Origin of the sequence: Flavobacterium sp. T12S277 (assembly GCF_048514875.1) — a bacterium.
Lineage (GTDB): Bacteria > Bacteroidota > Bacteroidia > Flavobacteriales > Flavobacteriaceae > Flavobacterium.
In genome coordinates, this window is sequence record NZ_JBLYEG010000013.1 from 1 (window position 1) to 57,671 (window position 57,671).

General features: G+C 35.7%; 49 protein-coding genes, 1 tRNA gene and 4 pseudogenes (1 of these 54 running past the window's edge). 29 read left to right on the forward strand and 25 right to left on the reverse strand.

From position 1 onward, the window contains the following. Positions 1–86: 86 nt before the first annotated feature. Both ACN1CN_RS17375 and ACN1CN_RS17380 read right to left on the reverse strand, forming a co-directional pair. Positions 87–398 (reverse strand): hypothetical protein, encoded by a 312-nt coding sequence (locus tag ACN1CN_RS17375; protein WP_419136532.1) that lies wholly within the window; start codon positions 396–398, stop codon positions 87–89. Between the two features lie 568 nt (positions 399–966). After that, a pseudogene (locus ACN1CN_RS17380) lies at positions 967–1,472 on the reverse strand (DUF4159 domain-containing protein). 104 nt (positions 1,473–1,576) lie between these two features. Here ACN1CN_RS17380 and ACN1CN_RS17385 point away from each other — a divergent pair. Further along, positions 1,577–2,187 (forward strand): annotated as a pseudogene (locus tag ACN1CN_RS17385) (IS256 family transposase); the annotation flags it as partial. A gap of 221 nt (positions 2,188–2,408) precedes the next feature. Here the strand turns inward: ACN1CN_RS17385 and ACN1CN_RS17390 are convergent. Then, positions 2,409–2,855 (reverse strand): HlyD family secretion protein, encoded by a 447-nt coding sequence (locus ACN1CN_RS17390; RefSeq protein ID WP_419136533.1) that lies wholly within the window; start codon positions 2,853–2,855, stop codon positions 2,409–2,411. Positions 2,856–3,233: 378 nt separating this feature from the next. Between ACN1CN_RS17390 and ACN1CN_RS17395 the strand changes: the two are divergent. Next, positions 3,234–3,765 (forward strand): annotated as a pseudogene (locus ACN1CN_RS17395) (transposase); the annotation flags it as partial. Positions 3,766–3,799: 34 nt separating this feature from the next. Further along, positions 3,800–7,825, forward strand: coding sequence for a LamG-like jellyroll fold domain-containing protein (locus ACN1CN_RS17400; RefSeq protein WP_419136534.1), 4,026 nt, complete (start codon positions 3,800–3,802; stop codon positions 7,823–7,825). A gap of 151 nt (positions 7,826–7,976) precedes the next feature. On the opposite strand, the pseudogene ACN1CN_RS17405 reads toward ACN1CN_RS17400, so the two are convergent. The 5 genes and pseudogenes from ACN1CN_RS17405 to ACN1CN_RS17425 form a co-directional block, all read right to left on the reverse strand. Next, positions 7,977–8,174, reverse strand: a pseudogene (locus tag ACN1CN_RS17405) (transposase); the annotation flags it as partial. Positions 8,175–8,560: 386 nt separating this feature from the next. Beyond that, positions 8,561–9,772: a phage integrase SAM-like domain-containing protein gene (locus tag ACN1CN_RS17410; protein WP_419136535.1), complete on the reverse strand. Its 1,212-nt coding sequence runs from the start codon at positions 9,770–9,772 to the stop codon at positions 8,561–8,563. Between the two features lie 273 nt (positions 9,773–10,045). Further along, entirely contained in the window at positions 10,046–12,541 is a 2,496-nt protein-coding gene (locus tag ACN1CN_RS17415) for a TonB-dependent receptor (RefSeq protein ID WP_419136536.1), read from the reverse strand. Next, entirely contained in the window at positions 12,531–13,487 is a 957-nt protein-coding gene (locus ACN1CN_RS17420; protein ID WP_419136537.1) for a FecR family protein, read from the reverse strand. The genes ACN1CN_RS17415 and ACN1CN_RS17420 overlap by 11 nt, the downstream gene beginning before the upstream one ends. Before the next feature lie 2 nt (positions 13,488–13,489). After that, the gene (locus tag ACN1CN_RS17425) at positions 13,490–14,071 is read right to left on the reverse strand and encodes an RNA polymerase sigma-70 factor (protein WP_419136538.1); all 582 of its coding nucleotides are present in this window, start codon (positions 14,069–14,071) and stop codon (positions 13,490–13,492) included. A 126-nt stretch (positions 14,072–14,197) separates the two neighbouring features. Here ACN1CN_RS17425 and ACN1CN_RS17430 point away from each other — a divergent pair, with 126 nt between their 5' ends. Next, positions 14,198–14,788: a hypothetical protein gene (locus ACN1CN_RS17430; protein ID WP_419136539.1), complete on the forward strand. Its 591-nt coding sequence runs from the start codon at positions 14,198–14,200 to the stop codon at positions 14,786–14,788. Positions 14,789–15,014: 226 nt separating this feature from the next. Continuing rightward, the gene (locus ACN1CN_RS17435; RefSeq protein ID WP_419136540.1) at positions 15,015–15,362 is read left to right on the forward strand and encodes a LytR/AlgR family response regulator transcription factor; all 348 of its coding nucleotides are present in this window, start codon (positions 15,015–15,017) and stop codon (positions 15,360–15,362) included. 180 nt (positions 15,363–15,542) lie between these two features. Here ACN1CN_RS17435 and ACN1CN_RS17440 read toward each other — a convergent pair whose 3' ends face one another. The 3 genes from ACN1CN_RS17440 to ACN1CN_RS17450 form a co-directional block, all read right to left on the reverse strand. Next, the gene (locus ACN1CN_RS17440) at positions 15,543–17,726 is read right to left on the reverse strand and encodes a TonB-dependent receptor plug domain-containing protein (protein ID WP_419136541.1); all 2,184 of its coding nucleotides are present in this window, start codon (positions 17,724–17,726) and stop codon (positions 15,543–15,545) included. Positions 17,727–17,877: 151 nt separating this feature from the next. Further along, positions 17,878–24,195, reverse strand: coding sequence for an Ig-like domain-containing protein (locus ACN1CN_RS17445; RefSeq protein ID WP_419136542.1), 6,318 nt, complete (start codon positions 24,193–24,195; stop codon positions 17,878–17,880). A gap of 14 nt (positions 24,196–24,209) precedes the next feature. Continuing rightward, positions 24,210–24,671 (reverse strand): hypothetical protein, encoded by a 462-nt coding sequence (locus ACN1CN_RS17450; protein WP_419136543.1) that lies wholly within the window; start codon positions 24,669–24,671, stop codon positions 24,210–24,212. A gap of 1,024 nt (positions 24,672–25,695) precedes the next feature. Between ACN1CN_RS17450 and ACN1CN_RS17455 the strand changes: the two genes are divergently transcribed. Then, entirely contained in the window at positions 25,696–25,908 is a 213-nt protein-coding gene (locus tag ACN1CN_RS17455) for a hypothetical protein (RefSeq protein ID WP_264525536.1), read from the forward strand. Between the two features lie 34 nt (positions 25,909–25,942). On the opposite strand, the gene ACN1CN_RS17460 is transcribed toward ACN1CN_RS17455, so the two are convergent. Further along, a complete protein-coding gene (locus ACN1CN_RS17460; RefSeq protein ID WP_264525535.1) occupies positions 25,943–26,533 on the reverse strand; it encodes a riboflavin synthase in 591 nt (196 codons plus the stop codon). Positions 26,534–26,590: 57 nt separating this feature from the next. On the opposite strand from ACN1CN_RS17460, the gene pdxA reads away from it, so the two are divergent. The 13 genes from pdxA to ACN1CN_RS17525 all read left to right on the forward strand — a co-directional run bounded on the left by pdxA (position 26,591) and on the right by ACN1CN_RS17525 (position 35,361). After that, complete coding sequence (pdxA, locus tag ACN1CN_RS17465) at positions 26,591–27,640, forward strand: 4-hydroxythreonine-4-phosphate dehydrogenase PdxA (protein WP_264525534.1); 1,050 nt, start codon at positions 26,591–26,593, stop codon at positions 27,638–27,640. 106 nt (positions 27,641–27,746) lie between these two features. After that, positions 27,747–28,289, forward strand: a complete 543-nt coding sequence (locus ACN1CN_RS17470) for a YceD family protein (RefSeq protein WP_264525533.1) — start codon at positions 27,747–27,749, stop codon at positions 28,287–28,289. Positions 28,290–28,298: 9 nt separating this feature from the next. Further along, positions 28,299–28,493, forward strand: coding sequence for a 50S ribosomal protein L32 (gene rpmF, locus ACN1CN_RS17475; protein WP_007137315.1), 195 nt, complete (start codon positions 28,299–28,301; stop codon positions 28,491–28,493). A 173-nt stretch (positions 28,494–28,666) separates the two neighbouring features. After that, positions 28,667–29,665, forward strand: coding sequence for a beta-ketoacyl-ACP synthase III (locus tag ACN1CN_RS17480; protein ID WP_264525532.1), 999 nt, complete (start codon positions 28,667–28,669; stop codon positions 29,663–29,665). Positions 29,666–29,688: 23 nt separating this feature from the next. Further along, positions 29,689–30,177, forward strand: coding sequence for an acetyl-CoA carboxylase biotin carboxyl carrier protein (gene accB / locus ACN1CN_RS17485; protein WP_173966028.1), 489 nt, complete (start codon positions 29,689–29,691; stop codon positions 30,175–30,177). An 84-nt stretch (positions 30,178–30,261) separates the two neighbouring features. Further along, positions 30,262–31,611, forward strand: coding sequence for an acetyl-CoA carboxylase biotin carboxylase subunit (accC, locus tag ACN1CN_RS17490; protein ID WP_017496276.1), 1,350 nt, complete (start codon positions 30,262–30,264; stop codon positions 31,609–31,611). 295 nt (positions 31,612–31,906) lie between these two features. Beyond that, positions 31,907–32,203 (forward strand): hypothetical protein, encoded by a 297-nt coding sequence (locus tag ACN1CN_RS17495; protein WP_264525531.1) that lies wholly within the window; start codon positions 31,907–31,909, stop codon positions 32,201–32,203. Between the two features lie 73 nt (positions 32,204–32,276). Continuing rightward, positions 32,277–32,573 (forward strand): hypothetical protein, encoded by a 297-nt coding sequence (locus ACN1CN_RS17500; RefSeq protein ID WP_419136544.1) that lies wholly within the window; start codon positions 32,277–32,279, stop codon positions 32,571–32,573. 29 nt (positions 32,574–32,602) lie between these two features. Further along, positions 32,603–32,893 (forward strand): hypothetical protein, encoded by a 291-nt coding sequence (locus tag ACN1CN_RS17505; protein ID WP_264525529.1) that lies wholly within the window; start codon positions 32,603–32,605, stop codon positions 32,891–32,893. A gap of 29 nt (positions 32,894–32,922) precedes the next feature. After that, the gene (locus tag ACN1CN_RS17510; RefSeq protein WP_264525528.1) at positions 32,923–33,219 is read left to right on the forward strand and encodes a hypothetical protein; all 297 of its coding nucleotides are present in this window, start codon (positions 32,923–32,925) and stop codon (positions 33,217–33,219) included. A 48-nt stretch (positions 33,220–33,267) separates the two neighbouring features. Beyond that, positions 33,268–33,573, forward strand: coding sequence for a hypothetical protein (locus ACN1CN_RS17515; RefSeq protein ID WP_419136545.1), 306 nt, complete (start codon positions 33,268–33,270; stop codon positions 33,571–33,573). A 13-nt stretch (positions 33,574–33,586) separates the two neighbouring features. Further along, a complete protein-coding gene (locus ACN1CN_RS17520; RefSeq protein WP_419136546.1) occupies positions 33,587–33,883 on the forward strand; it encodes a hypothetical protein in 297 nt (98 codons plus the stop codon). 128 nt (positions 33,884–34,011) lie between these two features. Continuing rightward, positions 34,012–35,361 carry a sigma-54-dependent transcriptional regulator gene (locus ACN1CN_RS17525; protein ID WP_419136547.1) on the forward strand — a complete coding sequence of 450 codons (1,350 nt, stop codon included), beginning with the start codon at positions 34,012–34,014 and terminating at the stop codon, positions 35,359–35,361. On the opposite strand, the gene ACN1CN_RS17530 is transcribed toward ACN1CN_RS17525, so the two are convergent. Then, the gene (locus tag ACN1CN_RS17530) at positions 35,358–37,799 is read right to left on the reverse strand and encodes a hybrid sensor histidine kinase/response regulator (protein WP_419136548.1); all 2,442 of its coding nucleotides are present in this window, start codon (positions 37,797–37,799) and stop codon (positions 35,358–35,360) included. The genes ACN1CN_RS17525 and ACN1CN_RS17530 overlap by 4 nt on opposite strands. Positions 37,800–37,974: 175 nt before the next feature. Further along, positions 37,975–39,876 carry an alpha/beta fold hydrolase gene (locus ACN1CN_RS17535; RefSeq protein ID WP_419136549.1) on the reverse strand — a complete coding sequence of 634 codons (1,902 nt, stop codon included), beginning with the start codon at positions 39,874–39,876 and terminating at the stop codon, positions 37,975–37,977. 341 nt (positions 39,877–40,217) lie between these two features. On the opposite strand from ACN1CN_RS17535, the gene ACN1CN_RS17540 reads away from it, so the two are divergent. Genes ACN1CN_RS17540 through ACN1CN_RS17550 form a run of 3 tightly spaced genes read left to right on the forward strand, consistent with a single transcriptional unit; the run spans position 40,218 to position 43,049 of the window. Next, complete coding sequence (locus ACN1CN_RS17540; RefSeq protein ID WP_419136550.1) at positions 40,218–41,333, forward strand: NAD(P)/FAD-dependent oxidoreductase; 1,116 nt, start codon at positions 40,218–40,220, stop codon at positions 41,331–41,333. Next, a complete protein-coding gene (gene mtgA, locus ACN1CN_RS17545; protein WP_291285617.1) occupies positions 41,333–42,103 on the forward strand; it encodes a monofunctional biosynthetic peptidoglycan transglycosylase in 771 nt (256 codons plus the stop codon). Before ACN1CN_RS17540 ends, mtgA begins: the two co-directional genes overlap by 1 nt. Next, a complete protein-coding gene (locus ACN1CN_RS17550; RefSeq protein WP_419136551.1) occupies positions 42,093–43,049 on the forward strand; it encodes a lipid A deacylase LpxR family protein in 957 nt (318 codons plus the stop codon). The genes mtgA and ACN1CN_RS17550 overlap by 11 nt, the downstream gene beginning before the upstream one ends. A 114-nt stretch (positions 43,050–43,163) precedes the next feature. Here the strand turns inward: ACN1CN_RS17550 and ACN1CN_RS17555 are convergent, their stop codons facing one another. Next, positions 43,164–43,544, reverse strand: coding sequence for a hypothetical protein (locus ACN1CN_RS17555; protein ID WP_419136552.1), 381 nt, complete (start codon positions 43,542–43,544; stop codon positions 43,164–43,166). A gap of 274 nt (positions 43,545–43,818) precedes the next feature. Here ACN1CN_RS17555 and ACN1CN_RS17560 point away from each other — a divergent pair, with 274 nt between their 5' ends. Beyond that, positions 43,819–43,995 (forward strand): hypothetical protein, encoded by a 177-nt coding sequence (locus ACN1CN_RS17560; protein WP_419136553.1) that lies wholly within the window; start codon positions 43,819–43,821, stop codon positions 43,993–43,995. 57 nt (positions 43,996–44,052) lie between these two features. On the opposite strand, the gene ACN1CN_RS17565 is transcribed toward ACN1CN_RS17560, so the two are convergent. Continuing rightward, a tRNA-Ala gene (locus ACN1CN_RS17565) sits at positions 44,053–44,126 on the reverse strand. Positions 44,127–44,233: 107 nt separating this feature from the next. On the opposite strand from ACN1CN_RS17565, the gene ACN1CN_RS17570 reads away from it, so the two are divergent. From ACN1CN_RS17570 to ACN1CN_RS17585, 4 genes are all read left to right on the forward strand, one after another. Further along, entirely contained in the window at positions 44,234–44,998 is a 765-nt protein-coding gene (locus tag ACN1CN_RS17570) for an enoyl-CoA hydratase/isomerase family protein (RefSeq protein ID WP_419136554.1), read from the forward strand. A gap of 186 nt (positions 44,999–45,184) precedes the next feature. Continuing rightward, positions 45,185–45,361 (forward strand): hypothetical protein, encoded by a 177-nt coding sequence (locus ACN1CN_RS17575; RefSeq protein ID WP_249966463.1) that lies wholly within the window; start codon positions 45,185–45,187, stop codon positions 45,359–45,361. A 31-nt stretch (positions 45,362–45,392) separates the two neighbouring features. After that, complete coding sequence (locus ACN1CN_RS17580; RefSeq protein ID WP_419136555.1) at positions 45,393–45,845, forward strand: 6-pyruvoyl trahydropterin synthase family protein; 453 nt, start codon at positions 45,393–45,395, stop codon at positions 45,843–45,845. Between the two features lie 63 nt (positions 45,846–45,908). After that, positions 45,909–46,652, forward strand: a complete 744-nt coding sequence (locus ACN1CN_RS17585) for a UDP-2,3-diacylglucosamine diphosphatase (RefSeq protein WP_419136556.1) — start codon at positions 45,909–45,911, stop codon at positions 46,650–46,652. 7 nt (positions 46,653–46,659) lie between these two features. Here ACN1CN_RS17585 and ACN1CN_RS17590 read toward each other — a convergent pair whose 3' ends face one another. The 7 genes from ACN1CN_RS17590 to ACN1CN_RS17620 all read right to left on the reverse strand — a co-directional run bounded on the left by ACN1CN_RS17590 (position 46,660) and on the right by ACN1CN_RS17620 (position 53,965). Further along, positions 46,660–47,868: a cytochrome c3 family protein gene (locus ACN1CN_RS17590; protein ID WP_419136557.1), complete on the reverse strand. Its 1,209-nt coding sequence runs from the start codon at positions 47,866–47,868 to the stop codon at positions 46,660–46,662. An 83-nt stretch (positions 47,869–47,951) separates the two neighbouring features. Beyond that, entirely contained in the window at positions 47,952–48,308 is a 357-nt protein-coding gene (locus ACN1CN_RS17595; RefSeq protein WP_263362077.1) for a hypothetical protein, read from the reverse strand. Between the two features lie 141 nt (positions 48,309–48,449). Next, entirely contained in the window at positions 48,450–49,730 is a 1,281-nt protein-coding gene (locus ACN1CN_RS17600; RefSeq protein ID WP_419136558.1) for an MFS transporter, read from the reverse strand. Next, complete coding sequence (recJ, locus tag ACN1CN_RS17605; protein ID WP_419136559.1) at positions 49,720–51,420, reverse strand: single-stranded-DNA-specific exonuclease RecJ; 1,701 nt, start codon at positions 51,418–51,420, stop codon at positions 49,720–49,722. The genes ACN1CN_RS17600 and recJ overlap by 11 nt, the downstream gene beginning before the upstream one ends. 178 nt (positions 51,421–51,598) lie before the next feature. After that, a complete protein-coding gene (locus ACN1CN_RS17610) occupies positions 51,599–51,943 on the reverse strand; it encodes a HopJ type III effector protein (RefSeq protein ID WP_264525510.1) in 345 nt (114 codons plus the stop codon). A gap of 126 nt (positions 51,944–52,069) precedes the next feature. After that, positions 52,070–52,801, reverse strand: coding sequence for a 16S rRNA (cytidine(1402)-2'-O)-methyltransferase (gene rsmI, locus ACN1CN_RS17615; protein WP_419136560.1), 732 nt, complete (start codon positions 52,799–52,801; stop codon positions 52,070–52,072). A gap of 39 nt (positions 52,802–52,840) precedes the next feature. Next, positions 52,841–53,965, reverse strand: coding sequence for a hypothetical protein (locus ACN1CN_RS17620; protein WP_419136561.1), 1,125 nt, complete (start codon positions 53,963–53,965; stop codon positions 52,841–52,843). A gap of 236 nt (positions 53,966–54,201) precedes the next feature. Here ACN1CN_RS17620 and ACN1CN_RS17625 point away from each other — a divergent pair, with 236 nt between their 5' ends. Together ACN1CN_RS17625 and ACN1CN_RS17630 are read left to right on the forward strand one after the other, a co-directional pair. Continuing rightward, the gene (locus tag ACN1CN_RS17625) at positions 54,202–54,792 is read left to right on the forward strand and encodes a thymidine kinase (RefSeq protein ID WP_264526364.1); all 591 of its coding nucleotides are present in this window, start codon (positions 54,202–54,204) and stop codon (positions 54,790–54,792) included. 33 nt (positions 54,793–54,825) lie between these two features. Then, positions 54,826–55,254, forward strand: a complete 429-nt coding sequence (locus ACN1CN_RS17630) for a hypothetical protein (RefSeq protein WP_419136562.1) — start codon at positions 54,826–54,828, stop codon at positions 55,252–55,254. Between the two features lie 182 nt (positions 55,255–55,436). Here the strand turns inward: ACN1CN_RS17630 and rpoN are convergent, their stop codons facing one another. After that, the gene (rpoN, locus tag ACN1CN_RS17635) at positions 55,437–56,897 is read right to left on the reverse strand and encodes an RNA polymerase factor sigma-54 (protein ID WP_264525506.1); all 1,461 of its coding nucleotides are present in this window, start codon (positions 56,895–56,897) and stop codon (positions 55,437–55,439) included. Between the two features lie 134 nt (positions 56,898–57,031). Then, positions 57,032–57,671, reverse strand: the 3' end of a protein-coding gene (gene asnS, locus ACN1CN_RS17640) for an asparagine--tRNA ligase (protein WP_419136563.1). It continues 809 nt past the right edge of the window; the window shows 640 of its 1,449 coding nt (coding positions 810–1,449); its start codon lies off the right edge, out of view; its stop codon occupies positions 57,032–57,034.

Below are 57,671 nucleotides of genomic sequence, written 5' to 3' on the forward strand. Positions count from 1 at the left end.
AAAAAATATAGTTTTTAATCAAAACGGAGGTGGTCATTTTGCTCCGGAATTAGGTGGTCATTTTGAACTGGAATCAGGTGCTCACTTTAAAACGGAATGGGGTGATCAATATAACCGGAATTTGCAGCAGTTCTGTATAATACATTTACAATAACTGGAATTTGAATTTTCCCATTTACCAATTTACCTGTTAGCAATTTATTTTCTGTAAATACTTCGATTTCATTCATTCTGATAGCCAATGTAGGGTCGGCTTTTAATTGAGCTTCAAGAACATCTTGTGTAGCGCAACCACGTTGAGTAATTGCAGAAGTTTGAAGATCTGTTGATTCTGTTTTGTCGTTTTGACATGAAAATAGCATTAATGTTGCGAATGCAGATAAAACAATCTTTTTCATAATAGTTTGGGATTTTGTTATAAAATTTTATGTTTGTTAATAATTAACGCAATTTTATAACAAAATATTTAAGGTGCAAAAATTTTATATTATTTTGTTTACCCTTTTTTTCGGGAAACCCTTATATTATGTGATTTTTATAAAAAAAAACTTTTTAAATTATGAGGTAAATTCTCTCAAAACCTTACAAGAAGCCTGTGTAACATTGATGTTGCTGTTTTTTTTAAGCATATTTATATAAACTATTTGGTTCAAAATTTTTAATAATTCTTCAGAAACTCCATCTATCTCGCTCCAATTATTAGAGCAATTTTTTTATCTGCAGGTAGGATAACCTCTTTTAAAGGTTTACTATTGTTTGTGGTTTCCAAAGCAGTGATTTCGTACTTGTATCCAGTAAATGAGTAACTTAATCTTGTGTTTCTTCAATAACAATATAAGGAACATGAAGATGTGTATTGCGAAAAGTTATGTTTATTTTTCTTGGGTTAAGTGAAATATCTTAGGAAAAAATAGTATTTTATACTCCAAAAGCTTCACTTATTATAAAAAGAGAACTAATATTTTATTAGAAATAAATATTATCACAAACTAAAGTAATTGGAAATGTATTTCTTTGAAATTGTATTTTTTCGTATGTTAATTGTACTTGACTTAAATTATTTGGTAAGAATATAATTGATAATGTTACACCTATCTTTAAAGCCTTCTGACGTACCTCGAGAGGATCATTGTGTACTTCGGCATTTTCCAAACCATCGCCAAGGTCACATTGATAGGTGTAAAGGAGCACTAATTTATTTTCATAAAAATCCCGAAAGCCTGCGGTCTTTTTCCGAGATGTTCATGAATATTAGGTAAACCATTAAAAAAAAGAAACGGTTTCTGGAAAATAGCATGATTTGTAGGAAGTTCTATTAATTCATTATTTTGGGAATATCTTTTTAATCTCTTTTCGGATATATTGATCCATTCCGTAATATCATCAATGTGAATAAATTCTCCACCATATAAATAATTACGAAGATTGGTGATATCAGTATCGCTAAAAACTACATTTCCGTGACCGGTCATGTGTACAAAAGCGTAGGAAAGTAAAATCAGGATTACTGGGTTTTATAGTTCCTGGTTTTGCTTTTATTGGGATATTAATATTGGGATTGCAAAATTTTATTAGGCTAGGTAGTTGGTTGAGCAAAAATGAAAGTTCCTGTTTTTGGTTAGGAGTTTTAACGGATTTAAAAGCTAGAGGGCTTGAGGATATATTAATTACTGCTACAGATAACCTAAACGGCTTTACTTAGACTATTAAAAATGTATCCCCTAAATCACAGACTCAAATCTGTGTAATGCACCAAATTCGCAACTCAGCTCGTTATGTAGTACGGAAAGATAAGAAGGAATTTTCTAAAGATATGAAGCAGATTTATGATGCTCCAACAAAACAGGCTGCCAGAGCTTCTCTTGAAGATTTTGCAAATAAATGGAATAATAAATATCCGTATGCTGTAAAATCATGGGAAGAAATTGAGAAGAACTTACCGTGTTTTTTGACTTCCCCATTGAAATTAGGAAAATAATTTGTACCACTAATCTAATCGAAAATCTAAACGGTAAGATTAGAAAATACACCAAAAATAAATTATCATTCCCCACCGATGAAGCAGTTTTAAAATCTGTATATTTGGATTTAAGGGAAGCTACCAAAAAATGGACAATGCCAATCCATAATTGGGGATTAATACTTAATCAGTTCTTAACTATATTTGAAAAAAGGGTTCAACTTTAGTTTAAAAGTCAAACCCCGTTATTTTTAAACTTACACACTTTTTAGGATAGTGTCTGTTTAAGTTCCAAAGTTCACTGAACTGACTAGAGGTTTTTATCTAAAATTTTAAACTTGTTCAAAAATACTTTTAAACTGATACAAGATTCTCTCGATTAAACGCAAATCTTCGGTTACAATTTCGGCGTTTCCTTTCATTTCCTGCTGAAATACGATTTTCTTTTTTAAGATGTCTCCAATCCGTTTGGAAGCACTACATCCAACAGTAGATTCCCATCTTTATCCGGAACTAGAGAAATATTACGAATCTTTCCTTTTAACACTCCGAATTCCCTGTCGGGTAAATTTGCCAATCTGATGTTTACCTTTTGCCCCACTTTTATTTTTCCGGAATTTAAAGCCGGAGCTTTTACTTTTCCAACAAATCCATTCTTAGTATCCGGAATAATAGAAAAGACATTATCGCCAACATTAATTGTTTGATTCTCTGTCCAAACCTGTAAAAAAGTAACCACTCCACTCACAGATGACCTTAAAGCATAGGCCAGTTCCCAATCTTTTATTACTTTTTTGAGCTGATAAAAAGACTGTGCCATATTTCTTCCTAATGTAACTTCTTCTTTAGTACCGCTAATTTGCGAGTTCTGACTTAACTTAGAGTTATCAATCAAAGCTGACTTTAGCTGAGAAATAGAAGACAGTAGACTTTTTTAATTCTTTTGTGCCTGAAGAAATCCCAGTTTTTTAGCTTCCATCTCCTGTGCAGAAATTGAATTGGAATCAGGTGCTCACTTTAAATTGGAATGGGGTGATCAATATAACCGGAATTTGCATTAAATATACAAAATCACAATAAAATCTATGCTGGCGTAGAATTATTTGTACGTCAATATAGATATATCGCTACGTATTGTTGATAGGCTTTCTTGTTATATGATATTACTTTTGACCCTTCTAATAATCTTTATTTATTAGGGGTAACTATCCGTTATTTAATACTTAGTTTTTATTTTTTTTAAGTTATACTATTGCTTTGTTTACCAAAGTATATGCGCAAGGCGATGGGAAATAGAGATTCGCGTTATACACTGGAGGAATGATAGAGTTTGATGAGGGTTATTTTACTGTTGAATCTTCAGAGATAGAACAAGAAAAAGGAGTTCGAGGTCGTGGAGTAGCGGGAAAAATAAATACAGCAATTATGGAGGAATCAACACCGCTTGAAAATATTGAAACTGGAGAAAAATCAAACTAGTGCAGATATCTTAAGGCCAAAGTTTTGAAAGATCATACTGCCAAGCAAATTAATGAAACTATTCAAGAATCAATTTCTGAAAAGAGTATTCTTTTTACCGATAAAAGTACATCATATATTGATATTGCCGACTTTGTTGAAAATTCATGTAACAGAGAAATCTAATAAAGAAACAACAACGGAAACTTTGAAATGGGTATATATCGCAACAAGGAAAATATCTTCAATTATATCTAAGTGAGTTTGTTTATAAACTTAATTGAAGACATTTTTGAAGAAAAATTATTCGACAGACTAGTAAAATAGCAGGTATTACAGGGTTATGACTAAAAACGGACAATCAAAATTAAATAAATAAGTATGAAGAAAACAATGCAACTAATTATTTTATTTTTCACTCTTTTTGTTGCTCAAGGACAAGAGAATAAAAATAATATGCCAACACCTAAATACCCGCTTTTATTTAAAGCAATAATTCCTGTAGCGGAAAATGCTCCAGATTGGATCCATAAAATGTATAGTGTCGATCCTAATATATTAGAAATTGAAAAATCATATACTGTTTATTATCAGGAAAATGAATTTATAAAAACATTACATACTCAAAATTATAAACACTTATTAAAAAAAGTTTATCAAAATCATTGGTATAAAAATGACGGTACTATAGAGGTCACAAGTAGTGATGAAAAAAATAATTCTATTCAAGGAAAACAGACTAAAAATGCTAAAAATGCTGAAAATGCAACTTGGACTCCTATTGGTCCACTTGAAACATATAAGAATGGGGGAATACAAACTGCCTCTGAACAAGTAAATGTATATTCAGTTGCACAATCTATTTCTAATCCATTAATAATGCTTAGTGGAACAGAAACAGGAGCTGTTTTTAAATCTACGGATAAAGGAGAAAATTGGTTTCCTGTAGGAGATGCTCTTTTTAATGATGGTGTAACTTGTGTTGAAATTGACCCAACAAATTCAAATATTTTTTTTGTAGGGACGTCTAATCGTATATATAAATCTACAGACGGAGGAGTAACATGGATTCAAGTCTTAAATGTTTCTGATTTGTCAATTTATGAATTTGCTATTAAACCTTCTAATAATCAAGTAATTTTCGCGGCAGGAGATAAAGGACTGTATAAATCTGTTAATGGTGGAACAACATGGACACAAGTTTTTACAGATACTTGCTGGGATGTAAAATTTAAGACAAACAATGCTGAAACTATTTTTCTATTAAAATCTAATCCAACACTAAAGCTTATTGAATTCTATAAATCAACAAACGGTGGTGGTTCTTTTGTGTTAAAAAGTAATGGGTGGTTTGTTCCTTCATCAACAAGTTCAATTGGAGGAGCAAGAATGGGAGTAACAAATGCAGATGGGAATAAAATTTATGTTGCTATGTTAGGTAATGTAGATGATTATGCTACAGATTTAAATTTTATTGGTGTTTATAAAAGTGATAATGCTGGGGAAAGTTGGTCGTTACCTTATGATCAAAATGATGATGGAATACCTAATAATAATACTGGAGGGCCTTACAGTGAAGATCATTGGTCTTTTTCTTCTGCAGGTAATAATGGTGATTTTGATCAAGGTATTTATAATTTAGCCATAGATGTTTCGGATACGGACCCAAACAAGTTTTTACTCGGTATGCTAAACTTGTTTAAAAGTGAAAATGGCGGTAAAACTTATACCAATTGGGGCGGATATGTATGTACAGACTGTACTTCACATTATCGTCATCCAGATCATCAAGATATTTTAATTAATGGTAATGATGTTTTTGTTGCAACAGATGGAGGAATTGATTTATATGATGCTAATTTAAATATTGTAAAAGCAATTAACAAAGGAATTAATGCTTCTGATAATTGGGGATTTGGTCAAGGTTGGAATGAAGATGTAGTTACGTGTGGACGTTATCATAATGGAAATGGGGTTTATCATGAAAATTATGGAAATGGAAAATTCATTTCGTTAGGAGGCGGAGAAAGTGCTACCGGATATGTAAATTTAGGTGATAATTTTAAGGTTTATCATTCAGATATAGATGGTTGTGAAATTACTTCAGACTTTTCTACTTTAAATACTTCTATACCAAATTTGGCTTTGTTTCCTAATGAAGCTTATTTTACAAGTAAAAAAAGTGAAGTTGAATATGATCCAATATATTATAATCATTTGTACTTAGGAAAAGAAAATAAATTATGGAAAAGTGAAGATGGAGGGATTTCTTTTAATTTAATAAAAGCTTTTGGAACTTCTATCACAGATATTGTTACTGGAATTGAAATTTCAAGACAAGATCCAAATATTATTTTTGTAGCTCAAAGAGTGGGGTCAGTTTCTAGATTATGGCGTTCTCAAAATGGTGGTGTAAATTGGATACAGGTAACATTGCCAGTATCCCAAGAAACTATGTATATTTCGCTTAATGAAAATAATAAATTATTTATTGCTTTTGGTAGTGATAAAGTATATAAGTCAAATAATTTAGGAAATACATGGACAAATTTGTCCACAGCAATAATTGCTAGTCAAGATATTTCAGGATTAATTGCACAGATGGGAACAAATGATGGAGTTTATATCACAATGTCAGGTAATAATAATATTTATTACAGAAATGCAGCACATTCTGATTGGCAATTGTATAATCATGGATTACCTGTAAATACTCGTTTTGTAGGAGTTTTGCCTTTTTATAAAAATGGTGAATTGAGAATTAGTGGATCAAGAGGCTTTTGGAAAACGCCTTTGTTTGAGGTAAGTGCGCCAGTTGCGCAGCCAATTGTAGCAAATAAAAGAATTGATTGTCATAGAACTCAAGTGCAATTTGATGATTATTCTATTTTAAATCATACTGATGCACGATGGACTTGGAATTTCCCAGGCGCAGCAACTGTTTCGTCCAATACAGTTAGAAATCCATTAGTTACCTACACTAATCCTGGATCTTATTCGGTTACACTTACCATTACAGATGGGAATGGTAATACAAATTCAAAAACTATAAATAACATGATTGAAGTGCTTCCTTCAACTTGTGCAATAGAATCTGTAGCATTACAAGTGTTAGAATTAAATGATTCAAGTCAAGCAATTGTTTCGAATGATTTAAGTTATGGTTCAACTCCTAATTTAACTTTTACAGGATGGATCAAACCAAATGGTATTCAATCAGATTGGACAGGTATTATTTGTTTGGGTTCTGATGATAAAACTCTTTTAGGTTTTAATAGCAATAATCAATTACAATTTCATTTACATGGTCAGTTTTGGGAGCTTGATACAGAATTATATGCTGTTGCAGATCAATGGAATTTTATTTCCATTAGAATAACTCCTATTCAAGTAACAATTTTTTTAAATGACAAAAAATGGGTTCATAACGGTGCTTTTTCTGCTATTAATTTGAATCAAATTATATTAGGTAAAGATTATGATTCAAATGATCATACATTTAATGGGCAATTAGAAGAGTTTACAATTTGGAACAGAGCTTTAACAGATAATGAAATTTATTTAAGTAGACACTTAATAAAAGAAACGGTAACTGATGCTAATTTAATTGCGTATTATCAATTTAATAATATACAAAATTTGGGCTTTGTTTATGATAAAAAAAACGCGAATGATTTATCTATCTCAAGTTCAATACTTTTTCCATCTTCTACTGCACCAGTTGGAGTAGGTACAAGTCAGTTAATGACAATAAATTCATCTGGTAATTATAATTTTAACAATGCTTTTGCAAGTTTAAATTTTGCTTCCACATTTCCTAATGGAAAAGTGGTTGTTTCAAAACTTAATGTTGCTCCTCACAATATACCAGCAACTAATATAATAGCCAATGAATATTGGATTTTAAACAATTATGGTTCAAATTTGACATTCACAGGGCTTAATACAGAAACTTTACAATCTCTAACTAACGTTTCAAGTTTAACACCTTCTAATGTTAGTATGTATAAAAGGGATAGTAATGGTTATTTACAATCGGATTGGTTACAAAATGCAACAGCTTCTTCTGTTTTAGCAAATACTATTCAGTTTCCTGGTTCTGGATTAAATCAATCTTATCAGTGGTTTGTGGGTAGTAATACACCATTAGGTATTGATGAGATTGTACCAAATGCAAATATTATGTTATATCCTAATCCGTATATTCAAGGGCAATTACTAACGATAAAAGGAATGGATCTTAATAATTTTAGATTCAGTTTATTTGGTATGAATGGTGAGTTAATTTTTAATAAAAAGCTAGAGTCTAATGAAATTATAATTGAAGAAAATCTTGCTTCTGGATTCTATTTTTATAGAATTGAAACTGAAGATAAAATTTTTAATGGAAAAATAATAATTAAATAATTTCAAGACAAAGGGCTAATTTTAAAAATTAGCCCTTTTTTTTCATACCTTTTGTTTATGCTGCTCCCCCAAAAAAAACAGACAAAAAAATCACATAATTTAAGATAGGGAAAAATAACCTAAATTAACGTGAGTTCGATGTGAAAAATAGTTAAGCAACAAGTCTGTTGTTTTCAAAATCTACATTTATAGAAGGTTTTTTAGGGAAGAAAGAGTAGGTTATTAGTATTGATAATAAATTAGTTATAAAATTATCGAAACTTCTGTGCCGAGTGTGTTCTATTTGACAAATGTTTTTCAATTGGTCATAAACAGTTTCGATTAATGAGCGTTTTCTTAATATGATTTTATCCTGTAAAAACATCATACTATTCTTGATATTTTTTTTGATTTTAGTAACCAACTACGAGTACCGTGTATATTTAAACTTCTTTTTAAAGTGTTTAAATCTTACAATAAAGATTCGAATTCTGTACCATCAAGGCTACTAAGAAAAACACCACTTGGAAAAGCTGGTGTTTTTTTTCTTTCAAAATGAAAACTGTCGGGTTCATATCCGCCGCCGCAGACACAGGTTCGAGTCCTGTTCCCGCTCATCTTGGGACGAGTGAGAAACCAGCTGAACTGTCCTTTTTTTACTATTTAAACCCTTGAAAATAAAAACATAGCTCTAGCAGGTTCATTGATTCTTGTAGTTCTATACTTTAAGAGTAAAATAAATTCAATATGTTTTATTTAAAAAATAATATCATCAATCATTTTATCTAAAGTGTTGCTTGGAAGTGTGTTTAAATAAGACATAGTGGATTTAATATCTTTATGACCTAAAGCTTCCTTAATAATATCTATTGATATATTATTAAATTTTAGAATGGTTGCAAATGAATGTCTTGCGCAGTAGTAGGTGATTTTCTTTTTAATATCTAAATTGGTAATAATTCTTTTAAGAGGAGTGTTTATATAAATTTTGAGATATTTTTCTTTCTTATTATTGATGTAAGTATGGGAATCTTGATTGTTATGAATAATGTTGAATAAGTACAATGAATCATTTGGAGGTGTGTATTCTTGAATTTTTCTCTTCCAGTATTCATTTAGTTTAAAATTTACTATTACACCAGTTTTACTCCTTTTATAAGTAATTGTGTCTCTGTATAAATCTGTTTTTTTTAATTGCATTAAGTCGATAAAATTAATTCCTCGTCCGTAATAGCTTAATAAAAACATGTCTCGCGCAATGATGTCATTTTTATCGAATAGTTCTACATTTTTCATTTGCTCAAGTTCTTCTTCAGATAGATATTCTTTTTTTCCACTTTCTTTAATTTTAGAAACTTTAAATTTATTAAATGGATACATCGATACAGGAATGACTTCGCGTTTAATAGCTTTGTTAAAGACGGCTCTTAAAGTTCGGATTCTGATGCCAATTGTACTTTGACTGTTGTTATTACCGTTTAAAAAGGATTGATATTTATAAATTGCATCTACAGATAAATCTTTGAAAGATATTTCTGTCCTATTAAAAAACCGTTGAATCGATTTTAATGTTTCCTTTTCAATGTTGTAGGTTGAAAGTTTTCCTGAATTTTTTATTTCATGCATTAAGCTTTCGTGAAAAGTAGTGTAGCTTAATGCATCCTGTTTTCCCGAATCCTTTTTGAATTTGGTAATAATATCCTTTAAGGTGAATGGGGTTTCATCTAATTCAAATTCATGAATAATATTGTTAACACGACCTGAATACTTTTCAATTAAATCATTAATTTGCTTGTATTCTTTGTGCGATTTTTTAAGGCGTTCCGTTTCAAATGACCAGTCTTCATGTTTGCATTTCTTCTTGATTGATAAACTAGTATTTATCCTGTCTTTAATTAATACAAGATTAATAAAATACTCACCATCTGCATTTGGCGTTGCCTTTAGAGTAAATTTGTATGATACCATTATTGAAAATATAACTTATAATTTTTGACGAGCATTTGACGAGCAAAAGTACAATTAAAATAATAAATAATGATTTATTATTTATTTTAAAAACCACAAATTGCTGATTGTCAGATATAATAATAAAAAATAAGTAATACTAAAATAAAACAAACCTGACTCATAATCAGGTGGTCCCTGGTTCGAGCCCAGGTGGGACCACTACTAGAATAAAGCCTTTACAGCAATGTAGAGGCTTTTTTTATGCCTTGTTTTTTTTTAAGATTCCGATAATTAATTTAATTTCTCTTTACTCGCTCCAAAAATATAAGTATAGCCAACGTAAGGAAAATATTTAAACATCCTAACTTGTTCCAGATTAAAGAAGCCATTAGTTAAACTTGTTTCAAGGATAAACGGTGGAGATTGTCCTACGAGATTATTAACTCCAAAATACAATCTCGCTTGGTTGCCGGATTTTGTTTTTTTGGTTCTTGAGACACCAATATCGACATTGTAATTTCTTGGTAAGCGGTAGTTATTGGGTTTTGATATTTCGTTGTTTTGGTTTGGATCCAGTAAATAGGATTCTTTTTTATCGCTATAGGAAAAAGAATCTGGCGCCGAGATTAAAACGCCGGAACTATAATTGAACAGGGTTGATACTACCCAGGATTGATTAATATTCCAGGTAACAGCTCCTTTTATCTGATTGGTTATATCATTTGGAGAATTAAAGCTCTGGTCGTTATTTACTGTTGGAAACCTCACTGTTGCTTTGCTTAGGGTATAGGATGCCTGTATGTCAAATTTTTTGAACTGCTTGGAAAATTCAAGCTCCAAACCTCTTGAATTACCGGACCCGATCAGAGGGGGTTGCGTTTTGTTTTGATCTGAAGTATCATAACGAGGTTCATACATTAAAATATTGGATACTTTTTTTTCGTAAAACTGTAGTCTGATATGTCCTTTGTTTAAAGTTTTTTCATAGCCTACCTCATAAATAAAAGCCTTTTCGGGAGGTAACTGATCTGAACTCGGCATGCGTAAATCTGAGGGTAAGGCATAGGTGTTCTCTACAATTTGATGATAAAATTGTTCCATTATGGCATATGAGGCAAAGAAACTATTGGAATTATTGTACTTATAAACCAAATTGGTACGGGGCTGGAAAGAATTGTAAACTTTGTCGTGCGTAAAAAAGGTTGCATAATGAAGACCGGCTTTCATTCGAAATTTATCAGACAAGGTTATATCATTATCCCAATACGTTTTGAAATGTAATGACTTTATCTGTTGATCATTCTCTGTGTTTTTACTGGAAAAAGAGGTCATGTTTACTCTTAAACCTATCGCGCTGTTTAGGAAGGACGACCAGTGATAATTCAGGTTGTTTTCAATACCAACGTCTGTAATACGAAACTTTCTGACTTCTTCTATACCATCATTTGCAAACTGGTTGTCATAGTTGCTTAGCAATAAAACCGAATTCTGAAACAGTCTGGGGTTGTACACCCTGTTCCAGCGTAAAGAAAGTGTTCTGTTGTTCCAGGTAAGCTGGGGTGGTTCGGAAGAGAAAAAATTGGCACTAAGAAGATCACCTCCAGTATAGGCACCTAGATAGATTCTGTTCGACGGATCAATAAAATAGTTAATTTTAAAATAGGCATCGTACATCCGGTATTTTAAATTAAAATCCTTGTCAAAAAGCACTTTAGTCAAAGCATCGATCCAGCTTCTCCTTGCACTAATCATAAAAGATACCTTGTCTTTTACAATAGGTCCCTCAATCATCGCAGAACCCGTTAGTAAACCAATATTAACCGCCCCATGGTAGGACTGCATGTCACCATCTTTTGTTTTAATATCTATGACTGACGAGAGTCTTCCTTCGTAACGAGCTGGAAAGCCTCCTTTGAAAAAACTGATTTGTTTAATGGCCTGCGAATCGAAAATAGATAATAAATTGGTAAAATGATTGTAGTTGTAAATTGGAACACCATCTAATAAAACCAAATTCTGGTCGGTTGAGCCTCCTCTTACATTTAAAGAGTTGCCATAGGTGCCTGGTTTTAACGTAAGAAGTTTTAGCGGGTCTGACTGCCCCATTAGAAAGGGAAGAGTGTTGACATGCTGAGTATCTACTATGCTGGAAAGCTCATTTAGAGGTTTTTTTGATGATTTGATCTCAACCGGAGCAAGGGACAGCCCCATTGCAAGATTGAAGTTTTTTTTAATGGTATTGTTTACGGTTATCGTATCGGTTTGCGAAGTAAAACCGGTATAACTCGCATTTATGATGTACTTGTTTTCGGGTAATGTTATCGTATAATAACCATAATCATTACAATTAACAGCAATATTTGTATTTAAAACCCGTACGGTAGCATACGGTAGCGCTTCTTTACTGTCTCCTGCATAAACAAATCCGCTAATAGTAAAGGGATCGGGAGCTCGCGAAACCGTGTAGATAATTATTTTACTGTCTCTTTCAAGAAATTTTACGGATTCTGATGCAAAAAGAAGATTTAGAAGCGTTCTCAATTTATAAGTCCCTTTGCTGATCTTTATCTTTTTGCCCAGATTGAGCTTGTTGTTGCTTAGAGATAAATTTACACCTTGTGTTATAATAGTGGTAACATAAGCTCCGATACTATCATTTTCTCTTTCGATAGTAATCTTTTTTTCCAGTAAGCTTGTTTTTTGCGCTTGTACAGCTCCGGCACCAAAAAAAAGTACAAAACAGGAGGTAATGGTTAGCCAGTTATTTTTGAAAAAATTACTTTTCACATGATATGTTTTTTACCCAAATCGTATTGCCTTTTTGTGTATAGCTAAGTCCAAACAATAAACGGAATTCTTCCAATATTTCTTTTATGGATTCGTTCTTGAAATTTGTGGTAACTCTACAGGAATCAGAGATACTTCCTTCCACCTGTATTTTAATATGATAGCAATTTTCGATATCCTCAAATGCTTTTTGAAGCGGGGTATTTTCGAAAGAAAGCGACTTTGTTTTCCATGAAAGTAAATTTTTATTGGCTGTGTCACTTTTAATTAATCTGTTGGAAGCGTACTGAACCGCCTGGTTTTTCTCTAGAACGACTGTTTGTTGGATAGGATTGGCGGTAACGTTCACTTTTCCTGTAACCACTGCCACCGATTTTTCTTTTTCTGTTGTTTTTACAACAAAAGAAGTTCCTAAAACTTTTACTAATAGTGTGCCCGTATTTACAGAAAAAGGCCTGCTTTTGTCGTGTTCTACTTCAAAGAAAGCTTCTCCTTTTAAGCTGACAGTACGGTTGTTCCATAAAAATCTTTTATAGGTAATACTTGAGTTGTCGTTCAGCGTAACGAATGAACCATCACTCAATTCGATACTTTTCACCTGTCCATTAGCGGTCTGAACCGTTATCTCGGCATTCGCATACAAGAAAGCGAACGTACTTATTAAAAGGAAAACGGCGGCAACTGCTGTGGCGTAGATGTATTTTTTGTACAATTGAAATACAGTTCCCTTTGTGGAGGATAAATGTGGAGCGATACGTTCCCAGGCATGGTTGGTGTCGAATAACAGAGGAGAATCTAATTGCTGACTTTCTGCAAAGAAAATCTTAAGCGAAATATATTCGTCAGGATTGTCTTTGATCCAATTCATTAATACAGCTTCTTCTTCAGGTTTCGTTTCTCCTGAAAAATGCTTTGCTAATAATACATTAATATCTTGGTTGTCCATGATTATACCTCTTTTAAATAAAACACAAATTCTTTCAAAACCCCCACGATATAATGACTAAAATACCATATTTTGAAGAAAAGAATTAAGTTGGGATGCTGTTTGACAAACTCCCGTATATGTTTGATGGCTTTACCCATCTGGTTTTCTACTGTTTTTACTGATATTTCTAATTTCTCCGCAATTTGTTTATAGCTTAATTTTTCGATACGGCTCAGTTTAAAAATTTCAAGACATTTTGGTGGAATTCCGTTAAACGCCTCTTCTATAAGCTGATTAGCATCTGGTAAGGGTTTGGTTTCGGGAATTTCTTCGGCAATATCGATCGACATTTCATCAATGTCAAGCATATAAGTTTTTTTTCTCAGAAGGGTTATGCACTGATTCTTAACCGCTATATACAGGTAATATTTAAGACTCTTTTCAGAAAGTAAATCCTTGCGGGTTTCCCATATTTTAATCATCAATTCCTGCACCACATCTTCACTTTCGTCCCTATCCTGAAGATATTTATAGGCATGATTGCACAATGGCTGGTAAAGCTCGGAGAATAATTGTTTAAAATGCTTTAAGTTCTCATTCATATCCTGAAAATATAGGGATAAAATTTAAAATTTTAGTGTAGCGTAGGGGTATTTTAATTTTTAGCGTATTAGTAATAGGGCAATAAATAGTTCTTGCCACGAATTTAACTAAAATAATTAAAACAGATGAAAAAATCAATTATTGTAAGTACCGTTTTTTTAACATTCAGTACACTGGTCGTAAAAGCACAAGAAACTGGTAAACATGAAGTAAACCTAACCTATAGCGATGGTATGCCCGTGACCTTTTTTAACGGTTTTTCGAATGCATTATCTTCCGCATTTCTGGGACAAAAACTAGATTCTAAGACCACTTCTTCCGGGAATTTTGGGCTAGGGTATAGAAATCAAATTACCGAACGAATAAGAGTAGGTGGTGATGTCGCTTTTCAGCAGGAACAAACCGAGCAATTTGACAAAAATAACAAAGCTATTGCTAAGAGAACGAATAACTATTTTATGGTGATGCCAGCCATGTCGTTTAGTTATATAAAAACAGCTTGGCTGGATTTTTATGGTTCGGCTGCCGCAGGTGTTATTGTGGACAAGTATACAAGTACAGAACCGAACAAAGCAGCTGTTAAAGACAATACTACTGATTTTGCTTTCCAGGTTAATCCTGCAGGTATTCGCGTAGGTAAAAAATTTGGAGCGTTTGCGGAAGTAGGATTCGGGTATAGGGGAATTATCAGTGCGGGACTAAACTATAAGTTTTAAATAATAGTTTAACCCATAGAAATATAGGTTTTGGGCGTGAAAAGGAAGCGAAAAGAAGAAATATTTTTTTGTCTAGTAGGCGAGTTTGTGATGAAGTGAGACGTCTTTTTTGGAGGCCCGGAACCTATATTTATAGGTATTGAATTAACCCCGTCTAAAAATTTAACGAATATACGTTTGGTAGAAGGTTAAGATTAATTTGTGTATCAATTAATAAAAATAAGCTATGGATAGTAAAGTGAAAAAGTATATTCTGATATCCTCTTTTGATAAAGTTGATTTTATTAAAACGGATCAAATTATTTGTTGTATTGCGGATGGTCGATACACAAGTATTTTTACACTTGATGGTAAACAATATGTTGCATGTCAGAATTTAGGTAAATATGAAAGTGATCTTGGGGATGAGTTTTTTTTCAGAATTCATCAATCGTATATCGTTAATATAGCTCATATCAATAGGATTAAAAAAAATGAGGGGTTTTTCTGTGAAATGACAAATAACATGAGATTGCCCATTTCTAATAGAAAGCACAAGGTGTTTTGTGAATTTATTGGATTAAAAATAATGTAGAAAAAACAGCAAAAGAGAAACCAGCTTTTAAATAGTATTAACAAAGACCGTTTCGGGTAACGAAACGGTCTTTTTGTGTTTTGAGTTATTTTGAAGGACCGGAGCTTTTATTTAAAGTAATCAATTTTGAATTATTCAGATGGATTTTTGTTCGCTGAGATGATAAAGTTGGATTTAGTATTAGAATTGGTATTTTGCTGATACGGATATATTTCTGCCCGATGCATTGATCCCCGATGCAAAAACACGGTATTGCAGGTCTAAAATATTTTCAATTCCGGCATAAACCGACAGATTCTTATCGATAAAAAAGGCTGTTTTGAAATTAAGGGTTTGCCATGACGGCATGCCTCCTTTAGGAGCATATTTTTCGTTGTCCTCACCATTCATAGCATAATCACTATTATTTTTCCTGCCATTAAATAACATATAGAAATCCAGAAGCATCTTTTTATTTTCATATTTCAGTCCTGTTTTTCCGTACATTGGAGAGATATGATCCAACGGAGTATTCCCTGTACGGTTCATTATTTCCCCTTTGGTAAAAGTTGCCATACCATAAATCATCAGTGGTTTTGTAATGGCGATTTTCAGGGAAGAAGAAAAACCGCCTATATAAGCATTTCCTTTGTTTTGCATGGCAAATACCTCGCTGTTTACTCCTTCGTAAATCACAGAACTCTGTCCATTATACAAAAAATGATCGGTAACAATGGCATCAAAAAGGCGGGTATAGTACACCGTATTGTCAAACTGAATTCTCTTTCCCTGCCCAAATGCTACAGTCAAATCGGCTGTTACTGATTTCTCAGGAGCAATATCCTTATTCGGTACAATTAAGGTTCCAGGTACTGATTCGAAAAGCTTTCCCAAATCATCCACATTTGGAACTCTGTAACCCGAAGCCAGATTGAAAGCCAATTTAGTGCTCTTAATATTCTTCACAATTCCGGCAGTACCGCTATACGTGAAGTTGTCCTGCTCGATGATGTCATACGGAAGTTGGAAAAAAGAATTATTGGCAATAGTGCTTTTTAAGGCAGAATAACCGGTACGCATACCCAAATTATAGAAAGTAGTTTCGTTTATTTTTTCATTATAAGTTGCAAAAATATCTGCTCTTAAGGTGTGATTTATACCGTTTGGATAACGTGTATCTGTTGGAGTCACAATACCTGTGACGCGGTTTGAACTGGTAGCAGTCGAATTCAGATTGTCATAAAAGAATTCGGCTCCGTAAAGAAAATCACCCTTGCCTAGTTTTCTTCTGAAATCGGCATTAAAAGCAAGTACATTCACTTTTTCGACCTGACTTTTAGTTTTGTTATCGTTAAATTTTCTTGAGATTCTGCTTTCTTCAATATTTTGGTAGCTCAGGCCAAGATTCATATCGCTGTTGAACAAAGCCTTTTGTTTGGAAAATTTATAAGCCGAAAGAAATCTTTTTTGCGGACCATAATTCCAAACAGCATATTTTAGCCCTGAACCCGATGGGTCAGTAAGACGATCATATCTCGGCACGTCTGTAGAGGTCGAATACTGTAGATTCAGGCTGTGCTGCGTATTTTCATCCTGTTGAAAGATGATCTTTTGCATGGCATTATATTGCTTATATCCGGAAAACTTCTGAATGAGTGGATTCTTATTCTGCATCAAATAATCTACATTATTCGAAGTTTCAACATATTGAGGGCGCTCGCCAAAAGATTCATTCTTTCCCTTAGGATTGCCTCCCATTCTCAAATCTCCATAACTATTATACGAGAATGACGATAGAGAACTCCATCTTTTACCTGCAAAATTAAGATCAAAATACTGTGTTAATCCTTTATTGGCGCTGTTGTATCTTGACATTAAATTTCCTGAAAACACCTTGTTATTCGTTTGGGTAAGAAATAGGGGGTTTTTGGTTCTCATATTAATAACACCACCCAACGCGTCGCTTCCAAAAATAGTAGATGCGGGTCCAAAAAGAAGATCAATCTGTTCCAGCGAGTTTTCGTCAACAGTAATTATATTCTGTAAATGTCCCGCTCTGTAAATAAGGTTGTTCATTCTGATTCCATCCACGAGAAGCAGAATTTTATTGGCTTCAAACCCTCTTAACACGGGACTTCCTCCGCCTTGTTGCGATTTTTGAACAGCTACTATACCTGTGTTGGCTAGTAAATCGGCAGTATTTTGGCTTTTTTGAAACTCTATTTCCTTTTTCGAAATGTGTTTCATATCCTGAGTGGATCTCGAGTAGCGTTCTGTAATTAGATGTATTTCATTTAATTTCTTTGGCTCTGTAGTGTCGGTAATTTGTTGTGAATAAGCTGTGATAGCAACAAAGAATGCTATTAAAAGGTATGCTTTTTTCATTTAATTTGGGGTTTATAATAAATTGATTTGAAATTTCTCTTGAATAAAAAGGGTATAGATTATAGTATTGTAAAGCGTTAGGATTACACAACTTCTAAAAGCTATAAATGTTAAATATTTTTCTCTGCGTAACATAAAATGATAAAGAACATTATCTCTTTTTCTTATACATAGAAGGCTTTTCTATGATAATTATTTTTTCATCATATACTTTCTCATCTAAATGAATAATTACAATGTAAGTTCCTGAAGATAAACTTTGAATGTTTACCTCTTTCTCAAATATAATATTGTTGATACTCTCGCTTTTTTGCTCTCTAATGACCCTGCCGTTTATATCCATTATGCTGTAGTGAAAACTCTTTCCGGCACAATCCATAAATTTGATGTTGAAATGTGTGGTGCATGGATTTGGATATAAGATGTATTTAGATTTAGGTGCAGGAAAATCTTCAACGGAGAGATTCTCGCAAGTTCCTATCTTAGACCAAATGGATTTATCTTGATCCGGTTGTTTGTTTTTGTTAATTACCAAAGCCCTGTAAATACTATTCTGGTAGATTACCTGGTCTCCAATTAAATAATCAGTTGAAGTATTCCATTCCATACTTTTGCAATTTTTGCTCACTATATTCAAACTTGTAAAGGTATATTCGGCACCATTTTCAAGAACAGCGGTTGCCGTGAAGTAATGGTCTCCCGAACTTAAATTAGTAAGGGTAAATGAATAAGGAAGTTTACTTATTCTAGAAATTACCGCCCCATTGTCTTTAATGATAATGGATGATACTACAGTATCAGGATCAGTCACCTTGAATCTAAACAAAACATCACTTCCATTATCTACTATCTGATCATTCTCAGAGGGAGAAATCATACTAATTATCGGGTTAGTTTTCACAACAATATTTACAGGAGTAGAGCTGGTCAGGTTTCCGATATTGTCTGTGGCTTTTGCTGTTATCTGATAAGTTCCCGCAGTCACATTTTCCCAATTGTATGTATAGGGACTGGTTGTTGAAGTCGATAATAAAGTTGCTCCGTTATAGAACTCTACTTTAGAAATTGTTCCGTCAGAATCGGTTGCTACGGCATTGATTGTAATGCTTGCAGGAGTAATGAATACAGTGTTGTTTGCAGGAGAAGTAACGCTTATTGTGGGAGCCTGATTATTATTAACGACTACGTTTACCGCAGCTGATGTTGCTGTTGCTGTTGCATTTGCATTATCATATGATTTTGCTGTTATGGCGTAAGTTCCCACAATCACATTTTCCCAATTGTAGGTGTACGGACTGGTTGTTGAAGTCGATAATAAGGTTGCTCCGTTGTAGAATTCTACTTTAGAAATTGTTCCGTCAGAATCGGCTGCTGCAGCATTGATTATAATGCTTGCAGGAGCAATGAATGCCGTTTTATTAACCGGAGAAGTAACACTTACTGTTGGAGCCTGATTATTATTAACGACCACGTTTACCACAGCTGATGTTGCTGTCGCATTTGCATTATCATATGATTTTACCGTTATGGCATAAGTTCCAGAAGGTACATTTTCCCAATTGTATGTATACGGACTTGTTGTCGAGGACGATAATAAAGTTACTCCGTTATAGAACTCTACTTTAGAAATTGTTCCGTCAGAATCGGCAGCTACAACATTGATTGTAATGTTTGCAGGGGCAATAAATACAGTATTAGTTGCAGGAGAAGTAATGCTTGCCGAAGGAGCTTGATTGACAGGTGTATTTACCGTAATTGCAATTGAAGAAGAAGTAGTGCATGTACCTCTATCATCACAGGCTTTAGCGGTCAATGAGTACGCACCTGCGGAAACACTTGTTAAATTACAAGTGTAAGGAGTGGTGGTTGAAGTAGCGATTAAATTAGTTCCATTATAGAACTCTACTTTATTCACAATTCCATCTGTATCAGCAGCTGTAGCATTAATGGTAACAGAAGCAGGAGCAATGTAGTTACTATTATTCTTTGGAGTGGTAATACTTACTGTAGGAGGTTGGTTCACTCTGACTGAAACTGAAGAAGAAGTGGTAATAGTTCCATTATTATCGTAAGCTTTGGCCGTTAACGTGTATGTTCCGGCAGTTACACTGTTCCAGTTGAAAGTATACGGATTTGCATTAACGGTTCCTAATAGTGTAGGGCCATTATAGAATTCTACTTTGTCTATGCTTCCGTCGGTATCGTTAGCGGTGGCTGATATATCGAAGGTGGCCGGAGCAGCATAAATTGCATTGTCGGCCGGACTGCTAATATTTACTGTAGGCGGTTGGTTTACTTTGAACGAAACCGCAGACGAAGTGGTAACAATTCCATTATTATCGTAAGCTTTGGCCGTTAAGGTGTATGTTCCGGCAGCTACACTGTTCCAATTAAAAGTATACGGACTTGCGTTAACGGTTCCTAATAGTGCAGGGCCATTGTAGAATTCTACTTTGTCTATATTTCCGTCGGCATCGTTAGCTGTAGCTGATATAGCGAAAGTGGCTGGAGCAACATAAATTGCATTGTCGGCTGGAGCAGTAATGCTTACTGTTGGAGCAATATTATTGATGACAGTAAAGTTTACGGGAGCTGAAGAAACAACTGTCCCGGCAGGGTCATAAGCCTTTGCTGTCAGATTGTAAGTTCCGCCACTTATTCCTGTAAGGTTGTAATTGTATGGGCTGCTAGTGGAGGTACCAATTAAAGAAGCTCCTATATAGAATTCTATTTTACTTACAGAACCATTTACATCAGCAGCAATATTAATTGCTGCCGGAGCAACATAAGTAGCAGCATTTGCCGGAGCAGTAATGTTTACCTTTGGCACAATGTTTAACCCGCAAAATTCAATTTCCGCTACGTTACAATATCCCCCTGCCGGAGATAAATAACGCACATATCTGAAAGCAGTTTCATTGGAAAGCGCAACCTCATTCCATTTTAGAACTGGAATAGAAGGGATGGTGTATAGATCGACTACCCCACTACTAAAATCAGCAACATTGCTCCCTTGGAATTTCCCTCCGTTCATTCTACTTTCTCTAGATGCCCTTGGATAGAAACGTATTGCTTTAACAACTTTTGCTGTTCCAAAATCTAATCCGGTATAACCGTTATTAGATGTACTGGCTTGAAAAGTTGTTCCTAGATCTCCGTCAAATGCTTTGTCATAGGTAGCATATGTGTAATAGGGAGGAGTGCCAAAAGGGCTGCCCGAAAGCGGAGAGCAAGTGAAAGGAACATTAACAGTTATGGGTGAAGAGTCTGTAGTTCCACCATTATTATCATACGCCTTAGCTGTAAGCGTGTAAGTTCCTACAGGCACATCTGCCCAATGGTAACTGTATGGATTGGTTGTTGAAGTCCCTAACAAAGAGGGACCATTATAAAACTCGACTTTACTGATAGTACCATCAGCGTCAGAGGCTGTTGCATAAATAGTAATATTTGCAGGATTTGCAAAGACAGCATAATCGTCGGGTGAAATAATTGAAACTGTTGGTTTTTGATTTCCTACTACGACGGTTATAGGAGAGGAAACCACTACAGCATTTAGATTATCATAAGCTTTTGCAAGAAGTTGATAAGTACCGCTGGGAACTCCCGTCCAGTCAAACGAATAAGGACTTGACGTATCAATACCAAGCAAAGTCTCACCCTGATAAAATTCAACTTTACTTATCGATCCATCCGTATCAGAAGCAGCTGCCGTAATATTTATATTCGCAGGAATAGCAGTATAAAGTTCATTATGGAGTGGTGCTGTAAGGTTTATGGTTGGAAGCTCATTATGGGTACAGAACTCAATTTCAGCCACATCACAATAACCGTCTACTGGCGATAAATACCTGTAATACCTGTAGGCTGTGCTGTTTGGTATACTAACGTCTTGCCAGGCATAATTTGGCTCGGTTGGGATGGTGTAGAGATCTACAAAACCAGCAGAAGTGGACGTATTGGAACCCTGAAATTTTCCATCTTTCATCCTTATTGCTTGCGATGATCTTGGATAATATCTGACATTTGTAACAACTTTTGCGGTTCCAAGATCTAATCCGGTATAACCTGAACTGGCTGATTTAGCACTAAAATTTGTATTTATATCTCCGTCAAATGCTTTATCATATTCACTGCCTGCTACATAAGGAGAAGTGCCAAAGGGAGTCCCTGAAGCTTTATTGCAAACAAAAGTCACCGTAACAGTCACTAAGGCAGAGCTTTTTTTATTTCCCAAATTATCATAAGCCACGGCAGTCAGATCGTAATTTCCAGGCAATACTCCATTCCACGAATAAACATATGGAGAGGACAGGCTTGTACTCAGTAAGGTAGTTCCATTATAGAATTCTACTTTACTAATATTTCCTGAGCTTACGGAAGCTGTTGCCTGAAGATTGATAGTAGCAGGACTGCTAAATGTTGTATTGTTGGCAGGCGAAGTCATAGCCACCGTAATGTTACTCGGAGGAGGAACCAAATCACTCTGCCATGCGCCTCTTCCATAAAAATAAGCATTCAATATCCCTTTAGAGATACCATCATTGTAAATGTCCATATCTACTATTTCGGAAATTATAGGAAGGCCTGAAGAATAATTTATCCAGGATGATTTAGTGTTGTCCTTATAATATACGCCCAAGGGATAAGAAGCATAGACAGCCTCATTGGTACTTTTATAATCAGCTACCACTTTTAACACTTTTGCTGCAGGAAATCCTTTTGTGGTGGTCCATGTTGTCCCTTTATCCGCAGAGCGATAGATCGTATTTCCAAGTCCTAAGTATACAACATCTGAATTAGGTATGAGAGCTACAGAACCATTAGTGGATTGAACAGGGAGAGTTATCTGAACAAAAGAGGCAGCAGTTATCGCATTGTCAGATCGATATAATGCAGGTGAATCTGTAAATACATACAAGCGATCGGCATTACCAGGATCTACCTGGAGGTCTTTGACTGTACCAGATGGTATGGTGTAAATAAGTGTCCAGGAAGGAGAAGCTGAAGTAAGGTTAATGCAACGATAAATTTTTCCGGCATTAGCGTGGTAAGCAATGTCGGTATTTACGGCAGTGAAAGTAAATTTTCCGCCCGATGGAGTTTCCGGCAGATTCAAGCTTATGTCAGAATCCGAAGGATATATGTGTCTACTTCCGTCTGATTCAGAGTAAAAATTACCGGAATAATCAAACCACATAAACGGACCAAAGTCGCCTCCCCTGTTATTATAAAAGGTACCATTAATATTATAAATTCCGCCATTATCTTGTGTGCCTATATATAATAGATTTCGATTTGTTTTGGAAATGGCACCATGATAAATTTCGGTGGCTGCGATACCGTCAGACTTTGGAGTCCACTCTCCTGTTCCATTAGCGGTGTTGCTCCAGACTCCGCCATCGTTGGCATTCCACAGCTGACCGCTAACATAAGGATCAAATACAATATGATGTTGGTCGGTATGAAGGTCGGATGACCAGGATTTTTGTTGCTGCACCCAGGTAACACCTGCATCTGTAGAACGCCATATCAAATGAGCACATACATATAGCTCATTTGAATTAGCAGGGTTGACTTCAAAATCAAAATTATAATCTCCCTGACCACCTCCCCCGGATGCCGAATATGCGGCAAGACACTCCTTAGTCGAACGCATGTTGGTAAAGGTACTTCCTCCATCTGTTGATTTATAAATTTCTCCTATCGTATTAGCACCAACATTAGCAACATAAACAACATTTGGATCGGCTTCACAAACGGATACTCTTGTTCCGTTAGCTCCGAATACAAAGGCTGGAGAAGTGATTTCAGTCCAGCTGTTTCCGGCATCTAGTGAACGATAAAAATTTTTAGAAGCCGTTGCATAAATTACCTGACCATTGGTGCCTGGTTTGTAACACATATCCTGAACTTCAATACGAGGAACAGATTTTAAGCTCCAATTAGCACCCGCGTCTGTCGATTTATAGATACCGTTACTTGTAGCCGCAATGATAGTGTTGTGATCCGTAGGAAGAATAAGCAGGTGTATCACCAATCGATTGCCCATTCCGGAATTAGATACGGTCCAGGTGGTTCCTCCATTGATCGTTTTATAGACACCCAAACCATCATAAGAATTATTTGCATCACCTGTTCCCCAATAAATCACCTGATCATTGGTAGGATCTATGGCTATAGAGGAAGACGTTGTGTTAGCAACCTGATCGGTTCCTAATGATGTCCAATGAAGACCTTTATCATTACTCTGATACAATCCCCCTGAAGCACTGGCAACATACATTTTGTTAGGATCTGAGGGGTGAAATTTAATCTGAATACAACGCCCAATACCTTGTATCTGATCAACGGTCTTCTTTGGAAAGAGTATAGGTCCAATATTTTTCCAATTGGGAGTTTGGGCACTTGTACCGTTAAAGAAAAGAGAGCATACAAGTAAGACTGCAATACGTAAATTTGTTTGCATGGGTTATTTTAAGATTATTGGGGGATTATTTTTTCGTTTTTTTGTCTGCTTTGTAGTTCTTGCCGGACCATCTCTTGAATTTCATCCCGAGTCATTACGCTTCCGTCAGATTTTACGAAACCTTCGCTTTTGATTCTCCAAAAATTAAATTTCTTAAAATCTTCAGCATGCTGAAGCAATTCTTTTTTTAGTGTTTTATTACTTTTAAAGAGTCTGGAAATAAAGGATCTTTCTTCTAATTCTTCTAAAGCTTCTTCTTCTCCCTCCATCAATTCTAACGGATTGGGTTTTCCTTTCCAAAATTCCTTAAAAGCAACATTGGTTTCATTGAAATTCGCATTGGGATCATTCATCATTTCTTTCCATTTCGGACTTTTACGAAACTCTTTCAATTTTTCCTTTCCAATTTCTGATTGTGCAATTGACAGTTGCAGAAAGAACAAAAATGGAAGTAATATACTAGTAGGTTTTTTCATTTTATAATAGATTTAAGATTGATGATCTGTTTGCAGATCCATTGTTTAAATAACCAGAATAACCAAACCGTTGGGCGTAATTCAATTATTTGATTTTTACTATATGCTTATAGGTCTATTGAAGATGGATTTAGTACTATCCTGTCCAATTGTAAATGCTTTAATTTTTGCTATAATGCTGTTTCAAATGTTTTGAGAGACACAAAACAATTTTCGGCTTCTTTTACTGAACTGACTTTACTCAATCATATTAGGGGCTTGTTGCTTACCAATTTCTTTAAATAAAGGAATTCTCATTGTCAACAGGTATAAGTTCAGCTGCTAAATTCAAGTCAATTGTCTTTCAATCAGGTGTTTTTGCTTTTTGAGAGCTCTGATTTAAAATGTGGTTTAAAACCTGCTTTGATCTAAAATAGACTCAAATTTTGTTTTATTATGGGGCAAAAGTATAGCTTTAGCCTTGTTTTAATTTGGCTATTGTAACAACTGCCATTTGTATGTAACGATTGGTTATTTCGTGTTAATATTTGGTTTTTTGAACACAAAAAAGTTGGTAGTGTTTTAGAGTAGAGGTTTGTACGTAATGACAATGTAACTCATTAAAAAGAATATAATTTTTTTGGGGTAGTTGACAGCGAATCGTTTTTTATGCTTTAAGTCGGTTTGGAAAATTAAAAATTACAGTAAAAGACAATAATTTTGAATTATTCAGATGGATTTTTGTTTGCTCAGATGATAAAGTTGGATTTAATATTGAAATTGAAATTTAGATTTGTAGGAAAAGAATCTAAGGAACAGAAATATACGTATGTAGTAATGAGGGGATTACTGTTTTAAAGGGTTATTCTTACGTTAAAAATGCTATATCGTTTTTGTTTTTCTTTTTTTGTTTTAAATCTTGTGTTTCTGCAAAAAACTTATACATTTGCCAAATAATTCGTTGTAAGCCCCTGTTTTTGTGCGAATTATATGAAATTAGCTAAATTTAACAACCTACCTTGCTGTATTGCAGCATGTTAAAATTATGAAGATAATCAAGACTGTTTTTTTTACAATTTGCCTGACTTTGATAAGTGGGTTTAGTGCTTTGGCACAATCCATACCGCCACCACCAGATGATCCGGATGATCCTGACATAGTTCCAATAGACGATCACTTAGTTTTTTTAGCAATAGTGGCTATTGTTTTAGGAATTACAATCATATACAGAAATAAAATGAAAAAAGCTTCAATGTAAATTGAAGCTTTTTTTATGTGTGGTTTTTTAGGAACTACTTGTTTATCGCATAAAGTCTTGAAATGTATTTGCCCACAACATCAAATTCTAGATTAATTTTGGTTCCAACTTTGAAATTTTTAAAATTGGTATTCTCAAAAGTATACGGTATAATGGAAACGCTAAATTCGTTTGTTTTAGAGTTTACAACCGTCAGACTTACTCCGTTAACCGTAATAGAACCTTTTTCGATAGTAATATTGCTGAGGTTTTTGTCGTATTCAAAAGTATAATTCCAGCTTCCGTGCGCTTCTTCAATTTTAATACAGGTCCCGGTTTGGTCAACGTGTCCTTGTACAATGTGTCCGTCCAGACGGTCGCCAAGCTTCATTCCTCTTTCCAGATTTACAATATCGCCTTCTTTCCATTCGCCGATATTTGTTTTTAAAATGGTCTCATCTATAGCGGTTACCGTATAAAATGAATCTTTTATGGCTACCACTGTCAGACATATTCCGTTGTGGGAAACGCTTTGATCAATTTTTAATTCATTTGTAATAGATGAGTCAACTGTGATGTGAAGATTGTTTTGATCTTTTTTTATTTCGTGAATCCTTCCTAGGGTTTCTATAATTCCTGTGAACATTGTTGTTTTATTTTACTAAATTTGCACATCAAAATTAGTAATAAATAACCTGAGCTCATGAATAAAAAAGCAGAAAATATAATTGTTGGAATTTCAATTGGAGATTTAAACGGTATTGGAAGCGAAGTTATATTGAAAACATTCGAAGATTCCCGTATGTTGGAGATGTGTACGCCAGTTATTTTTGCAAACGCTAAAATACTTTCTTTTGTTAAAAAGAGCTTTACATCTTCAGTTCAGTTTCATGGTGTGGATAAGTTAGAGCAAATTTTGCCTGGTAAAGTCAATGTTTTTAACCTTTGGAAAGAAGGAGTTGATATCAATCTGGGTAAAAATGATGAAAAAATTGGCCAATATGCGATTAAATCATTTGTTGCGGCTACCAAAGCATTAAAAGAAGGTTTGATAGATGTTCTGGTAACAGCGCCAATCAATAAATACAACATTCAGTCGGAAGATTTTAAATTTCCGGGACATACCGATTATTTAGATCAGGAGTTAGATGGAAATGCCTTAATGATGATGGTTCAGGACAATTTGAGGGTAGGTTTGCTAACGGATCACGTACCGTTGAGTGAGGTTTCTTCGCATTTGACCGAAGAGCTGATCACCAGAAAGATTGAAACGATCCGAAAATCTCTGATTCAGGATTTTAGTATAGTGAAGCCAAAAATAGCTGTTTTAGGATTGAATCCGCATAGTGGTGATGGAGGAGTGATTGGTAAAGAAGAGGATTTGATTTTGAAGCCAACCCTGAAGAAAATTTTTGAAAAAGGAACGATGGTTTTTGGTCCGTTTTCAGCAGATGGTTTTTTTGGAAGCGGTCAGTATGAAAAGTATGATGCGATTGTAGCTACTTATCACGATCAGGGATTGATTCCGTTTAAAACATTATCATTTGGAAAAGGAGTGAATTATACAGCGGGTTTAAATAAGGTGAGAACCTCGCCAGACCACGGTACGGCTTATGATATTGCCGGAAAAGACATGGCTGATTTTAACTCGTTTAAAGAAGCGGTTTATCTCGGAATAGATATTTTTCGCTCGCGTAATCAGTATGAGGAGATTACTGAAAAACCACTCAAAATAAAAGAAAAACAGTTATAAACAAAAAAAGGTGAATAAGATTATTAGTTTTATAATAATTTTATATCTTTGCACCCCAATTCAGGTATCTGAGTTTTAGATACGAATTGGTCAAATTGATGTTGAAATGAGCAAAACAAAAGATTTTTTAATTCCTTTCGTAGGATTAAAACTAGGAAAACACCATTTTGAGTATCAAATAAGTAACACGTTCTTTGCGAACTTTGATTACGACGAATTTCAAAGTTCGGATATCAAAGTAGGTTTAGTTTTAGAGAAGAAGAGCAACATGTTAGAGTTGGAATTCAAACACAAAGGAACTGTAAATGTACCTTGTGATCTGACAAGCGAAGATTTTGATTTGCCTTTAAAAGGTAAAATGAAGTTAATTGTTCGTTTTGGAGAGGAATTTAATAACGATAATGAAGAGCTTTTAATCTTACCGCACGGAGAGCATGAAATAGATGTAGCACAATACATTTATGAAATGATTGCACTGTCGGTGCCGCTAAAACGAGTTCATCCAGGAGTGAAAGACGGAAGTTTGCAAACTGACGCTTTAAAGAAACTGAATGAGCTAACGGTCAAAGAAGAGAAAAAAGAGAGTAAACAAGAAGAAGATATTGACCCGCGTTGGGACAAATTAAAGCAACTATTAACGGATAAATAATATAGTAAAATGGCACATCCTAAGAGAAAAATCTCGAAAACAAGAAGAGATAAGAGAAGAACACATTATAAAGCTACTGTAGCTCAAATCGCTACATGTCCTATTACTGGAGAAGCACATTTATACCACAGAGCTTACTGGCATGAAGGTAAAATGTATTACAGAGGGCAAGTTGTTATCGATAAATCTGTAGCGGTTGCTTAATACGTTTTTGTAAATGATACTGGAACTCTCACATAGTGAGAGTTTTTTTTGTTGGTTATAATTTTCTTTTTTTAAGAAAATTTCTACAAATTAATTTCGTTTTTTTTTGTAATTTTCAAGTCTTTTAAAAATTTTTCAAATACACTGTATTTGAAACGAAATAATAGAATATAATGAATACAATCACAGCCGCAATTACCGCTGTTGGAGCTTACGTTCCCGACTTTGTACTTTCGAACAAGGTATTGGAAACGATGGTCGAAACTAATGACGAATGGATTACTACTCGTACCGGAATTAAAGAGAGAAGGATTTTAAAAGATGCTGATAAAGGAACATCGTTTCTTGCCATAAAAGCAGCACAGGATTTAATAGCAAAAGCTAATATTGATCCGTTAGAGATTGATATGATCATAATGGCAACAGCTACGGCAGATATGCCGGTAGCCTCTACAGGAGTTTATGTTGCAACAGAAATTGGAGCTACCAATGCATTTGCTTATGATTTGCAGGCGGCATGTTCAAGTTTCTTGTACGGAATGTCAACTGCTGCAGCTTATGTGCAGTCAGGAAGATACAAAAAAGTACTTTTAATTGGTGCCGATAAAATGTCATCAATTGTAGATTACACAGACAGAGCAACTTGTATTATTTTTGGTGACGGAGCGGGAGCCGTTTTATTCGAACCCAATTATGAAGGTCTTGGTTTACAGGACGAATACTTACGAAGCGACGGTGTAGGACGCGATTTTCTTAAAATTTCTGCAGGAGGTTCTTTAACTCCAACTACAGCAGAGACCGTAAAAAACAAACAACACAATATTATTCAGGACGGAAAAACCGTTTTTAAATATGCTGTAACCAATATGGCTGATGCCAGTGAATTGATTCTGCAAAGAAACAATCTTACGAATCAGGATGTAAACTGGTTAGTACCACATCAGGCAAACAAGCGTATCATTGATGCTACTGCAAGCAGAATGAATCTTGAAGAGTCAAAAGTATTGATGAACATTGAAAGATATGGTAATACCACTTCTGCTACATTGCCATTAGTATTAAGCGACTTTGAACACTTGCTTAAAAAAGGAGATAATATTATTTTTGCTGCGTTTGGTGGAGGATTCACTTGGGGATCTATTTACTTAAAATGGGCATACGATAAAAAATAAATCAAAACTAAAAACGAATCATTATGGATTTAAAAGAAATTCAAAACCTAATCAAATTTGTAGCAAATTCGGGAGTTGCAGAAGTAAAGTTAGAAATGGATGATGTAAAAATCACCATCAGAACAACTTTAGAAACAAATGTAACTGAAGCTACTTATGTACAGCAATTACCAGCTCAGGCTGCATTGCCACAGGCAGTTGCTCCTCAACAAACAGCTCCGGTAGTTGTAAATGTAAATGCAGAGGCGCCTGCTGCTGTTGAAGATTCTAAATTCATTACTATTAAATCTCCAATTATTGGAACTTTTTACAGAAAACCATCTCCAGACAAACCAGTATTTACTGAAGTTGGAAGCACTATCGCTAAAGGTGATGTTCTTTGTGTAATTGAAGCAATGAAATTATTCAACGAAATCGAATCAGAAGTTTCAGGTAAAATTGTAAAAATTCTTGTTGACGATATGTCTCCTGTTGAATTTGACCAACCTTTATTCTTAGTTGATCCATCATAATTTTTAAAAATTCCAATAGACAAATCACAAAATCCAATTATTGGAATTTGAAGATTGGAATTTGTAATTTTTAATATAAATAAGATGTTTAAAAAAATATTAATTGCAAATAGAGGAGAAATTGCACTTCGTGTAATTCGTACATGTAAAGAAATGGGAATCAAAACTGTAGCAGTTTACTCTACAGCCGATGCAGAAAGTTTACATGTTAAGTTTGCTGATGAAGCGGTTTGTATTGGGCCCCCTCCAAGTAACTTATCGTATTTGAAAATGTCAAATATTATTGCTGCTGCCGAAATTACTAACGCAGACGCAATACATCCAGGATATGGATTTCTTTCTGAGAATGCTAAATTCTCAAAAATTTGTCAGGAGCACGGAATCAAATTTATTGGTGCAGCTCCTGAAATGATCGATAGAATGGGAGATAAAGCTTCTGCTAAAGCGACAATGAAAGCTGCAGGAGTTCCATGTGTACCAGGTTCTGACGGATTATTAGAATCTTTCGAACAAACGCAAAAATTAGCTAAAGAATTTGGTTACCCGGTAATGCTTAAAGCTACTGCCGGAGGTGGTGGAAAAGGAATGCGTGCGGTATGGAAAGAAGATGAATTGTTGAAAGCATGGGAAAGTGCACGTCAGGAAGCTGCTGCTGCATTTGGAAATGACGGAATGTACATGGAGAAACTTATCGAAGAGCCGCGTCATATCGAAATTCAGGTAGTTGGAGATTCATACGGAAAAGCATGTCACCTTTCTGAAAGAGACTGTTCCGTACAACGTCGTCACCAAAAATTAACTGAAGAAACACCTTCGCCATTCATGACCGACGAGTTGCGTGCAGCAATGGGAGAAGCAGCTGTAAAAGCGGCTGAATTTATTAAGTACGAAGGAGCCGGAACTGTAGAGTTTTTAGTGGACAAACACAGAAACTTCTATTTCATGGAAATGAATACCCGTATTCAGGTGGAGCACCCAATTACGGAACAGGTAATTGACTACGATTTAATTCGTGAGCAAATTATGGTAGCGGCAGGAATTCCAATTTCAGGAAAAAACTATTTGCCACAATTACACGCTATCGAATGCCGTATTAATGCTGAAGATCCTTATAACGATTTTCGCCCTTCACCAGGAAAGATTACTACGCTTCATATGCCAGGAGGACACGGAGTACGTTTAGATACTCACGTATATTCTGGTTACAGCATCCCTCCAAACTACGATTCGATGATTGCTAAGTTAATTACAACTGCGCAGTCAAGAGAAGAAGCGATTAGCAAAATGCGAAGAGCTTTGGATGAATTTGTTATTGAAGGCATCAAAACTACAATACCATTCCATAGACAATTAATGGATGACCCAAGATATATTGCAGGAGATTATACTACTGCTTTTATGGATACATTTAAAATGAAACCTATAGAGGAATAAAACGAAAGGCTGTCGATTACGACGGCCTTTTTTATTTTACCACATGGTAAACCCGATAGGTTTGAAGAGCTTATCGGGTTTGCTTTTTAATGAAGTAAACACTTCTGGTGTGTATTTTTTATACATGTTTTGCCTGAGTTACACACTTTTTGTAAAGTTGAAATTCTGGCACATATGACTTAATCCCTTTAAAAATAAGGATTTAAGTAATTGTAGATACAACGTTTTCGTTACGGCATAATAATTTCATTATCTAAAGCGTAAACAACTATTAATAATTTAAAATATACACATTATGAAAAATTTATTTTTATCAGCCGCAATTGTTTTAGGAGGTTTAACATCATTTGCATCAAATGCTCCAATGGCAAGTACTATCGTTAAAACGGTTTCTGTTTCAGATGAATATACAGAGATCAAATTAGAAGAATTGCCTGCTCCAATTACAGAAGCTTTGAAAAAAGCATACCCAAGTGCAGTAGTTACAAAAGCGTATAAAAACGAGAAATCAGAGTACAAACTAGACGTTACAGTAGGAGAAAAGGTAGGTAACCTTTTTGCTAATGCAGACGGGACCTGGATCAAAAAATAATCTAAAACAGTTCTTATGTTTATTCAAATTAAGAACATCAAAATAAAATTAAGAGTACTAAAATATACACACTATGAAAAATTTATTTCTATCAGCCGCAATCGTTTTGGGAGGTTTAACATCATTTGCTTCAACTTCTCCAATATCAAATACAATCGTAAAAGCAGTATCTTTTCAGGAAGAGTACACTGAAATTAAAGTGGAAGAAGTTCCTGCTGCAGTAACTGCTGCTCTTAAAAAAGCGTATCCGGATGCCCTGCTTTCAAAAGCATACAAAAACGAAAAGTCAGAGTATAAACTTGAGGTTACAGTAGGTGACAAAGTAGGGGCTCTTTATGCAAATGCAGATGGAACCTGGATCAAAAAATAAGTAATAAAGAACTATAAAAAAGGAACATTATGAAAAAGTTAATCTTATCGGCAGCTATCTTATTAGGAGGGTTGTCAATGCAGGCAGGAAATGTAACTCCGACAAGTTCAATGGTACAAACTGTAAGCGTTCAGGACGAATATAAAGAAGTTGATGCAGTTCCGGCTGCAATTAAAACAGCATTAGACAATGCTTATCCTGGTGTAAAACTGGATAAAGCCTATGTAAACGCGAAGAAAGAGTATAAAATAGAAATAACCGTTAGAGGTGAAAAATCTATAGTTTATACAGATGCTTCCGGAAACATTCTTAAAAAATAACTGTTAGTAACCCATAAAAACCATTTATAATGAAAAAGTTAATCTTATCAGCAGCAATTGTTCTGGGAGGTTTGTCTGTTCAGGCAGCAAGTCCGGTAGTATCAACATCAGCTATTCAATCTGTAATTGTTCAGGATGAATACAAAGAAATTGGTACAGATGCTGTTCCCGCAGCAGTAAAATCAACAATTGAAAAATCTTTTCCGAATACGAAACTTGAAAAAGCGTATAAAAACGAAAAAGACGAGTACAAATTGGAAATCTCAACCGGAGATAAAAAGTATACTGTATTTACAGATGCTTCGGGGAACATCCTTAAAAAATAATTACCTAATTTTATCAGCTAATACGAATTAAAAAAAAAGCAAATACTTATGAAAAAATTAATTTTATCAGCTGTCATCATTTTAGGAGGTTTATTAACGAACGCAGAAGCGACTACATTAAATAAATCGGTTTTGAACATCGTTAAATTTCAGGACAATTTTAAGGAAATTAAAGCGGAGGCGCTTCCTGCTGAAGTTAAAGCTACTTTAGAAAAATCTTTTCCTGGTTCAAAGCTTGTAAAGGCTTATGTGAACTCGAAAAAGCAATACAAATTAGAACTTAATTCCGGGGTCGATCAAGATAAACATTTTGTTTTCACAGATGACAAAGGAGTCATTGCCCCGAAATACTAAAAAAAAGAATAATATGAAAAAATTAATCTTATCGGCAGCAATAGTTTTAGGAAGTATGTCAATTTATGCTTATAAAATAACTACTCCGAAATTGGAAGAAGTAACTGTTTCTGTTCAGACAGAATATACAGAAGTTAGTGCAGATGCCGTACCTGCTGCTGTAAAAACAGCATTGCAAACCGCTTATCCGGGTGCTAAGCTTGTAAAATCAGCCGTAAACGAGAAAAAAGAATATAAACTTGAGATATCAGTTGGTGACCAAAAGGCTACTGTTTTTTCAGATGTCAATGGCAACTGGTTGAAGATATAATTAGGTGAATTTAGATTTATGTTTTTGGTGAAAAAGAGATTGCAGAGATGCAATCTCTTTTTTTTACATAATTTTATGAAAAGACAATTTTATTAGTATTATTTTAGCAAAAAAGTCCTCAAACGCAAATGCCAAAGATATTACTGATAGAAGATGATATTTCGTTCTGCAAATTATTAGAAAAATTTCTAATCAAAAAAGCATACGATGTAGCCATTGCTTTTTCGGCTGCCGAAGCCAGAATTGCGATCAAAAAAGAATCTTTCGATTTGATTTTAACAGATCTTCGTTTGCCTGATTCTGACGGTATTGGACTAATGTCGGAAATCAAGACGGAGTATCCTCAAGTTCCTGTAATCTTAATGACAGGCTATTCGGATGTTAATACCGCGGTTAAAGCCATAAAAAATGGTGCAGCCGATTATATTTCGAAACCCTTTAATCCCGATGAAGTTTTATTGGTGATTACAAATGCTTTAAAGACTTCGGAAACCGAAACGGAAGAAGCTACTGTGAAGGAAAAGAAAGTGGTTAAAAAACAAACTACAGCTGAAAACGAATTTGTAAAAGGAATTTCTGTCGCTTCTAAAAAACTGCTGGATCATATTCACTTGGTAAGTCCAACGGATATGTCGGTTTTAATTATAGGAGAAAGCGGAACCGGGAAAGAAATTATTGCTAAAAGTATTCATCAGCAAAGTTTAAGAAAAAACAACAATTTTATTGCGGTCGATTGCGGAGCTATTCCAAAAGAACTGGCGGCAAGTGAATTTTTCGGACATTTAAAAGGATCTTTTACCGGAGCAATCAGCGACAAAATGGGGTATTTTGAAGCGGCCAATGGCGGAACTCTTTTTTTGGATGAAATAGGAAACCTGTCTTATGAAAACCAAATTCAATTGTTGCGTGCGCTTCAGGAACGAAAAATTAAACCTGTTGGTAGTAATAAAGAAATAAACGTCGATATACGCATCATTACTGCTACAAACGAAGATTTACGCGAGGCAGTAAAAAACGGTGATTTCAGAGAAGATTTATACCATAGAATCAACGAGTTTTCGATATTGTCGCCTTCTTTAAAAGAGAGAGACGAAGATTTGATGGTTTTTGCCGATTATTTTCTGGAAAAAGCCAATCAACAGCTGAACAAAGAGGTTATCGGGTTTTCACCGGAAGTGGTTGCTATTTTTCAAAATTACAACTGGCCGGGAAATTTACGGGAACTACAAAATTGTGTCAAACGTTCGACATTGCTGTCTAAAGGCGAGTTTATCGAAAGTGATGTGCTGCCCGCAGAGTTTTTTCAGATACAGAAAGAGTCGGGCTCGGGTGGTAGCTTTTCGTTATCTGACAATGAAAAAGAAGCCATCATTCAGGCGTTGTCAAAGGCACAGAATAATAAATCGGAAGCTGCCAAACTGCTTAAGATTACCAGAAAAACGCTTTATAATAAATTAAAGCACTACAATATCGATTAAACTATTTCCTCACGCAAGGCATCAAAAAGCACTGTTGTTTTTGATTTCAACGTACCAAAAATGGCTGCTGCCTCCGAAACGTCAAGAGTCTTGCTTTCCAGAACCCTCAAAATATCCCCAATCTCACGTGTTTGAATTTGTTTGAACATAGGGGCCATTCGGTGTGCAATCGAGTTAATCTCGGCCGTGTTTTTTTCGTTAACAGCAATTTCCAAAGCATTCAGATTTTGAGAACTATTTTCGATAAACGATTTCAGAATTTCTTTCAACGCTTCCTCATCATTGCCTAAAAACTCTTTCAGCGTATCAAGAGTATACAATTCTGAAGTAACAGTTTCTTCCTTCTCATTAATATCAGCCGTTGGTAAGGTATCGTGTTCCAGAATACGATGAATCGTCTCCAACAGTATTTTTGGGGAATATGGTTTTTGAATTACTGTGGTAAAACCGGCTTCCGTGTAAACCGCAGCATCGAGATCGGTCCTTCCGGTTAAGGCAATTGCGGGTTGGTTTTTAAAAGTCGAATAACCGCTGTTTTTTAGTTTTTCCAGGAACATAAAACCGTCCATTTCGGGCATTTGTATGTCGGTGATAATAAAATCGAAAGGAGTGTTTTCAATCGCTTCTAAAGCTTTTTCGGCGCTGTTAAAAGAAAATACCTCATGTTTTTCCTGTCTTAAGACGCCACTCGTTAAATTCAGAAGATTAATGTCGTCGTCAAGAACAATAAACGTTTGTTTTTGGGTGTTTAGGATGATTGGCTTTTTCTTTTCAACAGGGATGTTTTGGCTATGGTCAAACAATAAAGGCAGCTGAATTTGAAATGTACTTCCTTTTCCGAAAGTGCTTTCAAGACGCAGGTTTCCACCCAAAATTGAAATTATTTTCTGGCAGATGGATAATCCTAAACCGGTTCCGCCATATTTTTTTTCTATATTTTCGTTTGCCTGCGCAAATTCTTCAAAAACTAATTGCTGATTTCCTTTTTCGATTCCAATTCCTGAATCCTGTATGGAAACCACAAAGAAATCATTGTTTTCAGTAATGTATGCACTGATTTTTATAAACCCTTCTTCGGTGAATTTATAAGCATTTCCGATAATATTGCTTAAAATTTGCTTTAGTCTGAAAGGATCTCCAACGATACGGGTGCTCAATTTGTCATCGACGTTAATAATAAGATCGATGTTTTTTTGCTTGTAGACGGTTTGAATGCTTTTGGCGACTTCATCAATTACTTCCGGCAATAGAAAAGGGACTTTCTCAATGGTAATTTTCCCGGCTTCGATCTGAGAGAAATCCAGTAAATCCTGAACCAGCTGCGTGATGTATTCCGAAGAATTTTTAATGTTTTTGATGAAATAAGACTGTTTGGTATTCACATCAGAATTCCCCAAAAGTTCTGAATAGCCCACAATGGTACTCAAAGGAGTTTTTAAATCGTGACTCACTGTCGAAATTAATTGCTCACGGCTTTTGAGCAGGTTCTTTGTTTTGAAATTCGCAATCTCGAGTTTCTTTTTGTAAACCTGTGATTTAGAGTAATCGCTTACAATTAAAATAGAGAAAAACAAGGTCAGAACCAAGCCAATTATGGCAGAAGCGGTTACAATTTCATTTACTTTTTTAAGCGATTTTTCTTTTAAAGAGTTGTTTTTTATCGAGTTGATGATGATTTCTCTTTCGATAATTCGAAGTACTTTTCGAAGCTGATCTGAAATGGCGATTTCGTTCTTTAATAACTTATTTTCCTCAAAATTCAGCGATTCTTTTTTCTTTTCGGCTTTCAGTTTTACGTTGCTTAGCAGTTTTTTCGAATTGGCCAAAATCGAATCTGAGGCTTGTTTGCTTAAGGTGTTGGTGCTGTCATCAGGAATATTCTGATTGAGGTAATCTACATACTTTTGAAGTACATTTCGCTGGTAACTGCCTAACTGATTTGGGTTTTTGTTGAAATCCTGAAGTTCTAATTTTCGGAGTTTAAACTCCATTTTAGTAATTTCATCAATCGCCGTATTGACCGAAACTTCATCGTCGGCTTTGTTTTTTATGGTTTTTAATTGTTTAATGTTTTTTGTCTTTTCCGACAACAGGTAGGTAACGCTGTCTAATAGCGTTTTTTGATATTGTGTCGTAACAATTTGTTTTAAGGTATCGATTCTGGATTTCAGAGAGTCCGTTTCGGTAAGGTAACTTTTGAAATCTTCCTCAGAATTCGTTTGAATGGTTTTCCTGGCCAAACTTTCGGTTTTGTACACGTTCGAAAATAGTTTGCTTACTTTCAGGATTTTGGTCTTTTCAAAAGCAATTTTATTTTCGAGTTTGTTGTACACCACATTTTCAGCATACAGGAACCATCCTACGGTAACAACCAATCCCAGTAAAGCAATATAACTGAAGAGTACTTTTATCGGCATGTAACTTTTTTTACTCTCCATCTGGTAGTGTTATAAGTTTTAGGAAGTTTATTGGGGAATCAACCGCAATTTATCTAAAATTTCGGTTTTAGAAATATAAAATAATGCTAATATTTTATATAATTAAAAGATTTTAAAAACAAAATAGCCGCAGATTTTAGTACCTGCGGCTATTTTTTATTTTAAGTATTTCGATTTAAAGCGTCTCGTTCAGCCATTTGAAAAATTCACCTTGCCAAACCTGAGCATTTTGTGGATGTAAAACCCAGTGATTTTCATCAGGGAAATACACAAATCTACTTTTGATTCCTCTTAACTGAGCAGCCTGAAAAGCTTCTTGTCCTTGTCCGATTGGCACACGGAAATCTTTCCCGCCCTGAAAAATTAAAATAGGTCTGTTCCAGTTTTGCACCAAAGTTGCAGGGTTAAAAACAGTATATGATTTTTGAGCTGCAGCATTGTCTTTCTCCCAATAAGGGCCACCAAAATCCCAGTTGTTAAAGAAAACCTCTTCGGTAGTTCCTAACATACTTACGGTATTGAAGACACCATCATGAGCGATAAAAGTTTTGAAACGGTTTTTGTGAATTCCGGCCAAATAGAATACAGAATATCCTCCGTAGCTGGCGCCCACACAACCTAAACGGGATTTGTCTACATAATTTTCTTTCGCAACATCGTCGATTGCTGATAGGTAATCGTCCATAACCTGTCCGCCCCAGTCTTTACTGATTTGCTCGTTCCACTCAACACCATGACCCGGCATTCCGCGACGGTTTGGCGCTACAACCACATAACCTTTTGCAGCCATTAATGAAAAATTCCAACGGAAAGAATACGATTGTGTCAGGGCACTTTGAGGTCCTCCCTGGCAGAATAATAAAGTTGGGTATTTTTTTGTAGCATCAAAATTTGGAGGTAAAATTACCCAAACCAACATTTTTTTACCGTCTGTAGTGGTCACATAACGCTTCTCGGTTTTACTAAGTGCTAATGTTTTGTAGGTTTCTGTGTTTACATTTGAAATTTGTTTCCAGGTATTTTTCTTTAAGTTAAAAGAATAAATTTCCGGAGCGTGATTCATATCGTTTCGGGTTACGATGATATCGTCACCTGCAAAACCTACTAAATCATTCACATCAAAATCACCATTAGTCAATTGACGAACCTGAATCGCAATTTTGGTCAATCCTGGAAAGTTAACAGAGAAAAGCTGTTTTGTACCGTCAACCGGAGCTACAAAAAATACAGTTTTACCGTCTTTACTCCAGATGAAATTGTCAACAGTTCCGTCCCAGTTTGCTGTAAGGTTTGTTTTGATTCCTTTAAATTCAACGATAAGGTCGTTTTTGTCAGCTTCATAACCGTCACGTTTCATTTGTAGCCAGGTTAAATTTCCTGTTGGAGAAAACTGTGGCGCTGTATCGTAACCTAAATTACCTTCGGTTCTGTTTATCGTTTTCTGAGTTTCTAAATTGTACTCGTAAATATCGGTATTAGTAGAAATCGCATACTGCGTTCCTGCTTTTTTCTTGCATACATACAAGATGCTTTTTCCGTCAGGAGACCAGATGTAATCTTCGTCACCGCCAAAAGGTTTTTGCGGAGAATCAAAATTTTCACCTTTCAGGATGTCGATTCCAACCGCGCCTTCTTTGTTTTCTTTGTAAAAAACGTGGTTGAATTTACCTTCATTCCAGGTATCCCAATGACGATAATCCAATCCGTCATAAATCTGAGCGTCTGATTTGTCCAGTTTCGGATAAAAATCTTTCCCTAAAACTTTTTCCAGTTTTACCTCTTCGTTGTACACTAAAAATTTTCCGTCTGGCGAAACGTTTTTGTCAGCCAAAACTTCTTTAGTGTCTTTAATTTCGGTGGCATTTCCACCATTTACAGGAATGATGTAAAATTTAGAAGACGATTTGTTCTCTTCAATGGATGGGGTCGAAATCTTAAAAACAACATTTTTCGCGTCTTTCGAAAGTCCAAGTGCACTCACTCGTCCTAATTTCCATAACAATTCCGGAGACATTACCTGCTGTCCGATAGCGTTTAAACTCATCATTATTAAGGTTGTAAATAATACTTTTTTCATAAATAAAATTCTAATTTTCGTGGGACTAAAAATACAACAATTAAATTCCAAATTAGCTAAATTCCAAATTCCAAAAATTGTTAAATTTTATGGAGCTGAGTTTTAAACGTTGGGGTCGATTTTTAATGGCCACGAATTCACGAATTTTTTTTGCTAATCTTTGAGAATAGAAATTCGGGAATTCGTGGCAGCAAAACTTTAGGACGCGTTTTGGAATTTGGAATTTGGAATTTGGGATTTGGAATTTCAAAAGAATTGGAATTTCATAAATAGAAATTTCTATCTTAAATTTATTTCCTAAATTGGGATTTGGATTTTAACTAATTGGAATTTATTATTTTATGACAGAACTAAGTTATTGGGAGCTTAAAAATTGGTTTACAAATGTTGATTATACCGTTGTAGGCAGTGGCATCGTAGGGCTGCATGCTGCATTACGCCTGCGCGAAAGGTTTCCGACAGCAAAAATTCTGGTATTGGAAAAAGGAATGTTGCCTCAGGGGGCAAGTACCAAAAATGCCGGTTTTGCGTGTTTTGGAAGTCTTTCCGAAATTATGGAAGATCTCAAAACACATTCAGAAGAAGAGGTGATTCAGCTTGTTGAAAAACGATGGAAAGGATTGCAATTGCTGCGAAAAAGACTGGGAGATGCTGCAATAGACTTTAAACCTTATGGAGGATATGAGGTGTTTTTAAAAGAGGATGATCTTAATTTTGAATCCTGTATTTCGAGACTGTCTTTTGTCAATGAAATTTTAAAACCACTTTTTAAAGCCGATGTTTTTACCAAAGAAGCAAATCGCTTTGGGTTTGGAAATATTCAGAAAGATTTAATTTTTAACCCGTTTGAGGCGCAAATTGATACCGGAAATATGATGCAGGAGCTGTTGCGACAAGCAGTTTCTGAAAATATACTGATCTTAAACCAGCAAACTCTTACCGCTTATTCTGATTTGGGAAACCAGGTAGAACTCGTACTGGATAATTTTAGTTTTAAATCTGGTAAAGTTCTTTTTGCAACCAACGGTTTTGCCAATAAGCTAACAAAAGGTGCGGTAAAGCCTGCCAGAGCACAGGTTTTAATTACAGAACCTATTGCAAACTTAGAAATCAAAGGCACTTTTCACCTGGATCGAGGGTATTATTACTTCAGAAATATCGGCGATCGGATTCTACTTGGAGGGGGACGAAACCTTGATTTTGAAACCGAAACTACCACAGAATTTGGTCAGACTAAAATTGTACAAAATAAATTGGAGGATTTACTTAAAAATGTAATTTTACCGAATCAGGATTTCCAGATAGCCCATCGTTGGAGCGGGATCATGGGAATCGGAAATAGTAAAAATCCTGTTGTTACTCAATTGTCTGAAAACGTGTTTTGTGGCGTTCGATTAGGCGGTATGGGAGTAGCAATTGGGAGTTTAATAGGAACAGAATTAGCAGATTTAATATAATGGCAACACCCAAAAAACCGGCACCAAAAAAAACAACTACTAGCAAAGCAAAGCCGGCCCCAAAAAAAGGCAGTCGTACATTTGGCGAAAAAGTAAAGTGGTTTTTTATCAAATTATTTTTATGGTTCTTCGGAATCTCGATTGCGTCGGTGGTATTTTTTAAATATGTGCCCGTGCCTTTTACTCCTTTAATGATTATTCGTGCCATAGAGAACAAAATGGCCGGTAAGGAAGTTTATTTTGACCATGACTGGGAGCCAATCGATAAAATTTCGATGAATCTGCAAAAAGCAGTTATTGCAAGTGAAGACGGAACCTTTTTAAAACACAATGGTTTCGATTTTAAAGCATTGCAAAAAGCCTATAAAAGCAACGAACGTGGACGTCGTATTCGTGGTGGAAGTACGATTTCGCAGCAAACCGCCAAGAATGTTTTTTTGTGGCAGGGCAAAAGTTATTTCCGTAAAGGACTTGAAGCTTATTTTACCGTTTTAATTGAGTTAATCTGGGGTAAGGAGCGTATTATGGAGGTGTACCTTAACAGCATTGAAATGGGAGATGGGGTTTACGGAGCTTATGCCGCTACGGAACATTGGTACCGTCGCGATGCCTCGAGCCTAACGCCTATGCAGGCTGCTGGAATTGCAGCAATATTGCCAAATCCAAGAAAGTTTAAAGCCACGGGATCTTCCAGTTATATCAACCGTAGAAAAGAACGAATTGTTCGCGAAATGCGTTCGGTTGGGAAAATAAATTACCATGCGAACTAAAAAAGTCTTTGTTTTATGTGGGTTGTTGCTAACAGCTTTGACTTTCGGACAGATAAAAACCACAGAAACGGGGTTAATTACAGATAACGATTTATACACTTCGTCCAAAAACGATATGTATTACACCAATGGTATTGAGCTTTTTTATCGTTATTTATCAGAGAATAACAACGAAAAAATCAGCAAGAAGATCACGGAATTTCGTATCGGACAGTATATTTACAATCCGAGATTTATAAACAAAGAAGCCGTTACGATTAATGACCGCCCTTTTACCAGTTACCTTTTTGTCGAAGGCGGGCAAAGTTTTTTCTATAAAAGCGAATCGGTTTTAAAAACTGATTTTCAGTTGGGTTTTATGGGGCCCAACGCTTTTGGCCGGGAAACTCAGGAAAGTTTTCATCACCTTATTGGTTACAAAAAAGTATATGGTTGGGGCAATCAGTTGCACAACGCAATTGCTGTTCAGGCCCATGTCATGTATTCGAAGAAATTATTTCCGGCAAAACATAATGATTTTGTCGATCTTCACTTTCAGTCGGAAGCAAATGTTGGGACTATTTTTACCGGAGTTTCAACAGGATTGCTGGCTAGAATTGGTTTCAAAAAATTACGCCCGATTTATGATTCTAATTTGCATGATGCTTCTGTAAGCGATGTGCCGCAATATAATGTTCGCGAGTTTTATTTTTATGCGATGCCCAGTGTCAATTACCAGTTTTATGATGCTACAATTGAAGGAAGTATGTTTAGCAATAGCAGTCCGTTGACCTTTGATTTGGAACCGCTTCGTTTCAATGCGGAAGCGGGTTTAAAATTACGTCACAATAACTTCAATATGTCGTACTCGTTTATGTATCGCGGCAGAGAATTAAATGATCCGTATACCAATACCAATGCGGGATACTTTTACGGGTCGATTCGATTTGGGTATTTGTTAAATTAGTTGTTTTGAGTTGCGGAGTTTTTTGGCTCGCAAAGACGCAAAGACGCAAAGTTTTTTCTTTATACGATTGTTATTAGATGGGCATTTTGTGTTGTTTACTTGCCGAATCCAGATTTATTGTCTGGTATAGTTGCCGGGTAAATGCCCTTTTGATTCAATAGTGTTGTCTGTTTTTCTCAAAAAGTTAAATCGGATTAGAGAACCTTCAAGCCCCTGACCAAAATCTACAATATACAAATCATCGGTTTTGGCTATTTGCTGTGGAATTATTTGATTTGATGCTATTTTAATTTGATTTTTACTGAAAGAATAAGTACTTCCTTTCAAATTGTATTTGATATCATTTTTGGTAAAAGTTAAGGTAGCTCCCGTTGTATTATCTTTCCAGGTTCCTTGTATCCAGGAAGGGGAGTAAAAAACTCCCTGTGTATCTTCGTCACTTGACGAACAGGAAGTAATAAAAGTAAGGCTCAGGAGTAAAATTAAATTTTTCATTTTTTGGAGTTTAAAAGTAGTATTCGATAAGTCTAACAAAAACAATTCCGAACTCTGTTTTTCTGATGGATTTAACTTTTGTTTATAGGTAAAGCTTCCATTTTTACGAAAGCACCAGACTACAATATTTTTGATAAAGTATTCAGTAATAAGCGAGACAGGTTGGTCTTTGTCAGCAAAATACTTTATTCTGAATCTTTATAGTCCAAAGGTTTAACCTTTTGGTAATGTTGTGAAAAATCTAAATCTTTATTTTTAACTCAAAATTAAAGTTATGGAAATCAATTGGATAGTGATTGGAATTGTAGCGGCAATTGTAATTGTCGTGATCGTATTTACCATCAGAAAAAATCAGAAAGAGAAAAAGAAACTGACGGATTTATTAAATAATGATTTTAAGAAAGCGGAGAAAAAAAGGGTAGACGCCGAAGACTCTGCGAATGAACACTAAGAAAATTTCTTTCAAAATAAAAAAACCGTATTCCAATAAAGTAATACGGTTTTTTTGTGGAGAATACCGGATTCGAACCGGTCACCTCTTGCCTGCCAGGCAAGCACTCTAGCCAAATGAGCTAATCCCCCAAATGCGAGAGCAAATTAAGTCAATTAATTTTCAAAAAGCAAATTTCAAATCACTTCAACCGAAAATATTTTTCAAAAGTGTAACTTTACGATCAAATTTATTTTTTATGAGTGCAGAAATACAAGACGGTTCTTTACAAACTACTTTTCATAATGCGGTTGCAACGGTTGAATTTGGACATCCGGCCGGCAATTCTTTCCCAAGACAATTATTAGATCGGTTGACTTCAGAGATTAATACTTTAAGTCAGAACAAAACAGTTTCGGTTATTGTTTTGCAGAGTTTAGGGGCTAAGGTTTTTTGCTCGGGTGCTTCATTTGATGAATTGCTGGCGGTGAAAAATGAACAGCAGGGGGCACACTTTTTCTCCGGTTTTGCTCATTTGTTAAACGCAATGCGCAATTGTTCTAAAATTATTGTGGCACGTGTGCAAGGAAAAGCAGTTGGTGGCGGTGTTGGAATTGTTTCGGCTTGCGATTATGTTTTAGCGACTCCTGAAAGTGCGGTTAAATTGTCGGAGTTGGCGATCGGAATTGGTCCTTTTGTGATTGAACCCGCTGTTTCGCGTAAGATTGGCAAAGCCGCAATGACCGAAATGACTTTGGCAGCTCACGAATGGAAATCGGCGGCATGGGCATTAGAGAACAAATTGTTTACAGAAATCCATGATGCAGAAAATTTAGATACGGCAGTGGTCAATTTCACGCAACAATTAAGTTCGTATAACCCTGATGCTTTGTACGAAATGAAGAAAATTATTTGGGAAGGAACGGAACACTGGGAATCATTGTTGATCGAGCGTGCGGGAATTACAGGAAAACTAGTTTTGTCTGATTTTAGCAGAAAAGCTTTAGAGCAGTTTAAGAAATAGGAAAAAAGTGTTTCACTAATATTTGATTCGTTATAGCGATCCTGAATTATGATATATGTCATTGGGCGCAACGGCAGAGAAGTATAATTTTGAAGGATGTTAAAAAGGTTTCAATGACAGATTGAGATTAATCTTTTCAGGTTTGGAAATGATTTTTTTAAAGTGAAACATAAACAATAAATCAAGATGAGGATTATTTCGTTGTTGCAGCAAGTGGATGTTGCAGAGAAAATTAAGGCTGCTCCCGATAGCAGTTATCAGATTGGAGTAGTGATCGGATCCTTTATTCCTTTCGTCGTTTTAATCGGAATTGCGTATTGGATGTATAACAGAGCTAAAAAAAGAGACGAGAACGGTTATTAATTTGTAAATTTGCAACCTAAAATTCAAATCGATGAGTAATATCAGAATTACAAAACAATTTAGTTTCGAAACCGGACATGCTTTATACGGTTACGACGGAAAATGCAAAAACGTTCACGGGCACAGTTATAAATTATCGGTAACGGTTATTGGTTCGCCAATTACGGACCGATCGAATGTGAAATTTGGGATGGTAATTGATTTTTCGGATCTAAAGAAAATTGTAAAAGAAGAAATCGTCGATCAGTTTGATCATGCTACGGTTTTTAATGAAACAACACCACATGTTGAATTGGCAAATGAACTAAAAAATCGTGGTCATCACGTTATTTTGGTAGATTACCAGCCAACAAGTGAAAATATGGTCGTAGATTTTGCCGATAGAATCATGGCGCGTTTACCAAAAGAAATTTCTCTTTTCTCCTTAAAACTTCAGGAAACAGAATCTTCATTTGCAGAATGGTACGCTTCTGATAATCAGTAAAACGTAAATTGTGAAAGGTCAATCATTTCACAGCTCACAAATCACATCTCACAAAAAAACTAAATGAAAAAAGTATATTTCGCTTCTGATCAGCATTTTGGAGCTCCAACGCCAGAGTTGAGTTTGCCACGTGAAAAGAAATTTGTTGCATGGCTGGATGAGGTGAAAGGAGATGCAGAAGCTATTTTTTTATTAGGGGATCTGTTTGATTTTTGGTTTGAATATAAAACGGTCGTTCCAAAAGGTTTTGTTCGTATTTTAGGTAAACTGGCAGAAATTCGTGACAGCGGTATCCCGGTTTATTTTTTCGTGGGAAATCATGATTTATGGATGAACGATTATTTTGAAACCGAATTGAATATTCCTGTGTATCATGATAACAAGGAGTTTACTTTTAACGGAAAAACATTCTTAATTGGTCACGGTGACGGGAAAGGTCCAGGTGATAAGGGATACAAACGTATGAAAAAGGTCTTTACGAATCCGTTTTCAAAATGGCTCTTTCGATGGCTTCATCCCGATGTTGGCGTAAGTCTGGCGCAGTATTTATCAGTCAAAAACAAATTGATTTCGGGTGATGAAGATGTCAAATTCCTGGGAGAAGAAAACGAATGGCTGGTTTTGTATGCCAAACGCAAACTGGAAACCAAACACTACAATTATTTTATTTTTGGTCATCGCCATTTACCAATGATCATTCCGGTTGGAGAAGATTCTAAGTATGTCAATTTGGGCGATTGGATTGGTTATTTTACGTACGGAGTTTTTGACGGAGAGACTTTTGAACTTAAAAAATTCGAACAATAAATACTCTTTATTTTTTGGGATAAATCCCGATTTTGTGTGTTCTCAAAACATAATTTGACTTCTGTTTGCTGTTCGAAAGCTGAAAAGTGATAGCATTCGACGGCTGCTTTGGCATATGGCAGGCTACACAATTGTCGGCCAGTAAACGCTCAGAGCTGTTTTTTAGGGTTGTGACGTTGTGTTTTAAATCCTGATGGCAACTCATGCATATTTTCGAATAACTTGCAAGATTTTGCGAAGCATTTGCGTGCGGATTATGACAGCTCATACAATCCATAGTTTCGCTTTTCTGGAAACATTTACTTTGGGCAAGCAGGCCCAGTTGGTTCCCATGTACATCAAAATGTAAGCTATCGTTTGAGGTAGGAGTAGCTCTGAAATAATCGCTAATATTGTCCCCGGGTTTAAATTGAAAACGGGACTTCATTTTTAATTTGTCATTTCCGGAGTGGCAAAGTGCACAGGCATCTAATCTTTGTTGTCTGGTCAGCTTTTTAAAAGAAACAATACTTTGCGGGTTATTTTTTAAATCGGGAAATTTCAAATGGGTTTGAACGTGTTGTTTGGCTGGTCCGTGGCAGCGTTCACAATCGATTCCGTAAACCAACGTTTTTTTATTCAGGAAAGGTTCCATTTCCATTGACATGCCTCTAACTTGATCTGAACTTGTAGTTACAAAACTGCCTGCAATATTTGAGCTGTGACAGGCATAACAGTCTTTGGGGATTTCTCTGGTAAAGTTAGCCGCATCAGCAGGATATCCGGGACTCGTTGCCCAGCTGTTTAGTGATTTGTAGTAGGATATTGGCAGTTCGTAGGTACTATGGTTTTTCCAAAAGGCACTTGTTTGGGCATGTTTGGTTCCAAACACTATATCAAAAGGATAGGCTTCTACCTCTTTTCCGTTTTTGTAAAGTACCTGATACAAACTGTCATTGCGTTCTTCCATGACTAGTTTGGTGATTTTGTCATACACGAAAGTATTGTGCCCCTTTGTAAAATGACCCAGTATGTTTTCTTTAGAAGCGGGAGAGGTGGCTTTGAAATGTGAACTGTGAAAAGCATTTTCGTATTGCACCTTATGACATTGAATACAGCTTTCAGAACCTGCATAATCAGTTCCTCTGGGGTCAATGTAATTATCCGACTCGTTCTTGCAACTCGTTACAAAAAAGAGTAATACAACAACGGCAAAAAGAATGCGTGTTTTTTTCATTGTTGTAAATATACTTTATTTTGAATACAAACAAAATATATTTCAATAATGAAAAGATGTTGTTAAAATATTTAGAATACTTCTTAGTTTAAGCCAACTCCATAGACATATTCGTCTAACTCAATTCTAAATAAAGAGCCTTCCACTAAATCTTTGATCGATTTTAGTTCTTTAATAGAAACGGCTAAATCTATTGCTGCGTATGGGGTTTTAAGCAAAAATTTGTGACAAGAGTTTTTTAGTTCGCAAGCTTCGCAGCATGCATTTTCAATCATACTGTCCTCAATTAAATCGCAAAAATAATTGAGTTCCTGAACGGTGAAGTAAAATCCGGTTTCTTTAAAAACCAATTGTATTTTGTCAGTGATAGTTTCGTTTTCCTTTTTCCAGTAAAAGGCAATTCCAAAATTATTGTGGTATAATTGTTCTATTTCTCTCATTACAGATCCTTTTATTTCAACAAATATAAATATTATTTATATTAATTCTAAATAAAAAAGTCTTAAAATTTGGAAAAAATAAACAGGATATTGGTCTTGCCAGTTTAGTTCAGTTTGGAGTTTAATTTAATAGATTGTTGCTTACTCCATATTTTGATGATCGTCCATGTCTTTTTGAAGGTCCAAATTCCTAAACGTAGGGGATATTAGCCCAAAACCTAAAACGGTTAAAAGTGTAATACTGCCTCCAAAAATTACGGAAGTTACGGTTCCCATTAATTTGGCAGTTGCACCACTTTCAAAGGCTCCCAATTCGTTAGAAGATCCAACAAAGATAGAGTTTACAGCTCCTACGCGGCCACGCATATGATCCGGAGTTTTAAGCTGTAAAATGGTTTGGCGGATTACTACTGAAATTCCATCGGCAAGTCCGCTTAAAAATAAAGCAAAAACCGAGAGCCAGAAGTAGGTAGAAAAGCCAAATAAAATAATGGATAGTCCAAAGATAAATATAGCAATTAGAAGTTTTTTTCCGGCATTTTTATATAAAGGTACATAGGCCGATATCAACATCGTTATAAAAGAACCCACCGCCGGAGCAGCTCTTAAGATACCAAAACCTTCTGAACCAACTTTTAGGATATCCTGCGCAAAAATTGGTAATAAAGCAACGGCACCGCCAAAAAGTACCGCGATCATATCCAGAGACAAAGCCCCTAATACAATTTGGTTTCGAAATACAAACGTTAAACCTTCTGTTAAACTGTCTTTGATTGATTCCCCAATCTTTGGATTTATAATTGGCTTTTTACTGATTTGTGATAATGCAATTAAGGAAAGTATAGAGAATCCAAAAACAAGACACATTGACCAATGAACTCCAATCCAATTGATCGAAAAACCGGCAACAGCAGGGCCTAATACGGCTCCAATTTGCCAAACAGAACTGCTCCAGGTAGCTGCATTTGGATATACTTTTTTAGGAATTATCAGTGATAGAAGAGAAAAAATAGTAGGCCCCAGAAAAGCTCTGATCAAACCGCCCAAAAAGACTAAAGCGTAGATGGAATACAGGATTACATTTGAAGATAAGCCGCCAACAACTCTAGGCCAAGTGACTAAAAATAATCCAAAACTGATTACGGAGAAGCCTAAAATACATTTTACCAACAAACCTTTCTTTTCGCTCTGATCGACTATGTGTCCGGCAAATAAGGCCATTGAAACAGCCGGTATCACTTCCATTAAACCAATAATTCCGAGGGATAAGGGATTTTTAGTGATGCTGTAAACTTCCCATTCGATTACAATAAACTGCATTGCCCAGGCAAAAACCATTGCAAAACGCAAGATAAGGAATACATTAAATTCTCTGTAGCGTAACGCCTGATAAGGATCTTGCTTGTGTGGTTTAGTTTTCATTTGTTCTGATGTCTTTTAGCATAAGTTGATTCGAAACCGTTCCATTCCATTCGTTTTCAGCGAGGGAATAGGCCAGTTGAAACGGGTTTTGATTTTTTGCGATGTCTAATTTTTTTCCAAGACCAAAGCCTATCGCAGCAATTCCATCTGAATTATTTTGTTTTACAAAAAGCCTCAAATGTTCCTCTTCTGCCCCTAAGGTTTTGGCGTAGCCCGTGTCTTTGATGCTTTTAGTCATAAAAACAGGCGTCATATTTAAGGGACCAAAGGGCTCAAATTGTTTTAAAATTCGGATTAGTTTTGGCGTGATATCGCTGAAATTAATTTCGGCATCAATTTCTATTTCCGGAGTTCGCATTTCGGGCAAAATGGTTTCTTCGACTTGTTTTTCGAAAGCCGCTTTAAAGGTTTTATAGTTTTCAGCCTTGAGCGTCATTCCGGCGGCGTACATATGGCCTCCAAATTGTTCCAGATGTTCAGAGCAGGCGTCGAGCGCATTGTAAACGTCAAAACCTTTTACAGATCTTGCGGATGCCGCATATTTGTCACCGCTTTTGGTAAAAACCAAAGTTGGACGATAGTACGTCTCGATTAATCGGGAAGCTACAATTCCGATGACACCTTTGTGCCAGTCTTCCTGAAAAACAACGGTGGAAAATCGGTCCTGTTCGTTGTTTTCTGCGATTTGCTGAAAAGCTTCTTTGGTTATTTTTTTATCCAGATCTTTTCGGTCTGCATTGTATTGTTCAATTTCTGATGCAAATTGCTGCGCCTGTTCAAAATTAAACTCGGTAAGCAATTCAACAGCGTGATTCCCATGTTTGATTCGTCCTGCGGCATTTATTCGGGGCGAAATGATAAAAACAACATCGGTTATGTCTAAGGTTTTCTTTTTTACCTGATGCACCAAAGCTTTAATTCCAGGTCTCGGATTGGAATTGATTACTTGTAAACCGTAAAAAGCAAGGATTCTGTTTTCGCCTGTTATCGGTACAATATCAGCGGCAATTGCAGTCGCGACCAAATCGAGGTAGGGCAAGAGATCCTGAATGGTTTCGTTTCTGTTTGTCCCTAGAGCCTGAATCAGTTTAAAACCAACTCCGCAACCGCACAATTCATCATAGGGGTAGGAGCAGTCGTTTCTTTTCGGGTCTAAAATGGCAACAGCGTCAGGAAGAGAATCTCCGGGTCTGTGGTGGTCACAGATGATAAAATCTATGTTTTTTTCTTTCGCATAAGCGATATGATCGATAGATTTTATTCCGCAGTCTAATGCAATGATTAATGAAAAACCGTTGTCGTCGGCAAAGTCAATTCCTTTAAAAGAAATTCCGTAACCTTCATCGTAACGATCGGGAATGTATGTAGCAATATTGGGATAATGTGATTTCAAATAAGCCGAAACCAATGAAACGGCTGTTGTTCCGTCGACATCATAATCACCAAAAACTAAAATGTTTTCCTGATTTTTAATGGCCAGTTCGATTCTGGAAACCGCCTTGTCCATGTCTTTCATCAAAAACGGATCGTGCAGCTGTTCTAAGGAAGGACGAAAGAAATCCCTGGCCTCGTCAAAAGTTTCAATGCCACGCTGAATCAAAAGTGTTGCGACAAAATCTTCTACATTTAAAGCTTGCGCCAAATGTTTGATTTTTTCTTCAGAAGGTTTTGGTTTTAAGGTCCAGCGCATGGTTGATTTTAGATTTTAGATTTCAGATTTCAGATTTTTGAAATCGTTTAATCGGGTAGGTGTTCTTATTGCCACAGATTAGAGGATTTAAAAAGATTTTAATCTGTGCTAATCTGAGAAATCTGTGGCGGAAATATTGGCATTGAAAAGATTTCGATTTTACTGAGCTTGACAAATGTTATTTTGCTTCCAAAGCATTTCCTTCAAACTGAATTCCGTCCCAGCCTAAGTTGATGAAATTTCTAATGTTTTGATGGTTCGTACCGTTTGGATCTCCGAGAACTTCATCAAAATAGAATGCACCAAAACAAGCCAAAGTTTCGTCTTTAGTTAGGTTTTGCAATTTAGCGAAAGAAAATAATTTGCATGAACCGGAATTTTCTCCGGCTGCATTATGTTGTGTTCCATTTTGGAAGGCTGTTGGAGTAAAGTTGTAGTGGTTTTCGATTACTGCTATAGTTTCCGGGAAGGTTATTTCGTTTGGAGTTTGTTTTACTTTTTCTAAAAAGGCTTGTATGCTCATGATGTTTATGCTTTGCTATTATTTTGTATATAATCTTGTTGTCAGTTCGAGCGAAGTCGAGAACCGGTTGCAGCATCTCGACTTCGCTCGATGGGACAAACGGGGATTTAAAAAACAATGGGGTTTTTAATCTTCTTCTTTTTCGGCATCATCCTTCGAAAACTTACTTTTCTTAGGCTCTTTTGTTATGGTTTTTCCTGCCACGACTACGACAATTTCGCCACGTGGTGCTGTTTTTTCAAAATGAGTCAGCACTTCTTTTGCGGTTCCGCGTACGTTTTCTTCGTGCAGTTTCGATAATTCTCTGGAAACGCAAACTTGCCTGTCTTCTCCGAAATACTGAATAAATTCGGCTAATGTTTTTACCAGTTTATGTGGCGAAACATACAAAATCATGGTTCGCGTTTCTTCGGCTAATGTTAGAAAACGGGTCTGACGTCCTTTTTTGTCAGGGAGAAAACCTTCAAAAACAAATTTGTCGTTGGGTAATCCACTGTTGACTAAAGCCGGAACAAAAGCTGTTGCTCCGGGAAGGCATTCAACTTCGATTTTGTTTTCAACACAGGCACGTGTGAGTAAAAAACCGGGATCTGAAATTGCAGGAGTTCCTGCGTCGGAAATTAAAGCAATGGTTTCACCAGCTTTCAGACGTGCAATTAAATTTTCGGTCGTTTTATGCTCGTTGTGCATGTGATGACTGTGCATGTGCGTGCCAATTTCAAAATGCTTCAGCAGTTTGCCACTGGTTCGGGTGTCTTCGACCAAAATCAAATCGACTTCTTTCAAAATCCGGATGGCACGAAAGGTCATGTCTTCTAGATTGCCAATTGGCGTAGGAACGATATATAATTTTGACATGTTTTTATTTGTGAAATGTGAAATGTAAAATGTGAGAGGTTAGGAGAATTTTTTCTCAATGATTCCAAGAAAACGCTCGGCGTAATCATCTTTTCCATCCCAGTTGTTGTAATCGGGTTTTACCATATCCTCAATAAATTCTTTTGCTTCACCAAAAGAATCAAAAGTTAGTAACTGATTTAAAACACGGCTGTAATCTTCCGAACTGTTTCCGAAAAGGTTTTTGGTGAAAGCAATACGGTCGTTTAAGTCAATGTGAAAACCTTTTGCCAGTTTTTCATTTAACGTAACCGTTTTGGGTTCAGCAGGAGTTTCTAAAACAGTTGTTTGAGTAGTTTTTGGCTCTTTCAACTCACTGATTGAAGGTGTTGGAGTAGAAGAAACGGCTTCGAAACTGTCTACTTTTACAAAATGGGCATCAGCGTAATTAACACCTAATATTTCTTCAAAAGAAATGTGTACAGGGCTCGGTTTTGAAGAAGTTTCTGTTTTTGGATCTTCTTTTTTCGGTTCTTCCTCTTTTTCTACTTCTTCTAATTTATCTAATTCAAAAGCCTGAACGAAATCTGGAATTGGCTTAAAATCACTAACGGTTCTAAACGAAAGTTCTTCGGCAGGTTCCGTTTCTTTTGTGGTTTCTAGAATTGGTTCTTCTTCTTTTTCAACAACCGATTCTTCCGTGATTTCGGCAACAATTTCCGGAACAGTTTCAATAATTGGTTCTGCTGCAGTTTCTTCAGGAATTTCAGCGGTTACTTCTTCAAGAATTTCTGGCTCGGGACTTGCTTCTTCTGTAGGCTCAGAAATTACTTCTTCGGGAGCTTCTGGTTCCGGATTTGGATCTTCTGCAGGTTCAGCAGCGATTTCTTCAGCAACTATAGCTTCTACTTCTGCTATTTCTTCCGTTACTATTGGAGTTTCAATTTTAACTTCCGTTGCGATTGTTTCTTCTTTTTCAAAGATAGATTCAATTTCAGAATGGATTTGGTTGTGACCAATTGTTGGCTTCAGAGTGTCGAAATTCTCGTCTACAAATTTTAAAACCGCTAGTTTTTCATATAATTTCTGCGTTTCAAGATACAATTGATTGATATCGGATTTGTTTTTAAGTTTTAAAATTCGATGTGCAATGCTGATTAAATCGGCTTCCAATTTTTTTTTCATAACTGTTGAAATTATAGTGAATACGGTATTTTAGTATATTTTGTATTTGAATGTCTTTATTCGCGATCGAAAACGGAAAGATATTTTTTTATTTCTGTTAATAAGCGTTTGCGAATCTCCGATTTGATAAAAATTTTCTACTTTTGAAAAAGTGTAAAATTGCAATTTTTCACGTCGATTTATTACCAGTACAAAGTAATAAAAACTATTCATTTTTAAAGGTAGAAAAATACAAAATGTTTCTCGAAAATACAGTAAATCACAAAGAACAATTTGGTTGGATTGAAGTTATTTGTGGATCAATGTTTTCGGGTAAAACCGAGGAATTAATCCGCAGATTAAAACGCGCCCAATTTGCCAAACAAAGAGTCGAAATCTTTAAACCCGCTATTGATACCCGTTATCATGACGAAATGGTGGTATCTCACGATGCCAACGAAATTCGTTCTACTCCGGTTCCGGCTGCGGCCAATATCTCTATTTTAGCACAAGGTTGTGATGTTATCGGGATTGATGAAGCACAATTTTTTGATGATGAAATTGTTACGGTTTGTAACGATCTGGCCAATCAGGGAATACGTGTGATAGTTGCAGGACTTGATATGGATTTTAAAGGAAATCCTTTTGGTCCTATGCCGGCACTTATGGCCACGGCCGAATACGTAACAAAAGTTCACGCCGTTTGTACTCGTACCGGAAATCTTGCCAATTATAGTTTTCGTAAAACAGATAACGATAAGTTAGTAATGCTTGGTGAAACGGAAGAGTATGAGCCATTGAGCCGTGCCGCTTACTATAATGCCATGAAAAAGATTCAGGAGAAATAACGATTTTTTCTTTCTAACCCAACAAATTAAAAGATGCAGCAACCTACTAAAAAAAAGAATTCAACGATTTTAATTGTAAGTGCCATTGCGGCATTATTGCTGGCTTTAGTTTTGTATCGTTCTTTTAAAGAACCTGTGAAAGATAAGGCAATGGTTGAATTGGTTAATAAATACAATGAAAATTGTCCTTTAATCATTCAGGAGGGAATTCGTTTGGATAATGTTACTTTGCCTAAAGATAAAGTGGTTCAGTACAATTTGACTTTGTTAAATGTTGAAAAAGAGACTGCAGAAATTGAAACGATAAAACAGAATATTGAAGCAAGTCTTTTGAGTACGGTTAAAGCAAATCCGGGGCTTAAAGCTTTTCGGGACAATGGTTTTACCCTGATCTATAATTACGATGATAAAAAAGAAAATTATTTGTTTCAGATTACGATAACGCCGGATCAGTATAAATAATTTAGGGATATTATAAATTAAACCCGACAGGTTGCAAAAACCTGTCGGGTTTGTTGTTTTTGGGGATAAAAAAAACCTAACGAGATTTAAAAATCAGTTAGGTTTCTTATTTAATAACGTAAACTTTTCTCGTTTTATAAATTTAAACCCGACAGGTTTTAAAAAGCTGTCGGGTTTGTGGATTAGATTTTTTTCCTCATCCTTGCTACCGGAATATCTAACTGTTCGCGGTATTTTGCAATGGTTCTTCTGGCAATTGGATAGCCTTTTTCTTTTAAAATTTCGGCCAATTGATCGTCAGGTAAAGGTTTCTTTTTATCTTCTTCTTCAATGGTGTTTTGAAGGATTTTTTTAATCTCTAAAGTCGAGACGTCTTCTCCCTGGTCATTTTTCATGGCCTCAGAGAAAAACTCTTTGATCAGTTTTGTACCGTATGGTGTTTCGACATATTTACTGTTGGCGACACGTGAAATGGTTGAAATATCCAAACCAACCATGTCTGCAATGTCTTTTAAGATCATTGGTTTTAGTTTGGTTTCATCTCCATCCAGAAAGTATTCTTCCTGATAATGCATAATCGCATTCATCGTCACAAAAAGTGTTTCCTGACGTTGTCTGATCGCATCGATGAACCATTTGGCCGAATCCAGTTTTTGCTTGATAAACTGCACGGCATCTTTTTGTGCCGACGATTTATCACGGGAATCTTTATACGTTTGCATCATTTCCTGATAATCTTTAGAAACGTGCAGGGAAGGAGCATTTCGTCCGTTTAAAGTCAATTCCAGTTCACCATCTACAATTCTAATCGCAAAATCGGGAACTACATTCTCTGTTACTTTATTGTTTCCGGTATAAGATCCTCCTGGTTTTGGATTCAGTCTTTCTATTTCGTGTATGGCTTTTTTAAGCTGTTCGTTCGAAACGCCGTACTTCTGTAAAAGCTTGTCGTAATGTTTCTTGGTGAAAGCATCAAACTGATTTTCGATGATATCAATCGCTAAATCGATATACTCTGTTGGGGTTTTATGCTTTAATTGCAATAATAAACATTCCTGTAAATCACGTGCTCCAACTCCCGAAGGTTCGAGTTCATGAATCACCTGAAGCATTTTTTCGACCATTTTCTCATCGGTATAAATTCCCTGAGTAAAGGCCATATCGTCTACAATATCCGGAACACTTCTGCGGATGTATCCCATATCGTCGATACTTCCAACAAGGAATTCGGCAATTTCACGTTCTTCATCATTCAGAATAAAAGTATTCAGCTGATTGATTAAATCCTGATGAAAACTAATTGGCGAAGCAAAAGGAGTTTCGCGTTCTTCGTCTTCACTGTAATTGTTCACCTGAGTTTTATAATCGGGTGTATCGTCGTCGCTTAGATATTCGTCGATGTTAATGTCGTCTGCTTCGATTCTGTCAGATTCAGCATCATCGTAATCGTCGTAGTCTTCATTGGCAAATTCATCCGCTTCGTATTCGTCTTCTTTACCGGCTTCCAGTGCCGGATTTTCGTTCATTTCTTCCAATAAACGTTGCTCAAAAGCTTGCGTAGGCAATTGAATTAACTTCATCAGCTGAATTTGCTGTGGAGATAATTTTTGGGATAATTTTAAATTTAAAAATTGCTTTAGCATAAAAAAGTTGCTAAGATACTGAGGTACTAAGGTACTGAGCATCTTATGTTGGCGAATTAAATTCGTGTTAAAATTATTTTATTTATGTTTCAAAATCTTAGAGCCTTAGCATCTTAGTAGCTTAGAACCTTTGATTAGAATTCAGCATTTCCAGGAGTTCTTGGGAAAGGAATTACGTCACGGATGTTTGTCATTCCGGTTACAAACAATACCAAACGCTCAAATCCAAGTCCGAAACCTGCGTGAGTTGCTGATCCGAATCTTCGGGTATCTAAATACCATGATAATTCTTCTTCGTCAATTTCCAGGGCTTTCATTTTTTCGATCAAAACGTCGTAACGCTCTTCTCTTTCAGATCCACCAACAATTTCTCCAATTCCAGGGAAAAGGATATCCATGGCACGAACCGTTTCTCTTCCCGGTTCAGTGTTGTCGTTCAAACGCATGTAAAACGCTTTAATATTTGCCGGGTAATCAAACAAGATTACCGGACATTTAAAGTGTTTTTCAACCAAATAACGCTCATGTTCTGACTGTAAATCAGCTCCCCATTCGTTGATTAGATATTGGAATTTTTTCTTTTTGTTCGGAGTAGAATCTCTCAGGATGTCAATAGCTTCTGTGTAAGAAACACGTTTAAAGTTGTTCTCTAATACAAAGTTCAATTTTTCTAACAAAGCCATTTCGCTTCTTTCTGCCTGAGGTTTTGATTTTTCTTCGTCTAAAAGTCTTCCTTCTAAAAACTTCAAATCATCCTGACAATTGTCTAAAGCA

Excerpts from the sequence above, each read along its gene's own strand:
- ACN1CN_RS17375 (WP_419136532.1), bottom strand. The coding sequence starts at position 398 with ATGAAAAAGATTGTTTTATCTGCATTCGCAACATTAATGCTATTTTCA.
- ACN1CN_RS17400 (WP_419136534.1), top strand. The coding sequence starts at position 3,800 with ATGAAGAAAACAATGCAACTAATTATTTTATTTTTCACTCTTTTTGTT.
- ACN1CN_RS17410 (WP_419136535.1), bottom strand. The coding sequence starts at position 9,772 with ATGGTATCATACAAATTTACTCTAAAGGCAACGCCAAATGCAGATGGT.
- ACN1CN_RS17420 (WP_419136537.1), bottom strand. The coding sequence starts at position 13,487 with ATGGACAACCAAGATATTAATGTATTATTAGCAAAGCATTTTTCAGGA.
- ACN1CN_RS17425 (WP_419136538.1), bottom strand. The coding sequence starts at position 14,071 with ATGAATGAGAACTTAAAGCATTTTAAACAATTATTCTCCGAGCTTTAC.
- ACN1CN_RS17430 (WP_419136539.1), top strand. The coding sequence starts at position 14,198 with ATGAAAAAATCAATTATTGTAAGTACCGTTTTTTTAACATTCAGTACA.
- ACN1CN_RS17435 (WP_419136540.1), top strand. The coding sequence starts at position 15,015 with ATGGATAGTAAAGTGAAAAAGTATATTCTGATATCCTCTTTTGATAAA.
- ACN1CN_RS17440 (WP_419136541.1), bottom strand. The coding sequence starts at position 17,726 with ATGAAAAAAGCATACCTTTTAATAGCATTCTTTGTTGCTATCACAGCT.
- ACN1CN_RS17445 (WP_419136542.1), bottom strand. The coding sequence starts at position 24,195 with ATGCAAACAAATTTACGTATTGCAGTCTTACTTGTATGCTCTCTTTTC.
- ACN1CN_RS17450 (WP_419136543.1), bottom strand. The coding sequence starts at position 24,671 with ATGAAAAAACCTACTAGTATATTACTTCCATTTTTGTTCTTTCTGCAA.
- ACN1CN_RS17455 (WP_264525536.1), top strand. The coding sequence starts at position 25,696 with ATGAAGATAATCAAGACTGTTTTTTTTACAATTTGCCTGACTTTGATA.
- ACN1CN_RS17460 (WP_264525535.1), bottom strand. The coding sequence starts at position 26,533 with ATGTTCACAGGAATTATAGAAACCCTAGGAAGGATTCACGAAATAAAA.
- pdxA (WP_264525534.1), top strand. The coding sequence starts at position 26,591 with ATGAATAAAAAAGCAGAAAATATAATTGTTGGAATTTCAATTGGAGAT.
- ACN1CN_RS17470 (WP_264525533.1), top strand. The coding sequence starts at position 27,747 with ATGAGCAAAACAAAAGATTTTTTAATTCCTTTCGTAGGATTAAAACTA.
- rpmF (WP_007137315.1), top strand. The coding sequence starts at position 28,299 with ATGGCACATCCTAAGAGAAAAATCTCGAAAACAAGAAGAGATAAGAGA.
- ACN1CN_RS17480 (WP_264525532.1), top strand. The coding sequence starts at position 28,667 with ATGAATACAATCACAGCCGCAATTACCGCTGTTGGAGCTTACGTTCCC.
- accB (WP_173966028.1), top strand. The coding sequence starts at position 29,689 with ATGGATTTAAAAGAAATTCAAAACCTAATCAAATTTGTAGCAAATTCG.
- accC (WP_017496276.1), top strand. The coding sequence starts at position 30,262 with ATGTTTAAAAAAATATTAATTGCAAATAGAGGAGAAATTGCACTTCGT.
- ACN1CN_RS17495 (WP_264525531.1), top strand. The coding sequence starts at position 31,907 with ATGAAAAATTTATTTTTATCAGCCGCAATTGTTTTAGGAGGTTTAACA.
- ACN1CN_RS17500 (WP_419136544.1), top strand. The coding sequence starts at position 32,277 with ATGAAAAATTTATTTCTATCAGCCGCAATCGTTTTGGGAGGTTTAACA.
- ACN1CN_RS17505 (WP_264525529.1), top strand. The coding sequence starts at position 32,603 with ATGAAAAAGTTAATCTTATCGGCAGCTATCTTATTAGGAGGGTTGTCA.
- ACN1CN_RS17510 (WP_264525528.1), top strand. The coding sequence starts at position 32,923 with ATGAAAAAGTTAATCTTATCAGCAGCAATTGTTCTGGGAGGTTTGTCT.
- ACN1CN_RS17515 (WP_419136545.1), top strand. The coding sequence starts at position 33,268 with ATGAAAAAATTAATTTTATCAGCTGTCATCATTTTAGGAGGTTTATTA.
- ACN1CN_RS17520 (WP_419136546.1), top strand. The coding sequence starts at position 33,587 with ATGAAAAAATTAATCTTATCGGCAGCAATAGTTTTAGGAAGTATGTCA.
- ACN1CN_RS17525 (WP_419136547.1), top strand. The coding sequence starts at position 34,012 with ATGCCAAAGATATTACTGATAGAAGATGATATTTCGTTCTGCAAATTA.
- ACN1CN_RS17530 (WP_419136548.1), bottom strand. The coding sequence starts at position 37,799 with ATGGAGAGTAAAAAAAGTTACATGCCGATAAAAGTACTCTTCAGTTAT.
- ACN1CN_RS17535 (WP_419136549.1), bottom strand. The coding sequence starts at position 39,876 with ATGAAAAAAGTATTATTTACAACCTTAATAATGATGAGTTTAAACGCT.
- ACN1CN_RS17540 (WP_419136550.1), top strand. The coding sequence starts at position 40,218 with ATGACAGAACTAAGTTATTGGGAGCTTAAAAATTGGTTTACAAATGTT.
- mtgA (WP_291285617.1), top strand. The coding sequence starts at position 41,333 with ATGGCAACACCCAAAAAACCGGCACCAAAAAAAACAACTACTAGCAAA.
- ACN1CN_RS17550 (WP_419136551.1), top strand. The coding sequence starts at position 42,093 with ATGCGAACTAAAAAAGTCTTTGTTTTATGTGGGTTGTTGCTAACAGCT.
- ACN1CN_RS17555 (WP_419136552.1), bottom strand. The coding sequence starts at position 43,544 with ATGAAAAATTTAATTTTACTCCTGAGCCTTACTTTTATTACTTCCTGT.
- ACN1CN_RS17560 (WP_419136553.1), top strand. The coding sequence starts at position 43,819 with ATGGAAATCAATTGGATAGTGATTGGAATTGTAGCGGCAATTGTAATT.
- ACN1CN_RS17570 (WP_419136554.1), top strand. The coding sequence starts at position 44,234 with ATGAGTGCAGAAATACAAGACGGTTCTTTACAAACTACTTTTCATAAT.
- ACN1CN_RS17575 (WP_249966463.1), top strand. The coding sequence starts at position 45,185 with ATGAGGATTATTTCGTTGTTGCAGCAAGTGGATGTTGCAGAGAAAATT.
- ACN1CN_RS17580 (WP_419136555.1), top strand. The coding sequence starts at position 45,393 with ATGAGTAATATCAGAATTACAAAACAATTTAGTTTCGAAACCGGACAT.
- ACN1CN_RS17585 (WP_419136556.1), top strand. The coding sequence starts at position 45,909 with ATGAAAAAAGTATATTTCGCTTCTGATCAGCATTTTGGAGCTCCAACG.
- ACN1CN_RS17590 (WP_419136557.1), bottom strand. The coding sequence starts at position 47,868 with ATGAAAAAAACACGCATTCTTTTTGCCGTTGTTGTATTACTCTTTTTT.
- ACN1CN_RS17595 (WP_263362077.1), bottom strand. The coding sequence starts at position 48,308 with ATGAGAGAAATAGAACAATTATACCACAATAATTTTGGAATTGCCTTT.
- ACN1CN_RS17600 (WP_419136558.1), bottom strand. The coding sequence starts at position 49,730 with ATGAAAACTAAACCACACAAGCAAGATCCTTATCAGGCGTTACGCTAC.
- recJ (WP_419136559.1), bottom strand. The coding sequence starts at position 51,420 with ATGCGCTGGACCTTAAAACCAAAACCTTCTGAAGAAAAAATCAAACAT.
- ACN1CN_RS17610 (WP_264525510.1), bottom strand. The coding sequence starts at position 51,943 with ATGAGCATACAAGCCTTTTTAGAAAAAGTAAAACAAACTCCAAACGAA.
- rsmI (WP_419136560.1), bottom strand. The coding sequence starts at position 52,801 with ATGTCAAAATTATATATCGTTCCTACGCCAATTGGCAATCTAGAAGAC.
- ACN1CN_RS17620 (WP_419136561.1), bottom strand. The coding sequence starts at position 53,965 with ATGAAAAAAAAATTGGAAGCCGATTTAATCAGCATTGCACATCGAATT.
- ACN1CN_RS17625 (WP_264526364.1), top strand. The coding sequence starts at position 54,202 with ATGTTTCTCGAAAATACAGTAAATCACAAAGAACAATTTGGTTGGATT.
- ACN1CN_RS17630 (WP_419136562.1), top strand. The coding sequence starts at position 54,826 with ATGCAGCAACCTACTAAAAAAAAGAATTCAACGATTTTAATTGTAAGT.
- rpoN (WP_264525506.1), bottom strand. The coding sequence starts at position 56,897 with ATGCTAAAGCAATTTTTAAATTTAAAATTATCCCAAAAATTATCTCCA.